Below are 57,148 nucleotides of genomic sequence, written 5' to 3'. Positions count from 1 at the left end.
AATTGATAAACTCGATTACTTAAAAGACTTAGGTATTGATGTTATTTGGGTCTGCCCATTTTATAAATCACCAAATGCTGATAACGGATATGATATTAGTGATTATCAAGCCGTATTAGAAGAGTTTGGTACGATGGAAGACTTTGATCGTTTATTAGAAGAAACACACAAGCGAGACATGAAACTGATTATAGACTTAGTGGTCAATCACACAAGTGATGAACACCCTTGGTTTATTGAATCGCGTTCTCAAAAGGATAACCCTAAGCGTGATTGGTACATTTGGGCTGATCAACCGAACAACTGGGAAAGTATTTTCGGTGGACCAGCTTGGAAGTATGAAGAACAGACAAAACAGTACTATTTGCATATTTTCTCAGTCAAACAGCCTGATTTAAATTGGGAAAACAAAGACATGAGACAATCTATTTACAACATGATTAATTGGTGGTTAGATAAAGGAATTGATGGATTTAGAGTTGATGCTATTAGTCACATCAAAAAGACACAGGGTCTACCAAATGGCCAAAGCTCTACTGAACCACCATGGGAACATATGATGAATGTAGATGGGATTCACAACTACTTAGGTGAATTATATGACGAAACGTTTTCAAACTATGATATTATGACCGTCGGTGAAGCCAACGGGGTTAATACAGACGATATTTACAAATGGGTTGGAAAAAACGAAGGTAAGTTTAGCATGATCTTTCAATTTGAACATTTAGATTTGTGGGATCGTGATTCGAATGCTGGTGTTGATGTACCGAAACTGAAAGAAGTGTTAACGAAGTGGCAACACGCTTTAGATAAAGACGGTTGGAATGCCTTATTTATAGAGAATCATGACATCCCTAGGGCACCTACAACATGGGGAAATGACGGGCAATACTGGTACGAGTGCGCAACAGCTTTAGGTGTTATGTATTTCTTCATGAAAGGCACACCGTTTATCTATCAAGGTCAAGAAATTGGAATGACTAATGCTGATTTTTCTTCAATTAATGACTTTAATGACATTAAAGACCATAACTTTTACAAACAACAAATCGAAAAAGGTGTCAGTTCCCAAGAGATTATTGGCACATTAAATGTGACGAGTCGTGATCACTCCAGAACACCAATGCAATGGGCTGCTGAATCGAATGCTGGCTTTACAACTGGTACACCTTGGCTAAAAACAAACCCTAACTATAAAACAGTCAATGTTGAATCACAGCTGAAAGATTCTAATTCAGTTCTTTCATTCTACAAAAACATGATTCAACTTAAAAAATCTGATGAAATCTTCACATATGGTAAATATAACCTTGTTTTTGAAACTTCACAGACTGTTTTTGCATACACAAGAACTTTAAAAAGTGACCAAGTTCTCGTATTAACCAACTTAAGTGAAGAAAGCACTACTATTGATTTATCTCAATACGAGTTAGATCATTTACTATTAAACAATTACTCAGAAGTCGATGAAACTGTATTAAAGCCATATGAAGCAAGAATTTATCAAATTAAATAACTCCACAAATGAATTATATACCCCAGCTGAGAACCTAACAAAATAGCTCTAGCTGGGGATTTTTACGTAGATGATATTTAAAAACGTGACCCCGAATCATTATCGGGTCACCTTAACACTGACCGCCCTTTGAGAACAGTTCAATGTTGCTTATTTGGGAATTCTTATCACTCTGTTTCATATCCTGGTTTTTTTAGAAGTTTAAAGATATTAGTCTTATATTCTTCTACACCTGGCTGATTGAATGGGTTAATATCTAGTAAGTATGAACTATATGCACAGGCTAACATGTAGAAGTACAATAAGTAGCCAATATGATACTCATCAACTTTTTGCAATCTGATCCCAATCTGTGGAACACCGCCTGATAAGTGAGCCTTTGATGTTCCTTCATATGCTACTAAATTAAAATCGTGTAAAGATGTACCAGCTAAATAATTGAGCTCATCGGCATTTTGCTCTGCTTCAAATAGCTCTAGATCTTCACCCGCTTCCTCAACAATTAAGAAAGACTCTAATAAGTCTCTTTTTCCATCTTGAATGTATTGGCCTAATGAGTGAAGGTCTGTCGTATAAGTGACTGATACAGGGAAGATCCCTTTTTGTTCTTTCCCTTCGCTCTCTCCATAAAGCTGCTTCCACCATTCTTGAACGTAATTTAACTTCGGTTCAAACGTTGCTAACACTTCATTAGTGTACCCTTGCTCATATAGAGCATGACGAATAGCAGCATACTTAATAGCTGGGTTGTTTTCAGCATCAAACGTGGATAATTCATCCTCAGCTTGTTTAGCACCTTTTAACAACTGATTAACATCAAAGCCTGCAGCTGCAATCGGTAATAACCCCACAGCAGTAAAGACAGAATAACGCCCTCCAACATCATCCGGTACGACAAAACGCTTAAAACCTCTGTCTTTAGCTAAGTTTAATAACGCACCTTTGTTTTCATCCGTTGTGACATAGATGCGTTCTGAGGCCTCTTGTCCATAACGGTCTTCCATATACTTGTGTAAAAATCGAAAAGCAATCGCCGGTTCTGTCGTTGTACCTGACTTCGAGATCACATTAATTGCGACTTCTTTATCCTCCACATAATTCATGAGTTGTTTTAAATAAGCACCACTAACATGTTGACCTGCAAATAACACTTCAAACTGCGGATTCTTCTCAAAATGAGGCTTTAACGCTTCAATTACCGCTTTAGCACCTAAGTAAGACCCACCAATTCCAATGACAATTAAGACATCAGCCTGCTTTTGAATTTCCTCAGCTGTATCCTTAATATTTTGTAGAAACGAATCAGAAAGGTTACTTGGCCAATCTAACCATCCTAAAAAATCATGACCGGCTCCTTTTTTGGCGTATAAATTATCATGAATTGATTGAAGGCGGGAAACTTTTTGGCTATTTAAGATTTCTTGTTCATTGCCAGAATAAGTTACATTAATCATAGTTCGTCTCCTTTATGTAGTTTTAGTTTATGGAAAATATTATATCAAAATTTATAAACTTTGAAATCATGGCTTCCTTTAATGAATATGTTCAACATCATAACCTTCATCTTCTAATATTGAAACGATATGTGGCTCAACAATTAAATGAGCCGTCCCAACAATGACAAAGTAAGTCTTCTCATCCCCTGATTGTAAAAATTCATCAATTTGACTTGCCATATCATAATTCCTATCATCATTAAGAGCTTCCATAAAGGCTTCCTCACCCTCTGATGGCTCTACTGATTCATCAAACAAATAATCCATAAGCTCTTCTTGATTGCCTTCTTTATACAACTCGAACATTCTGGTCAATTCCTCATCAAATGAATCAAGATTTACAATTGAATCTTCAAGCATCGTTATTTGGTATTCCTCTGGCGGACTCGCTAACACGTCCAATTGTGATTCGACTGTTTCTAAGGCAATCACTTCTTTATCATCTAATACAGCTTGATTCAAAAAGTAATCATCCACACCATGAAGATAACCTAATTCTTGAATTCTCAAGCTTTGGATTAATGATGACAATAACCATGGTTTGAAACTTGCAAACATCTCCATATCCATCCCTAACTCTTCAATTGTTGCTTCTAACTCTTCATAAAGCTCATCAGAAATATGTTCATCAATTGTCGTACCATCTTGATACATACCTAACTCCTGCTGTGTTTGCTGCATTTCATACATGTTAACATCATTTAAATCAATTTCAGGAACAATAACATCAGCTTCATAATAAGCTGTTTCAATCTTCTCATGCAGTGGATAGAAATCTGTTGTTCCAGCATGAATAGTCCCTTGTAAATATACCGTTGTGCCTTCATGCTCCACTTGCCATAAAAACCCACCTGGACCATTAGGATCACCAATCTGTTGCTCATCAATCACCGTTACACCTTGTTCGGACAATTCGTCCAACATACTTCTTTGTTGATTATCTTCTAATAGTGGATTATCAATGACAGTAATCTCTTCTAACGCTTGTAAATCCATAACCAGTGATAAGTCACTGATCTCATTTTCTGTTAATATTAAGACCTCTAAACCATCAAAAGCTTCTATTCCTTGTAGGTCTTCAACCCCTTCATTCGAAAGGTTAAGTTCAGTAACTTCCTCTACATCACTATACTCGATTTCTTCATCAAGTCTTAACTCTTCTAAAACCGCATTCTCTAAATTCTCATCACTAAATGTAATAGTAGGATCACTTGAACAAGCGCTTAGTAATACGCTGAAAATTAAAATTGTGAAGTACCATTTAAAATGTTTCAAAATCTCATCCCTCCCTAATTGTGTATTATACATCATTTACCAAAAACTTTCGTAAATAATCAACTCGGGCAAGGGTAAAAATTGACATTATTATATTAACGGGTTATAATAAATCGTCTATATAATTAATTTAAAGTAAACTCGCCAATCAACAGTTCATATGAGCGTCCCGTATGAAACAATAAATAAAGGCGTAGTTGCACTTATGCAGTAAAGAGATCGTTTCTTATGTCTTAACTGCCCATAAGAAGAAAAGTCACGTAGCTACCTTAAATGTAGGAGTCCACTTTTTTTCCCACATTAAGCATGGCTACTTTTTTTATGTAAATAATATAGGTAAAGCAAAATTTAGGAGGAACAAGTTTGAAAACATTTTACGAACTAAACATTGAAGCAGATGTGTTAAACGCATTAGCTAAAATGGGGTTTGAAACAACAACCCCAATTCAAGCACAAGCGATCCCAACAGCAATTGAAGGGAAAGACTTAATTGGGCAAGCACAAACAGGTACAGGAAAGACGACAGCTTTTGGTGTACCAATGATTCAAAAGATAGATCCAAAAAACCCAAATATACAAGGAATTGTCATTGCACCAACACGCGAATTAGCCATCCAAGTAGCTGAAGAACTTAACCGTATTGGACAAATTAAAGGTGTTCAGACAGTGCCTATTTACGGTGGTCAAGATATTAACAGACAAATTCGTGCACTAAAGCGTAAACCACAATTAATCGCAGCAACACCAGGCCGTTTACTAGATCACATTCGCCGCAGAACTATTAAACTCCAAAACATTAACACGGTCGTATTAGATGAAGCTGATGAAATGTTAAATATGGGCTTTATTGAAGACATTGAAGCGATATTAGCTGAAATGCCTCAAGAGCACCAAACGTTATTGTTCTCTGCAACAATGCCAAAGCGTATTCAATTATTAGCTGAGAAGTTTATGAATCAACCAGAAATCGTTCGAGTTAAAGCTAAACAGTTAACCGTCGATCATATTGATCAATATTACTATGATGTTAAGGAAAATCAAAAGTTCGATGTTCTTTGTCGTTCATTAGATATTGAATCACCTGACCTTGCCATTATTTTCGGAAGAACGAAGAAACGTGTTGATGAACTAGTTGAAGGGTTAATGAAACGTGGTTATTCTGCTGAAGGAATTCATGGTGATATCCCACAAGTAAAGCGTGAAAAGGTTATTCGTCGCTTTAAAGAACAAGCAACAGAGATCTTAGTGGCAACAGATGTTGCTGCACGTGGTCTAGATATCTCTGGTGTCACACACGTTTACAACTTTGATTTACCACAAGACCCTGAAAGTTATGTCCATAGAATCGGACGTACTGGTCGTGCAGGTGAAAAAGGAAGTGCTTATACTTTTGTCACACCACGTGAAATGGATCATTTAAAAACGATTGAGAAATTGACGAAGCGCAAGATTGAAAAACAATTATTCCCAACGTATCGCGATGTCATGGAAGGCCTTCAAGAAGGGGCAATCGAACAATTAAGACAAACGGTTTGGAATAACGAGGGTGAAAACTACCGTGAAGCTGCTAAGCGCTTATTATCAGAAGAAGATGCTGTTGATGTCGTTGCATCTGCAATCAAACTTCTAACAAAAGAACCAAGCCAAACCCCTGTTCACTTATCATCTGTTGAGCCACTTCGTGTAAGAAAAGTTAAAGGTGGACATCAAAAGCGTGGCGGTGGTGGCGGTGGTGGCAATGGTCGTCGTCAACGTAACAATGACCGCAGTGGTGACGGGCGTAGACGCCGAAACTACTCAAAATCCAATAATAACAAGCAACAATCAGGTGGCGGTAATAAACGTAACCGTAGACGAAACCAAAACCACTCATAACAACACTAATCAAAAAAGCTCAAAAAAGGCTTACAACCTTATTTGAGCTTTTTATTATGGCTAACGCTTTAATACTGAAGTCACCTCATATTGATCTGTTCTTAAAACGATTCTCGAACACTCTAAAGGTACATCATTTGGACCAAATGTTTGTTGATCAAAATATAACACAGGTTCTCCGATACTTAAGCCTAGTAACCTCGCTTCCTCTTCATTTAATCCTTTGGCTGCAAAGCTTCGCACACCATATGTAATTTCAACATCTGCACATTCTTCTATTGACTTAAAAATCCCCATATTATTCAATTCAGCTCGATCTATTCCAGGACAGCGGTCCATTGATACCCAATTTTCTATAATAATAGCGGGTTCGCCATCAATTTCTCTAACCCTTTTCACATAATAAACAAGGTCGTACAAGCCAATTTCTAAATTATTCTGAACCCACTCACTAGGTTGCATCACTTTTTTTGAAATGATATTTGTATTAAAATAATACCCTTTCACTTCCATCGCTTCTGCAAAAGATACTAATTCTTGTGCAAAAGGGTATGAGATCTTTTGCTTTCTTACAAACGTAGGGTAGATGTTTGTGAATTCAGAGCACTTAGTAACTAAATCGAATAATTTAATAGAAGCGCGCCATCGCCATTCTTTAACCACACGGGAGCAAAAAATTATTTTAACCTTTAACAGCAGTGAGTATGATTCAACCTGATGATGATGATTTCAAAACCTATGAAATAGAAATTCGTGAATTTCATAATTTGTTAGGGTTAGAAGGTCGTGAATATTATACACAAACTAAAGAAGTTATAAGAGGATTGATGTCTAAAGTAATAGAAATACCACGTAAGGATGGCGGTTGGTTAATTTGTAATTGGGCATCTCATGTTGAATACATAGAAGGTCAAGGAAGGATTGAGTTTGGCTTTGACCCAAAGTTAAAACCTTATTTGCTACAATTAAAGCAAGCTTTTACGTCTTATCGTTTAAGTAACATCTTATCTTTAAAAAGTGCTTATGCAATCCGATTATATGAATTAATGAAAAAATGGCAATACATTGGGAAGTGGAAAGTATCAGTTGATCAACTAAAAGAAATGTTAGGTATTCCTAAGGAGAAATACAAACAATACGGTCATTTAAAAAGTCGGGTAATTAATTATGCAATTCAAGAATTAAATACTAAGACAGATGTAAAAGTTTCATTTGAAGAAGTCAGAAAAAGTCGAAGAGTGGACAAACTTATATTCACAATTAGTCACTTTCAATCTAAAGAATTACAGGTTGCACAACAAAGTGGGAGTGATATAAGTCAAGATTTATTACAAGAATTGAATCAGTTGTCAAAAGGGTATGAAATTAACTTAGATGCTTTTAATAGGTTATCAAGGATGGCGGCTAGTGTGTTTGGTGATAAAAAAGATGAAGAGTTGAAACATTTAACTCGAATGATCAATAACAGAGTCGAACTTCACCAAGACATAAAGAATCCAATTGGTTTGATGATTCACTTATTGGATGAAAAAGAAAAGTTAAAAAGAGAAGGTGTATATGTTCAAGGCTTCGAACACGGAGACTTAAATAACTCAAAAGAAGTCCTTCCTAAGTGGTTTAAAAAAACTCAAGAATCGAAAGAACTTGAATCAACTACATTAACTAGTCAAGAACTAAAAGAATTAGAGGAATTTTTTCACAAAAATAAATACTAATCTATCCAAATAACAATATCACAAATTTTGAAGGTGCTTTAATAAACTAAAACAAGGCTACTTTTCTCTAAAGTTATTGAGAAAAGTAGCCTAAGTAAATCATTTATGTTCTATTTCATATCAATATCGATTTTCGCAACTCTATTAATGGTGCCCACGTGAGAGGGAGTGACTAGTAGTTCTAGTTTCTCCAGTAGTAGTATTTCTGACAGTTACAGTATAGAACCCTACATTATCACCAGACGCTTCGTGATACAAATAAGTACGTTGAGTAACAGTAAAATCATGTCCTTGACTAGCCTCGTTAGAATACGCATCATAAGCAAATCCTAATGCAATTAATCTTAGGGCCCGGTCTAATGCCGTAATTTGAGAGACGCCAGGTACAACTGCAGCTATTGCTAATGCCAAAGCTGTTTCATTAGTATTATCATAATAATCAGTAGTCGATTCAATATCTATGCTGTGCAAATAATAATCATCACTACTTCCACCTCCAGGATCAAGCGATTGTGTTCCTACCTCATCAATTTTTTCGAAATCGTCTCCAGAAGATGCACTTACAGAATTACTAATTTGAGGTAATCCTACACTTAGTAAAAGTGTTCCAATTAAAATTAGAATAGCTCCTTTTTTGAAAAAGATAGTAACCTCTCCTTTTTGTATTTAATTATATTTTTTTGTTTTGCTATACTGAACGCAATAGAAATTGAATTTTCTTAACAGAATAACAAATCAGAATTCGGCCGAATCCGACAATTACATTCTACCATTTAAGGTAATAATTTCAAGTGTAATTTTCAAAAAATTTGGTAATAAAATATATTTAAAAAATAGGTGAAAACTAGTAAACTATTATTAGTAAGCAATGTTTCAATGACTTTGTGATAAACTATTTAGACCAAGGTGTAATTACAAATATTTAATCTTATGGTCTATTAGATTCACCATTTAAACAATATTTCTTGTTCAACTCACTAACTAGGAATTTTAGTTTAATCGAGATAATTAATTAAGGGAGGTTATTATGAGTAAAGAAAAAAATAAAAATAATCAAACGATTAAAGTTGTTTATGGAAGCGTAGTTACTATTTTGTTGTTGTTTGCGGGAGGAATGATCTTGGGTAATGAAGGAACCAATGATAGTGTTGGTCTTTTATTAGTAATAGTTGCTCTCTTCATAAGTTGTGTGTATCAATTTTATAAGTCTTTAATAGAAAAAAATAAGAAGTGGGCAATTATAGATTTTTTAATTGTGTTACTTGGTTCTGTAATCTTAATTAATATAATCTTCTAATCAAAATTGAGGCCTTTATAAAACTCATCCGATTATGAAAGAAAAAAGCTAGGATCTACCCTAGCTTTTTTCTACGCTAACAGTCCATCTAGATTTAAATGGAATCTGGTGATACCTTCTTCATATTCTTCTGCAGAAAATATATATAATCCAATGGCCAAAAAAGACAAATACCTAAAAAATGTACACTATTAGATACATTTACATTTTTTCGAATCAAGAGGAACCCTCAATCCTTGTTTATATCTTTTAGTCCTTGCGAAATAGCATAATTAATAAACTCTGTTTTAAAACCACGAGCGTTTTCTTTTGTTATTTCATCCAACTCTTTTGCTAATTCTTTTTCGATTAAAAAGGTTTGTCTCACATGCGTGTCTTCCATCTTTTTCTTTTGTGCGGATTGTTTCAACCGTTTAATTTGCTCTTCTTTATTTATATCCCCTGAGGAAAATTCATGGTTTTCAGCTTCTTGTTCCTCGTGATTTTCAAAAGCTTCTAGGTATTGTTTAGTAGCATTCGAGTTTTTATTTAGTTTATTCTTTATTTCATCTGCTTTGGACATTATTTAACAACTCCTCTACAAATTTTTCATGCTCATTTATTGCAACTTTTAACTCACTGTTATCATATAGACCGAAAATAGGCAGTCTCCCTGTTGCGGCTTTACGATGGATCACTGTATTAAACATTAAATGACTATACGATTCTTCCATCATCTCAGAGAATATTTTATTATCTGTACGACGTTTATCATGTAACGAACGTAAAATACCAGCCACTTTAATATCTTTACCAATAAGATCCTTTTTTTGTTGACTAACTTCTTCAACCGTACCAAGGAATCGTTCAATAGCATTATATGAAAATTTTTCAGTATTTGTGGGAATAACCACATAGTCAGATGCGAACATAGCGTTAAGAGTTAATATAACTGCGGAATGTGATGTATAACATGTAACAATACGAAAGAAAGGTCACCCTTTAAAGGATGACCTTTTAGTTAATTAACATCTTAGAGAATTTACTGTGAAGGCAGCTCTAGCGGCAATTGCAGTGGCCGTGTAAATGCCAGACAGACAATCTAAAAAGCTTTTATCGCAACAAGGGTCCCATGAACCATGTGCTGCCCAGCATTGGTCATGGCCCACACAACATAGGTCAGTTGAGTTTATTGGAGGGCCTCCCCCATCTTCTAAATTGTAACCGCACCCTGCGCCGCAATGTTGATAACCACCTGGCGCACAAAATTCATACCAAGAATTTGCTTCAACATCATCGGATGAATAGTCACCGAGTTTGAAATTTGGATTATCCGGAAGGTCTTCGTGATAAGCATCCTTCAGTTCAAATTCTGGATTTCTTTCTTTTTCTACGACTTCAATACCGCCATCAACTGTATTAAATATTCTTTGAATCTTCTTTCCGTCAACTTCAGCAAGCATGCTACCAGATAAGAATACAACATCGTCTGACTCGTTGTTTTCATATTGGACATCACTATAGTCGATCAAAACCTTTTCATCTTCATCAGTAACGGTCAATGTCTTCCCGTAAAAGTTTCCGACTGCTTTTTCGTTACTAACGCCATTGAATTGATACGTTTTTTGAAGCTTCATATTTTCCATAGAAGCTCCTGACGCTTCTGCGAGAGTGTCAACTAACTCTTGATACGCCTCCAAACTTTTAAGTTCATCTAGCATGTTTGTGACATCTTCACCTTTAAGATGCGCACCGTCAATAATTTGAAACATACAATCATCTCCTTATATTTCTGGGTTAAGGTTACTATTAGCAACCGCAGTGTAAAAATGATTCACTGCCATCCGAGTAGACAGCCATGGTGGCTTCACATTTTAAACATAAAATACAGAGATCAAAACCATCCTCAGGATCACCCACTTTGCAGTACGTCATGTACTGAGCTTTAATGTTCTCAGTGGTTTTTAACTTCTGTTTCTTGATCATAAACGCTCACCTCCTTTGTGTATTACTAACTACATTTAATAAAAAGGAAAAACGAGAAAAATTAACAACCTTCTATTGTTAAGTACATTGTATTACTATGTAATATGTGTTACGATTTTTATTAAGAGAAAAAGGAGGTGGCTTGATTTGGATAGAGAACAATGGAAAGGTAATATGGATTTAATGATTCTATCTATACTTCGACACAGTGATACTTACGGCTTCCGAATTATTTCTAAAGTCAATAAATTATGTGATGGGGATTATCAACTTAGTGACGGTACGCTTTATTCGGTATTGAAACGTCTCGAAAGAAAAAAATACATTGATTCTTATTGGGGAAATGAGTCTCACGGTGGCAGAAGGAAATATTATACAATTACTAACCTTGGATTGGATGTCCATCAGGAAAAACTAAGGAGTTGGAAACTTGTCAACAAAGTAATCAGTGAAGTAAACAAGGAGGGGAAATCTAATGAGTAAATCAAAACAATATGTTGAGAGTATTTTGCATCACGTAGAGCTCAATGACGAAAACAAACGCGATATGAAAGAAGAATTCACACTTCATATAAATCAAAAAACAAAGGCGTATGAAAAAGAAGGTTTCAGCAAAAAGCAAGCAGAAGAGGAAGCAATATCTGAATTTGGGGAGAGTAGGGAAATAGGCAAAGAATTAAACAGAGAAATCTTTCCGTTTAGAACATCTTTTCTTATTCTAGCAGGGCTATCTGGGCTTTTATTTTCACTATTAGTTTCTATTTTGACTTTTGTATTCCATGAGTCATTGCCGTATGTCTGGTTTTTTATTGTTTTAATTGCCAACACTTCAATCTTCTATTTTGTGAGAAAACCTTCCAAGGCTGCATCCCAAAGATTAATACTAATAATCCTACTACTCGTAATCTTTTTACTAAACTTTTATGGCTTCCTGTTAATGGACGGCCTAATGCAAAGCCATTTGCTATATTACGGTTTACTTGGACTATACCTTTCACATGCATTAATATTATTCAGCCAAATATACATGGGGGCAATGTTTCAACCTGTTAATGTAGACCTTAAAATGCTTTCAGATCAGAAACGAAAAACTAAACTATCAATCAATATTTTCACTGGAATAATTGTGCTGGGGGTTGCATTATTTGGTCTTGTTGGCTGGTTAATTTTTTCCCCAACATCACTTCCAGTTATACCTTTATTTTTAATCTTCTCTTGGTCATGTTTGTTCGTGTGTCATCTAAAAATTAAAAAATTAGAAAATGTAGCTCGCTTTTTAATGATTATATTTGCATTGTTCATCCTTGTTGCGTTCATTTATGTTCAATTCGCATCATTTACTTGATGAAAAAGACTGATTAAACCCTGTGATTATTAAAGACAAATATAATAAAAACAAAACCTCTTTCACAAAAGGAGGTTTTGTTTTTAAATTAAAATGGAGGTGACACCCGGATTCGAACCGAGGATGAAGGTTTTGCAGACCTTTGCCTTACCGCTTGGCTATGTCACCAATCTACTTGGAAGATTCGAGTAAAAGCTATTTACTGCAGTAATCCCTTAGTTTCTTTGATGTTTTGGCTGCATCTGCTATTAATTCGTAAATAATCTCTTTTTCCTCCGGGCTAGAGTCATGCTGATCTAAACATTTTGAATAAAAGGCCTGAGCTTTTCTAGCCTGACAGTAACATTTGAATATGTTTTCGCTTGTCACACGATCACACCCCTCTTATTTTAAAAACTTGTTTGTTAATGTTTCCTTATTAAATCCAGTTATGACCTCGGAAGCATTATTATTTTTTATAACCGTAAGCGGTGTTCCTTCTCCATTCATATTTAGAAATTCAGTTCTAAATATTTCATTTGATATTTCACGTTGTTCAAATGGTATTTGGTTTTCAACCATCCAATCTATTTGTCTTTGACAATGTCCACAAGCAGATTGAGTATAGACAATGATTGATCTAGCCATTATAACACCTCCTTATTAATTTTATATTTTTATATAAATTAATAAGGTAACAGATTAAAAAGTCACAACCCTTTATTCAAATAAATTAAACCGTTCCCTTCAACATTGAACGGGTAGCCTAATTTTTTTGTGTTCTTAATTAGTTGTCCGTATATTTCAGTTTCTGAGATTGTCCTATTTAATTTCATCTCTATATCTTGAATTATCAAACTGAGCGCTCCAACCACAAAAGGTGCCGCCATTGACGTTCCAGACATTCGCTTATAGCTATTAGTGAGGTGTGTTGAATTTATGTTTTCACCAGGAGCTAATATATCCATTTGGTTATTCAAGTTTGAAAAATCAGTTATTTTAAGGTTTTCATCAATAGCCCCAACTTGTATAACTTCATTGTAGGCGCCAGGATACCCCAAGTTGACATCTTTTATATTTCCCGTTCCTTGGTTACCAGATGCTGCTACCACTACAACCCCTTGACTGTTAGCAAATTTAATAGCCTCATATAGTTGCTCATTATCTTCATCAGTACCTAAAGACAAACAAATAACTCTAACGCGTTCGTTACCGCTACCTCGCCAATTGATTGTAAAATAAATACCATTTATTAGATTCTCAATACTACCTGTCCCATTTTTGTCTAAGACCTTTACAATCATAAGTTTTGCTTCAGGTGCAACACCAGTAATTTGACCATTAGAATTATTTGAACTGACCACCCCAGCTACATGTGTACCATGACCGTTATAGTCATCAATTTTTTTAAAATGGCCTCCGTCTTCTTCTGTAAAGTTAGCACCATCTACTATCCTAGAAGAGAGGTTACTATGTTGTGTATCACAACCGCTGTCTAAAATGGCAACTGTAATTCCCTTTCCTTTAACCCCCGAACGCCAATAGAAGTTAACATTTATTGTGTTTAAAGGATTATTATCATTTAACGTGTTTAGTGAAGAAGCCCCTTCAAATACAGGGATAGCTTTAACTATTTGTTTATTCACACGAATCGCCCTCTTTCTCTTTGTGTTGTTTATTTTTCATGTATTCTGTTAAGTTAGGTGCTCTTTCTAAGTCAAACCTTTTTAGAGCTTTAGTAATTTCAATGGTTAGTTCTTGCTTTAAATCTTCACCGGTATGAACATCCAAGGTTTTGGTTTTTGTTTTGATTTTAGGTTCAAATAATGAAATAATTTCCATGATAGCATCGTCTTTCTCTTTGTCCTTTTTTATTTTATATGTGAGTTCATATAACCCTAGATTAGTCATAATAATCAATTACCCCCAGTTTCCATAGAGTCTCTTAATTTATTCAATATTTTTTTGATTGTTTTAGAGATAGATTGTTGACTCACCTTTAATTTTTCGGCTATCTCTGTATGACTTAACTGGTGAACAAAATGAAGGTTAATAATTAATAATTGTCTATCCGTTAGACGTATAAGCGTTTCGTAAATTGTCTGATCCTGTATGGCTTCAAGCAAAGAAGATATTTCAATTAATGACTCCACCTCTTGTGTGTTGTTTTCCAGTTGTTGATTGAAGTTCTTGTTATCGAGAATGTATTCATTTTCAAAAGCATACACATAAAAGTACTTTTCTCTACTTTTCTTTCTGTAAAAATCCCTGGAGTAATGGTTTATAAGTTGTGAAATATAACTAATTAATTGAATTTCTGTATAGTGCTTTTTAAAAGCTCTATTTAGCTTAGAGATATTTTCTCCACACGGATGCTTTTTGGCCCTTATGAACAATTCGTAGTTACTTTTTGTATTTAGAAAGCTCCTTAATATTGGGTCTGTAATATTATCAAAATCGGAATCAAGAATATAAGTCATTTGGGACTGCATAAAACAACTCCCCTTCTCCTCTTTTGTTATTAATAAGGATATGAATAATAGATTAACAACCTATTCTTTTAAAATAAGAGATTTTTTTACATTTACCCCCCCCTTCTTCAACACAAGAAATTACACACTTTTATTAGAAAAAAATTATATATTAAACAACCTTAAAACTAATAATATAAATCTTATACATACAATCATTTGTGACGTATAACCTGACTTTCGCAGTTCATTAGAAAAACAAACGTAAACGTCAAATATCCCTCACCTATGATTTGGGTGAGGGTTCGTGTATGCTTAATAATGATTTACTTGGAATTTGACATTCCTCTGGGGTTGTTGGTGACCATGGTAAGAGTTGATCTAATTCCGTTTTTTATAAACTAGAAAATACAAAGAGCTAAAGGGGATTATTTCTGATATTGTCCTAATCGTGCTATCATGGAAAGTCTAAAATGATTGATTAAAATCTCAGCGTGAAGGCATTAAGATAGAGAAACGTAAGAGTAGATATAAAGGGGGTCTTTCCGAATGGAAAAAAGGGAAAGTGTGAAGATTGATGCAAGTTTGTAAGCGTCAAGTAAAAATGAACACTTTTTGCTAATTAATTCTGAACACTTTCTTCCTTAAATATGGAAGTTCGATTCTTCATTCGATGACTGTCTTCACCGTGAAATTGAATGACTTCTACACGATGTAGAACCCTATCCAAAATGGCTGTAGTGATCCCTTGATCACCTAATAACTCGCCCCACTCACTTGGACCCTTATTAGAAGTTAATATAATTGAGGTTTTGTCATGTAAGTCATTGATGAGATGGAAAAAGAGGTTAGCTTCTCTCTGATCTATCGCCATAAACATTAGATCATCAATAATGACCAGATTAGCGTTTCTTATTCGTTTCATCCTAATTTGGGCTTTTCGTGTGAATTCTTCAGCTTTTAAATTCCTTATTAATTCTTCCATCGTTATAAACATGACCTGATATCCTTGATTAATTGCCTCAATCCCAAGTGCAGTGGCTAAGTGTGTTTTCCCAACACCCGCTGGTCCTAACAGGACCAAGTTATATAATTGATCTACCCAGGTTAATTCACTTAACTGTTTTATTTGCTTTTGACTTAAGGTTTGTTGCTCATTAAGGTTGAACATCTCAAGTGTTGTGTGGGCAGGAAATGCTGCCCACTTCAATTGTCGTTCAATTTGCTTTTCTTCACGTCTTTTTAATTCATATGAAGCCATTTCTGTTAATAACTCACGATAAGTCCAATCTTTGGATTCAGCATATCGAATGAGATCAGGTAGATATTCTGCTGTTTCTGCTAAACGCAGTGTCTTAAACTGTTTTTGTAATGGCTCTAAAGTCATTGTTATTTCACCGCCCCTTCAAGAACCTCAAGGTACGGATCTAAATCTCTTACTTCTGGTTTCATGTTGTCATAATCAGATTGTTCAGCTGACATCTGTTGTATGTCCATTTCTGTACTCTTAGTGGATTGTTGTTGCCTTATCAAATGGGTTAAGACATCTTTAAATTCCGAAGCACTATAAAAACGGCTCTTTACACATTCATTCAGTGCTTCAGTTCTTATGTTGGATGGAACATCCTTAACCGAATCTGAAATGATTTTTAACTGATCCCTCATGTATCGGGGATACAGTGTTTGAATTTCCATTAAATATCTCATAGCCTTGTCTTGATTTTGGAACGCTTCAGAAACAGTTTTCATATAGGCAGGTATACCTTTGGTTCGGTCTCGTTTGTGTTGTCTATCTTCGATAATAGGCCCATCCATAGATTCATGTATGCGAAGCTTCTGGTCATCTGTTGCGATCACATACACGTTATTGTGTTTATCATAAGTGCCTAATGGCACGGAGTAGCGATTGGACTCGTATAAAATAGTGTTGTCCTTACGTACGACTCTTGCTATACTTGAATTAATAGGTGAATGAATTATATTCTTAGTAATCGGCTTAAGATGTTTTTTTTCGACGGAGAACACTTCTGCCGGTTTCTTTTTTATCGTATTATTCACTTTGCCGTTGCCTGTCCTCTCAAGCCACTCCCAAGATTGTTCATTCCATTGTTCTATGTTTCTGAATACACGGTTCTTGGCAAAGTTTTGCTTAATAAACTTAACACTATTCTCCACTTTTCCTTTACTCTCTGGGTCAGCTTTACGACAAACATAGAGTTGGAACTTTCGTTCTCTATAATAGGTTTGAAATTCCTCGGTCAAAATAATATCGCCACCGTTTTCACTAACAACGATCAATGCATCTTGATCATAAACCATTTCTTCTGGTATCCCTCCAAAGTACTCAAAAGCATGTTCATGAGCTCGAATAACATCCTTTGTGGTGAAAGGTCGATCTAACCACTCTGCATACTTGTAACGAGAATGCGATAAAACAAAACAAATCACATATACTTTTTGAGTACGACCTTGAGTTGATTTTTGTTTCGATTGTCCAAAATCCACTTGTATCTGTTTACCCATTGGTAACTCTGGAATCGCCTCGTAGGAACGAGGTGTCATCACTTTTGGAATGTTATATTTTTCTCTCAGTTCTTTAACATAACTTCGAACTGTACTTTCTCCGACCGACAGGTCTGCGAAGCGTTCCTTCAACCAATCATGAACTTGAGCTCCAGAGAAGATCAGGGTTTTCGCTTAACCAAGTATGAATTAATAACTCGTACTGATCCAATTTGCGTTTCCTTTTACGTGTAGAGGCCATCCACTCAGCCATTTCTTCTGGCGACTTTTCGAGATACTTATAAACTGTTGTTCGTGAAACACCTAATTTTCTTGCAATCCTCCTAATTTTGAATCCTTGTTTCTTCATTTGATAGATTTCCATAAACATTATCCACTTTTCCACCTTTTTCCCCTCCTGCTGATAGATGATAAATCTATCATACTACGGAGAGTTATTTTTGATTGAAAAGTGTTCATTTTTATTGAGCAAAAACTGTCTACTTTAGTTTAGCGTTTACAAAGTTTCATAACTGATATCTTTTAACGACTAAATTAAGTTTGTTTAAAAGTTTACTATTTAGTTTTGTAGCGAAGTGGTTTTTTACTTAATGAATGAAAATCGTAAAATATCTTTTAACCATACCTCAATTATTGAGGTATGAAAGTAGTCTGTACCGAAAATTAAAAGAAAGTCCTGAATAATACAATTCAGAACTTTCTTTCTATAAATCTATCATTCTGTTATACTAAAAAAGAAAAAAGCCTTCCCGTCACCGATCAAAGTTCGTGGAATGGCTCACTTCAACTCTTATAGTCATCGTATAATATTTTATATGACGGATTGTAACATTAAGTGCAACACCTAAAAATAAAAACAGCCCATAACAGTTTCGTGTAGATAACCACATCAAATATATACACGGAGGTACTGATTGAACTATCAACATCTTACTATATTTGAACGAGCACGCATAGAAACGATGATGGAACAAGGAATGTCTTTGTGATATTAGAAAGAGGATGAATCGTTCACTGTCCTCCATTTCTCGTGAGTTAAATCATAACTCCAAGAACAATGAGAATAAGCTAGAGATTACACAAGAACAATATGATCAGTGTCGATTGAACTGCGGTTGTATCTTGAAATGGTCTCATGACCTTGCAGACAGTATTAATGAAAAAATAGAATTAACTTGGTCTCCTGAACAAATTACGTATGTAGAATTACAAGAGTCTGTTGGTTTTAAAACCATTTATCGTTGGACCTATAACGGTTGGTTGATAAGTAACAACTTGCAGGTGCTACGCCAAAAAGGTAAGAGGAAGAAGCCTCGTGAAACTAGAGGTCGATTTAATATATGGTGTCGGTAAAAAATTTAGCAACTGCATTTGGGATTGAGGCGATTATTCAAGGGTATCAGGTCATGTTTATGGCTATGGATCAAAGAGAAGCTAACCTCCTTTTCCATCTCATCAATGACTTACATGACAAAGCCTCGATAATATTGACTTCAAATAAGGGTCCAAGTGAGTGGGGTGAGTTATTAGGTGATCAAGGGATAACCATAGCTATTTTGGATAGGGTTCTACATCGAGTAGAAGTCAATCAATTTCGCGATGGATAGTCATCGAATGAAGAATCGAACTTCCACATTTAAGGAAGAAAGCGTTCATTTTAGTTGACGATTACAATTGTTCGCAAAAGAATTCTATACGTACTAGTAATTAGGAGGTTTTAAATGTGAATGGTACCATTCAATTTTTAATTATAACGTTAGTTGCATATTTGTTAATATTATTTATATCAAAGCTTTTGAAAGAAAAAGCTATATTAGTTCCAATCTCCTCAACTATAATTAGTATAATAATGTTTGCTATTAGCTTCACGGTCGAGGGGTTCGAAGGATTAGGCTATGGCTTTTTAAGCCTAGCAGTTTTTTTGGGGTCTTTATTAGCTTTAATAACATTAACAATAGTTATTTCTATGAAAAAAAGGAAATTAAAAGAGACTTGAGCTATATCATGTTAGATATAAAAAAGCCATTTCTTTTTATAATTTTTCATCGGTACTTTAGATTACTATTTTCCCATAGATAGTGTGAAGAATTATCAAATTCGAATAATCGATATCTGATAATTCTTCACTAAATTCAATCACCTTCTTCTCTCCACACATCAACTTCTTGAAAGAGGATGTAATTATATAGATAGAGTTAGGTAAATTATTTTAATTTTCAGAATATATTAAAAATTAGTTTCCACTTGGTTAGCACCCACTAAAATAAGTTTTAATACCAATCGCAGCCCACGTAGAGTGAATTTCTACACACGATAATAACATGTTATCACAACTACATTGTCTAATACCCTGTTCATAACAACTATCGTGTAACACGCAACAACGATCTGTAGGATTAATTGGAGATCCACCTCCATGTGTACGTGGAGAATATCCACAATTGGCTCCACAGTGTTGATATCCACCTGGTAAGCACCCGTTTCCTAGCCACCATGCTTGAGTACTAATTTCATCTGCAGTTGATTGGGGTTCTGTTTTGGGTTCGTAATTAGTGTCGTCAACTAATTCCTCTTCAATAATTGTAAGAGAATTTTCAGCATAATCATCTTCCAATACTTCGGAGTATTTCTTTCCGTTTCTATCTAATCGAACTGCGATTAGTTGATGTTTATTTTCTTTTTGATCTACTAAATGAGCAAAACTAATTGCTTCAATTGGTAGAGCAACACCATTAATTGTTGTAAAATTAATTAAAACTGTTTTTGATGAATTCACAAAATTTATTTGTCGCGCAGTAACAGTTTCCCTATCTTCATTTATCACATCTCCCATGTAGGCAAACTGAACCTGCAAATCATCAGTTGTCAAAGGTACACCATACTCTGTTACAGCTTCTAAAACACTATTAAAAGCCATGTGGTTAAAAACCTCTTGTTTAAATACATCTAGTTCTTCGTCACGAATATACTTTCCGTTTAATTCATTCAAAATTAAAACCTCCCACTTTTCTCAACTTCTTTGGGGCCCAAAAATAAGTTGTATAATATAAATTAGAAAAATTTTAAAAAATAACAACCTAATACAACGAAAAATTATTAAAGACATATTTTTCATTTATTCTGATAATTCCAGCATAAAACGAGGACATATGTTTGTATATTTTTATAATGAAAGCTCAACAAAAGACTATTATTTTGAATGTTTTGATTTTTTAAACTAGAAAATACCAAGAGCCAAAGGGAATTATTTCTGATATTGTCCTAATCGTGTTATTATAGAAAGTCTAAAAGGATCGATTAAAAGCTCAGCGTGAGGCATTAAGATGACTATATTATGTTGCTAAAATCGGTTCTCTGTCAAATGTGGTGGTGGAATAACCAACTCTACCACCTCTTTTTAAAAGAGAGCTAAAACGCTCTCTTCACCTCTTGTTGCCACAAAATTTTACTTCTTAATCGATCAAAGCGTTTGATCCAAATGAATTACGTTTTAAGACCTTGATCGTGTTGTTTATGCCTTCGATATAGCCATTATTGGATGGATGCATGAAAGGATTGGAAAATCTCTGTCTTCCATCATTGGAACGTCTTGGTTACGCGATGAAAGGCGTCAAGGTTTGATTTATTCATGGCCTGCATACAGACCTATAATCCTTGTTTAGCTATTGATTCGTCACTTTCTTTGAACCACTGGTCTAACTGATTCTTTAGCTCATACGCTTCTTGTAATCGTGGGTGTATTTTTTAGAATATCGGCTACCTTTTCGCGTTGTTCATCATCCAATTTGTATGGGGATTTCCACAGTAACTTCTTACTCCGTTTCATGCGAATCCTTCACCTTTATCCAATTCATGTTGTACTTCCTGCCTGACTTCATCTAACGCCCAATATACCTGTCGCATGAAATGAAAACGGTCGACAATAATTAACGGATCCCCCCAATGCTTTCCAGACTGCTCTCTTAAAGGATTTCGATAGTTCCATGACGACGATTTCTACCTTGCACGTATCACACGAATTCAGATAATCGTTGATGGTCTCGACTTTTCTATCGGACAAGATGTCGATCACTTCCTTGTTCTCCACATCGGCAATGATGGTCTGAAATTTCTCTCCCCCAGCATCACCCTTGAATTCATCAATCGCTCGTGGCAGCACTTTCTTCGTTTCTAGCTTGCGTTTATCAAACAGACGCAATAATCGATTCGCTGTCATTCCCGTCAATCGATCCGCTGTAGTAAAGAAACAATGGCTGAATAGGTCAGCGCGGTCGTTTGTAACGCACTGGTACATCGCTGATAATGATCCACCATCTGAAGCCGCTCATAAAACGTACAGTGACATTCGATGCATAAATAACGCCTTTTCCTCAACGAGATCTGAACCCGCCTGTTCGAAACTATGGGCCCTTGAATGGCTTGATTGCGGTAGCTGTGAACCCGTTTGGTCCCCTTTTTACAAGAAGGGCACTTTTGCTTTCTCACATTGGTAAATAGTTCGATGACGAAGCTTCCTGATTCCTCTCGAATTTCCCATACATCCACATTCGTACCTTTAATCCCCAGCATTTCTATGATAAAATGATTTTGCACTTATTTCCCCTCCTTTTGCCTTTTGTCTCGCAACTTTAGGTTATCAAAAAGAGAGGAAAATAGGTGCATTTTTTTATCATTTTTGGAGGGTTTTCTCATTCCATGGTGTATCTAGGGACACCACCACATTTAGTATAGAGCCTTTTTATTTCAAACTATCACATTTAATTGTGGTTGTGATAAAATGATTTAAAATGAAAATCACCTTTCCTTTGAACTTGTTCAAGTAAGCCCTGCTTTAATAATCTAACCATTGCCTTTCGTAGAGTTCCACGACTTACTTCTAATTGCTCAGCTAACTCTTCTTCAGCAGGCAATTTATAGCCTTCTTTCCAATTACCTGAATGGATGTGGTCAATCATCCACTTGGCGATTTGTTGATAAAGCGGGTTGCCACCTTTGAGTCGATCAAAATCCATACATATCCCCCTCTCCACAACTTTCCATTAAAGTAAACGACAGAAAAAGACAGGTTATTAACCTGCCTTCTAAGATTTGATAAAACCTTGTACAATTCTAAGTAACATTTCAGCATTCATATGCAAATCTTTTGTATTGGTTTCTTTTAGTAAGGTTTCTGTATTCTTTCGATCAAATGTTATAGAACGGTTCAGGTATTGTTTAAACACTTCTAATGGCTGGTTTAACTTTTTCTCTTCTTCTGACAATTGATCTTCATCTTGATAAGAAACAATTTCTACTTGAGAGAAATCTAACCCTTCTTGGATCGCTTCAAAAATTTGGCCATTTGTTGGCGGGTTTGGATTTGTAGCATGATAAATGGTTCCTGCTTCCCCATTGTATAAACTTAAGGCTAATAGATCGATGACAAAGTTAACAGGAACAAGGTTTGAAACCGTATCACGTTCGATTAATAAACGATAAACTTGACCATCTTGTTTACGATCAGATCGTTTCTTTAACAGTTGTACTGTTCTTAAAATCCCATACAAACCAAACGTTGTGTCAGCTTCACCAGTAAGTGAATCTCCTATAATAATAGCAGGTCGTACGATTAACACTTCAAGCTCATTTTGATAAGACATCACAAGGTGTTCGGCATAACACTTACTCTCTTCATATGCATTAACAAAATCATGATCAGTTGAATGAAGTGTCTCATGTCCAACCGTTGACTCTCCTAACGTATAGGCTGTACTAACATGAATTAACTTCCTTGCCTCAATTTCTTTAGCCAATTCAAGAACACGTTCTGTTCCTCTTAAATTAATATCAAATACCAGCTCACGTTCAGCCTCATCAAATGATAAATAAGCTGCTGTGTGATAAATGGCATCAATTTCACCTTTTAGTTGTTCTACTTTGTCCGCTTCAATTCCTAATCGTTTTTCTAATAAATCGCCTTCTACAACATGAATTTGTCCATGTCTTTCTTGAGGTAAATTTTCATATAACGCTTCTAGCTTCTTTTTACTTCTAACTAGCAAATAGACGTTGTGCTCTTCATTTACTAAACGTTTAACTAAATTCGTCCCTAGAAAACCTGTTGCACCTGTAATTAAGATATTCATAAAAGCCCATACCTTTCTAAGTTTAAAAAAGCTTTAGTTCCGATCGTTTCCTTTTTAATAGCGCTGACTAAGTCCGTTATTGTTATGATGAATAACATTCTTTAAACAATGTTATTCAAACAAAAGTCCCATCTTCACTCATTACTCCACAATAACTCAAGTATATACTTTAAAAGTACAACACTCTAATTGATCAGAGTCTAAATTAAAAAGGTCTAACACTAGTTTATAATGCAATACTACAAAAATCTACAAATTTAAACAATCATTTTTAACTATAGTGTGTCTATATTAACGTGAACTTAATACAGACTCTGTAATCGCATACAAGTCAGATTTATTAAAATTTTGTAAATTTTTTATTTATTTGTTCATTCATTTATATTACAATAATAATTATCCTAAAAATTGACTTATGGAGGTATCAGAATGGCTAATAAAAATCGTTGGTTAATCGCACTATCTGCTATTGCTATTCATTTATCTATTGGTGCATCTTATGCTTACAGTGTTTATACGAATCCGATCCATAATACAATTGGATGGTCGACTGGACAAATTACTTTAGCCTTCACCATTATGATGGGACTAGCTGGGTTCGCTGCGGCATTTTTTGGTCCTTTCGTCGAAAAGCAAGGTCCTAGACGCTCAGCAATTTTTGCCGCTGTGTTATTTGGTATTGGTCAGGCCGGTTCTGGTTTAGCTGTCGTAATTGATTCTCACGTATTATTTCTATTAATGTATGGTGTTGCAAGTGGTTTGGGGTTAGGAATAGGGTATATTTCCCCTGTATCTACATTAATCAAATGGTTCCCTGACCGGCGTGGGTTGGCAACAGGAATGGCTGTTTTAGGCTTCGGTGCTGGTGCTTTAATTACCGCTCCTTTAGCTGATGTACTCATGAATAGTGTAGGTGTCTCAACAACATTTTATATTTTAGGCATCTCATACTTTATTGTTATTGTTTTAGGTGCATCTTATATTGCACCACCCCCTGAAGGTTGGATGCCAGCTAAAATGAAACGTGATATCGCTTCTGGTGAGAAAATCATTAAAAGAGACTTAGGACAATTATCAGCGAAACAAGCTGTTAAATCGAGCCGCTTTTGGATGCTATGGTTTATGATGTTAATTAACACAACAGCAGGTATTATGATCATCTCAGTGGCTTCGCCAATGGCTCAAGAAGTAGTTGGTTTATCAGCTGCAGCAGCAGCTACAATGGGTAGGTATTATGGGTGTCTTTAATGGTGGTGGACGCCTTGGTTGGGCAGCATTATCTGATTATGTTGGTCGACCTACGATTTTTATCACATTCTTTGTGCTACAATTAATTGCTTTTATATCATTTCCAAATATCGCGAACATTCTTTTATTCCAGTCCTTAATCTTCATTGTTGTTAGCTGTTATGGTGGTGGATTCTCGAATTTACCAGCTTTTATCGGAGATCTATTCGGGACGAAAAATTTAGGGGCTATTCACGGTTACTTATTAACTACATGGTCATTAGGTGGCATTTTGGGTCCTATGATCGTGACTCAAATTAGAGAGTCAGCTGGAAGTTATGTCCCTGTCTTTTATGTGTTTATGGCATTAATGACAGCTGCTCTATTTATAGCTGTGTTATTACAGCTAGATATTAAGCGCCAAGAAAAAAGTGATGCATCAGTTGATGAAATGATTGCGTAAATGCACATTATTCCTAGATGGTATAGCTACTTTCAATGAAAAGTACTATTGCATCATCAATTTAAAACTTTTGTTCTAGAAATAGGGCTTGTTCAAATTCTATTTATGTCAAATTCACCATATCTATAAATAAGGTGATTAATTTCACCTATTACGACAAATTATAGAGAGGTGTTTTGACAGTATGTCGATATTAGAGCTCATTAAGCGTACAATCCCGTTCTTCATCTCCCGATTCGTTGTATACTTAATTTTCGGTTTAATTTCAATTGTATTCTTAGGTCTCATGTTAGGATTAGGGATCTTGTTATTTAGGTGGTTTGATTTTGCATCTGGTTTCTTTATCATTCTAATGATTATTACTTTCTTTTCAGTATTAGCTATTCTTCGATTTATTGAAAGGTACTTCCTTTATATGGTTAAAGTGGGTCATATATCAGTTGTTACTGAACTTTTGAGAAACGGAAAAGTACCTGAAGGGAAAAGTCAAATTAGTTATGGTAAAGACCAAGTCGTTAATCACTTTGGCTCAGCGAACGTTGCATTCGTTGTCGACAAAATCATTTTTGCCGCAGTTAAACAAATTCAGCGGTGGCTAATGCGAATTGGGAATTTCTTTAGTTTTGTTCCTGGGGCAAAAAATATAATGGCAATCCTTAGTAAAGTCATGGGTGTTAGTTTACGTTATATTGATGAAGCCATATTAAGTTACATCATGTTAAGAAAAAGTAATGCCAAAGAATCTGGGGCTGATGAAGAGGAAAGTGTATGGAAAAATGCTTGTGATGGTGTCGTGTTGTATGCACAGAGTTGGAAGAAAATTGTGATGACCGCAGCTGGTATCGTCGTATTTGTTTATATTTTAAATATTACAGTCTTTTTAGTGACCGTATTTCCATTAATGGCTTTATCATCTATGATTACAGATAACGCAGGTGCCGCTGGTATTTTAGGGTACTTTGCCATTATCGGGGCTTTCATCTTTGCTTCAATGGTTAAACGTGCACTTGTCGATCCAATCGCTATGATTGCAATGGTGAGAACCTTTCAATTAAATACTCAAGACATGGAGCCTAGTATTGATCTACAACAAAAAATACTTAAAGTTTCATCTAAATTTAAAGAGCTATTTAAGAAAAAAGATGACGACCTTCAAAAAGTATCTGAACCAAATAATTAAAACAAAGCCCAGTTAGCTATAGTAGCTTAACTGGGCTTTAATTACCTTTTATTTATCATTATTTCCTTGTTGCTGCGCTTCATCAGTAATGACATCATCCGCTACTTTATTTTCTTCGCGAAGGTCCTCAAGTGCGTGGTAAATTCGCTCTCTTTCTCGCGGTAATGACCCGTCACTTAATTCTTTAAATAATGCCCAAATCAAGCAGTACATCATTAAGAACATAATGATCATGAACGGGAAGCCACCAACAAGTGAAGCTGTCTGTAATGCACTTAAACCACCAGCCATTAATAGAACAGCTGCGAACGCACCTTCAATAATACCCCAAGTAATACGTAATCCAACCGGCGGGTTCATATTACCTTTAGACGTTAACATACCGATTACATAAGTACCAGAGTCAGATGAGGTAATGAAGAACACTGTTAAGGAAATCATCGCAACAGCAATAAGCACACCTGATAGTGGGAAGCCTTCTAACAATGCGAAGAACCCTTGTGCTTCATCTTCAAAAACGGCATCCATTATACTATTATCAGTAAAGTGCTCTTCGAATAATGCTGCTCCACCAAAGACACTAAACCAAAAGATACTTACAGCGGTCGGTACTAACAACACACCTACTGCAAAACTACGAATCGTACGACCTCTAGAGACACGTGCAATGAATGAACCTACAAATGGTGCCCAAGCAATCCACCATGCCCAATAGAAAATCGTCCATGCATCATACCAACCATCTGCACCTTCACCTGCTGCATCAATACCAAACGACATCGAGAACAGGTTTTGTAAATAAGCTCCTGTTGAGTGTGTCATGGCTTGTAATATAAATAAAGTTGGTCCTAAAATAAATACAAACAATAACAGTAAACCAGCTACACCTAAGTTAGCCTGACTTAAAAACTTAATCCCTTTATCAATTCCAGTTGTTGTGGAAATAATGGCTAACAGAGTGACAACTACTATAATTATTAACCATAATCCTTCATTGTTTGGAATCCCAAATAACACTTCAAATCCACCACCGATTTGCATGACACCTAAACCGAGTGATGTAGAAATACCAAATAATGTCGCGATAACACCAATAATATTTACCGTACTACCCCAACCACCGTTTAAACGGTCGCGTCCTATTAACGGCTCTAACGTTGAGCTTAATAGCATCGGCAAATTTTTCCTATATGAGAAATAAGCTAAGGACAATGCAACAACTGCATAAATTGCCCATGGATGAAGTCCCCAATGGAAAAATGAATACTGCAATGCCGCATGTAAGGCTTCGGCTGTCCCACCTTCACCATATGCAGGCCAATCATAGTGGTTAATTGGTTCTGAGACGCCCCAGAATAATAAGCCAATCCCCATACCTGCACTAAATAACATCGCGAACCAGGCAGGCGTTGAATACGCAGGTTTTTCATCGTCTTCTCCTAGTCTAATTTCACCTAGTGGGCTTAAAATTAAGAAAACCGTTACTAATATGAAGGCACTTCCACCTAGGATAAATGACCACCCAAGATTAGTTACCGTCCAATTAAATGTTACTTCAATGTAGTGATCAAAATTAGGTAGTACAGAGCCAGAAATAACGAATACAAGTGCAATAATTAACGAAATAATAAACGTTGGGGTTTTCAAAGCTGCCGTAAAAGAGGTCAACCCCTTTGGTTTTGCTGACATATATTTTCTCCTCCTTAAATATTGAGCCAACTTACTAACTTTCGATTAAGCCATTAGTACTATGTGTTCAGTCAATAAAATACCCTAATTAATAATTATCAAACATTATTATAGGAAACTTACCAAGTGGCAATTCCGTAAAAGTGAAGTCAGGGGCGTAGTGACACTTATGAAATTTAAAATGTAGATTCTAATCTAAAGGTGGTTTTTTGACTACTTGGACCGCTATGTAACTAACAGCGCGCGTTTATTACCCTAACATAATGGAACTTGAGTTACAAGTTAATCCTTTTTGGACATCTGATTAATAGCCCTTAATAGCTCTTAAGTGCAAAAGAATTAAACTTTGATATAATTAATATTTACTAAGTTTTTTGAGGTGAAGATATGGATCAAAAAAAATTAATCAAAATGATCCAAGACCATCAACCCACTCCATTGGGTATCTCCAACAACAGAAAATATGCTGTCATACTTCCAATCATTGAAAAAGATGATGAATTACATATAGTGTTTGAAATTCGTTCTAAACATATGCGGCGCCAACCAGGAGAAGTATGTTTTCCAGGAGGGAAAGTCGATCAAAATGACTTAAATACTGCAGAAACAGCTACACGAGAATTATGTGAGGAATTAGGAGTTAATGAAGACCAACTCTATAACCTTGAATACTTAGGGTTACTCGTAACACCGTTTGGTTTAAGTGTGAGTGCCTACACTGGCTTTATTAATCTTGATGTTGATCAATCATTTGACCCTAACCCATTTGAAGTGGAGTCCATATTTACAGTTCCTTTATCTTTCTTCCTTGAGCATGACCCGGAAGTTCATTATATTAATATCGATATTAAACCTGATGATAACTTTCCTTATGAGGATATTCCCAATGGTGAATCATATGAGTGGCAAAAGCTTCAGTATGAAGAACACTTTTACTATTATGACAATCAAGTGATTTGGGGGTTGACAGCTCGAATATTGAAAGACTTTGTTTCCATTATAAAAGGTGATCAGTAAATATATGACTGATCACCTTATTGTCACTATATGATATAAAGCTTTATCCAAATCACTTTAAAATTCATCTAAAAAACCGATCCCTTTTTCTTCTTTTTCTAACCGTAAAAGTTGTGAATAACGCTAATATAGTCAAAATAATCAAAGAGATCAACAGGAAAGTGTAACTATCATCCTCATTAGGTAGTTCACTTGCCCCCATAGCAATCTGGGACTCTTTAGGATCTCCTTCGCCTTCAATCTCCGCTACAGTTCTTAATGGTTTTTCTAATATCACAAGGTCATCTTCGTTCTTAATTTTCAGCTCACCATTTTCATCAACTTGAGTTGTCCAATCTTCGTCAACTTCAGTTGTAAAATAAAGGTTCTCTTCTACTTTATACTCTTGTCCATCATGATCTTCTATAAGTTCACCGCGTTGTATTTCATTTGTTTCGTAATTTTCAAAGCCATAATTAATTAACGCTTCAGTATCACTATAAGCATGATTAGCAGATGGTGAATCCAATGTGACAGCGACTAAGTCTATTTGCTCATCTTCATGAGATGCAGTTGTGACTAATGTATAGCCCGATTTTTGAACATAACCATTCTTCACGCCTGTTATTTCATCATGTTGCCTGACTAATTGGTGATGATTGTGGATCGTTGTTTCCCAACCTTCACTTTCCCATTCATACTCATTCATGCCGACAATGTCTTTGAACGTTTCATTTTCCATAGCATATTGTGTGATTCTCGCCATGTCTTCAGCTGTTGTGTATTGCTCTTCATCAAAAAGCCCGTGTGGATTTACGAAATTCGTATTGTCTACACCTATATCCTCCTGTACCAATTCATTCATCTTCTCTGCAAAAGCTTCCTCACCACCAGCCAAATGCTCTGCTATTGCATAGGAAGCATCATTACCTGAATTAATCAGCATTCCTTTTACTAAGTCTCTTAATGGAACTTCCTCTTCTTCTAACAAATACACACTAGTACCTATGACTTCCGTAGCCTCTTGACTAATCGTTACATCTTCATTCAAATCACCATCTTCAATCGCAAGGATTCCAGAAATAATCTTAGTAATACTAGCTGGATACATTTGTTTACTACTATTTTTTTGATATAAAATATCTCCACTAGTTTGATCTATTAAGATAACCGATTCACTGTTTAATAATAGATCCTGTTCATGTGCATTAATTTTCGTTAAAAATCCAAAAACCGCAATAAAAAGGGCTAAAACTATAATTATGGGTATTTTCTTCTTTAAACTTCTATTTATATTCATGGCAGATCACCTTTAGGACTATAATTGAGTAGCATAACCATTATACCAAATCTCAATCAACAGAATATTAAAGTGAGGTTAAAATTTATTTTCATTTTGACGAAATAATTGAAGCATAAGCTAATTTAAACACAAAAAGGAACTGCCCCCATACATAATGTTCAGGGGCGGTTCCTTTTAAATTATTTGTCCTAATTAGTTTAAAACAGGCTCTTTAACTACACTTTTAACACTTTCTTCAATAATTTCTAACCCTTTTTTCAAATCCGCTTCTTCAATGGTAAGAGCAGGGAATAATTTGAACACTTCATCATCTGGACCAGCTGTTTCCATGATCAATCCAAGGTCAAATGCTTTCTCTGCTACTTTTTCTGCTAACTCTTTCTCACCACAAGCAATACCAACCATTAATCCACGACCGCGTACTTCACCTTTTAATTCAGGATAGTTCTCCACAATCTTATGAAGGTATTCATGTGTGATCGTAGCCTTATGCTTAACACTCTTCTCTAGATGATCGTCCTTCCAGTAATCTAGAGAAGTTGTTGCCGTAATAAACGCATGGTTATTTCCTCGGAAAGTACCATTATGCTCACCAGGTGCCCAAATATCTAATTCTGATCTAAATAATGTAATCGCAAATGGTACACCATATCCGCTTAATGATTTAGACATACATACGATATCTGGCTTAATACCCGCCTCTTCAAAGCTAAAGAACTTACCAGTACGGCCAACACCTGCTTGAACATCATCAATGATTAATAAGATGTCCCAGCGCTTACATATAGCCTCTAATTTCTTTAACCATTCAGAACTAGCAACATTTATGCCACCTTCACCTTGAACAGTTTCAACAATCATTGCAGCTGGAAGATCAACACCACTTCCACCATTCTCTAAAAATCGCTCCAAATAATCTAATGTATCATTTGAATTTAAGAAACTATCATAAGGCATTGTAACCGAATGGTTTAATGGGACACCTGCACCTTTTCGTTTAGCTGCATTACCAGTAACAGATAATGAACCAATCGTCATGCCATGAAAGCCATTTGTAAAGCTAATAACTTCAGTACGTCCTGTTACTTTACGTGCAAGCTTTAAAGCACTTTCTACTGTATTAGTTCCAGTTGGTCCCGGAAACATAATTTTATAGTCTAGGTCTTTTGGTTTTAAAATAACCTCATTAAATTTCTCAATAAACTGACCTTTAGCTGTTGTCGCTTTATCTAAAGAGTGTGTAATACCATCACTAGTAATGTAATCGATTAAAGCTTCTTTCATTTTCGGATCATTATGTCCATAATTTAATGCACCAGCGCCTGAGAAAAAGTCAATATATTCATTACCTTCTTCATCCCACATTTTAGAACCTTTAGCTTCATTGAATACAGTTGGAAAATTGCGGCAATAACTACGAACCTCTGACTCATGTTTTTCAAATACTTTCAAATCTGTTTTACTCAAGTTTTTTCCTCCTTATAATTACCCACTGGGGTATTAGGGTGAATACAATATTAGACTTATATTTACAAGGACCTTTAAAATCGACAAGTTTTCTTTAAAACGGCCCTATTAAATAGCTTAATTCTTCTTCATGCTCATCACTTGGGAATAACTCCTCTTTGAAGCATTCAGAAACTTCACATTTAGTTTGCTTTTCGCGCGCAAACCTTTTAAATAATGATTGGGATGCTTTATTAGATGGAGTTACAGTCGCTTGTAAAAAGCGAATATCTCGGCAAGCCTCTCGACTAATGAGTTCGTTTAATATTTTTGATGCTAGTCCTTTTCCTCTCTGTGATGCATCAACTCCAATTTGCCAAACGAACACAACATCTTGCCTTTCCGGGGGTATAAATGCAGTTACAAAACCGACTACCTTGTCATCCTCTTTGGCGACAACACAAGTTTCCGCAAAATGCTCACACATCATGATATATTTGTAAGCTGAGTTTTGATCAAGAGTTGAATTATTAACCAACTCCCACATTGCTGCGCCATCTTCTAATGTTGGTTTTTCAAACGTAACCGTACTAGACGGCTTTAAAGTAGCTGTTTGACTATTAATGTTAACTTCTCCCTTCATCATTTATTAAAACGACTCTTTCCATTTATTATGTTAACGAGCGTGGGAATTTTTATCAAACCACTTAGAGTCTGATTAACAAGCATTCATCTAACTTATTCGCCATATGATTAACTAAGAGAGACGAACTTAATAAATGCTACGATATCGTATGTATTTCTTAGAATTATTAAAAATTTAGTATTTATTCCTAAAATTAAGTTTTATTTTTTAGTTAAAGTAAATTATTGTAAAATTATTAGCACTACACTTTAACATAGCCCAAGAACCTGATTAGTGAGCCTTTCAGAAGAAGTAAGACATAATTGCACTTAAGTAGGTCATACAAATTATATACTTTCTATAAGGGGTGAATGTTGTTAAAATATGAACATTTGATTGCCTTGTAAGATAAGCAGTTACCCGAGCGGATCATTTTATCAGCGCTCAGGCAAATTTATCAGCGTTCATACTTTTTGATGTAGCGGTGATCGAAGCACAAAAATCCGAACGAATTCATTTACGATGAATTGTTCGGACTATTAGGACAACTATATTTGCCACAACCCTTTTATTGCCCTATATGATGGGTTTGTGGTGATTCCTCCATCCAACCATATTTAATCATAAGTTTAGCCACATCATGACCATAACTGTATATATCCTTCATTAATAATGAAAGTGTTGCTGGTATATCTGTTCTTAAACTAAAAGAAGTCCCTAATGAACTACCCCCGATCGAAAAGCCAGAAAATAAACTAATACAATATAGCATAATTTTATCCGAAAATGGGGCTAGCTTAGAATCTGTGACATTGCCACCTGGTGTTGCAGGCACTTGCAAGCCATTTTCCTCAAAAAATGGGTTGATTTTTCAATAACTTTAGCCGCTAATTGACAGCCTTTTTTGAAGTGTTGTTTTACATCCTCTTTTTCAGCACATTGGGCAAAACCATTGATCAGATTGCGTCCAATTGAATTCGATTCAATGGCAAGGTAAAGATGAGCTATTTCTACTGTACTCAATGGACGCTTTTCTTTAAATGGATTTAAACCACCTAAATAATTGGTATCGCGAACAAATTCTACTGTTTGCTCAATAGAAGCATAAGATGGCTTAACTAGTAGCCCCTTATTTAGTAGGTATTGCGTACAATCTTCATAACATTTTTGAGTGATTTGAGTTAATTCTCTATAAAGTGTTGTAACATCGTGACGATATGACATAGATAAGTTTAATGTATGCATTCCCGTGCTAATCTTTTCCATCAACCTTAAGAACATAATATCAAACCCATTATCATAAAGCTTGGGAACTTCTTTGTTCACATCCTCAGAAGTAAAACCGACTGGTATTGGCAGGTTTTCTTCTTGATACATAACAACAATTTGCTCGACATATGGCTTAACCTTTTCTGAAATATTCACCATAATGTCCTTTGCCTCTTCGTCATCGGCTTTCTCTATAAAATACTCTAACATTCGTAAAACCATCGTCTTCTGTTGATAGGTTATCCATAATGTACCAATCTCTGATGAAGTTAAACCAGGTGATTGTGGCATAAAATGCTCCCTCCAATTTCCCATTTCTAACAGTCCTTATTATGAACTAAGCAACATAAACCATACGTCTCATGTATGAAAACAATTATAAGATAAATCAACTACTTTTAAGCCGTACTATGCTTTTTATGTTTAACACGCTGTTAGTTTCGGTTATACATTCAGTACAAGATGCTTTAAATTATAAATTTGGAGGGATAATCATGAATTTAATGCGTGCTAAGGAAATTAAAGATGATCCCAACACGAAAGACGTCGTTTATAATGGAAAGTACATTTATATTAATGACGTTGATGACGAGCGGCAAAAGGCTGTCATCCATTATTTAAAAGAAAGTGGAAGAGAATTTGAAGTTGATGTTACAAATCTAAAAGAAGAATAAGTTTATCTCATTTCCCCTTTTATCATAATAAACCCAGCCGTCTAAACACTCGGCTGGGTTTATTATATATCTGAACCAAAAATTGCAACAGACTGTTGATTTAAGCCAAAGTGTTGAGAGTCCCATTGTAAAGTATTTAAGACATACCCAAGGCCATCAGCTCTATAACGACCCGAGATTTGTTGATAAGCTAAAAGGTCATAAACTCCATCTAAATTGAAATCAACTGGATACAAGCCACTCAATGGATTAACCCAACCTTCAATTGGTTCAAGTAACTGTCCTTCATCATTATAAATCTCACTCAAATATTCTAAGTCTCGATTAGAAAGGTCAATCATATATTGTTGCTGATTCACTTCACTAATGACTTTAACTTTATAACCATCCAAATAGCTAACTTGGTATTGATAGTAATCATTATACGCATTACTATCAAACACAAGATTAAAACGGTTATGGCTAAATGAGTAAATATACTCATTCATTATCCCACCACTTCCACCTGTTGGAATAGTAACCATAATCTCATCAACACCATCACCTGTGAAATCGCCTAAAAATAACGTAGGATCATAACCAACATCATCAATTGGTGTACTATACACTTGGCCGGTAACTCCACCTTGAACAACTAGTATGATATTTTGCGTAAGTGGGCTATCAGGTGGCTGATCGCCAGTTAAAACTACACGGTCAACCACGCCATCACCAGTTACATCCCCCTGTGCTGAATCGACTACTAAAGACCCTTTTCTATATCCATAAATAAACATTAAGCAAATTCTCCTCTCACCCTTTTAGTATATTTTATGGGCTTAAGTTGAATTTGCTAATGCTTTTTAGATAAAAAACATCATAACTAAACCAATAACAGGAAGCGAGAACAAATGATAACCAACACCAATCAAGTACACTTTAAAGGCATTTTCTGTATGAATACCTAATCCAAATATAAAATCCTTTGCGTAAGCGAGACTAACAACTACACCCAATCCCAAACCAACAATCAATCCGTCTATTAGCGTTGATGCATTCGTCAAGTGTAGCAAGAAATAGGTTAACAACACCGTCATGATAGTGACGAATGTTAATAAACCATACCTCGGGTGTTCAGGTTGATCTATTTTCAATAATCTTACCCATATTTCTCCAAATAATAATGGTGAGTAATAAAGCATACCGATCGCCATATATAGAATAATTCCAGAAATAATAGCTAATAGCATAAAATCCCCCTAGTTTCTTAATTTTTTGAAAAGATATCACTCACTATTATACATTTTTCCTTCCACCATTTGTACAGGAAATTGAACCATCAAAAGTACCCCACCCCTTCCAACTTGAATATGACAAATTACAACAAAATAAGTTGATTATAATCACAACTTTTGACAAGAAACTTATGCGAAATCTTATATAATATTGAAAAGTATTTGTAAGGAGCGGAGATTATGGAGACACCTGTAAAAATACATCGCCTTGAACAAGATGACTTAGAATTAGACAAGCCCTCTTCACAAGGGTCATTGCAAGATGACTTATACTTTTATAAATTGATCGGTGGAAACGCAAGTGAAACAGATGAATTAGTTGAAAACTTGCGGGCATTAAAAGAGGAAAAAAACTTATTGATTGGTATATTCCGCTTTCCATTTCGTTTTGAAGGAAAGAAAAGATTTCAAATCGCTACTACACAGTACTTAAGGATGAAGGAATTTTGTGATGCGGTCATTTACTTTCAAAGTGATGACTTCATGGAGCTAATTGACAGTCAAACGACTATTCGAGAGGCCCATTCTACTTTTGAAGCAATTGAAGAACATGCTATCCAATCTTTAACCGAAATCATTACAAACACAGGTGAGATCAACATTGATTTTCACGACCTTCATACTTTTATCAATAAAAATAAAGGCGCTCTCTTTGTCTATACAGTTGAAGAGGAATCATTTGATATTCCATTAAAATATATGATTTCCACACCATACTTACCAGATGATTTTACCGATGGAAAACAACTGATTATTAATATCGGTTATACAAGAGAGATCAATATGGAAATGTTCCGGCAACTTAACTTACGCCTTCATGATTTATTCTCTAAGGCTGAGCTGTTTAAAATCGGCTCCTACTTAATCGATGAGCCTGGTGAACGATTTAAAATCACACTAATTGTTAATGGGATAAAAGACCCAATTGAACCACCAGACCATTATAAAAAGTTCCCTAAATATAAGGAGCTCTATCGAAAATGGCAACGTATCGCTGAGAAAAGTAAAAGACGAATTCAACTAATTAGAAAAAAGAGCTAAGGAGGATCAAGCTAAAAAAGCTACTTATACTGATAGATCAGTATAAGTAGCTTTCATGATTTCACTATTAAAATGCTGGGATTGATGTTTCTTCGTAATTTTCTTCTAAAAATTCAAGTACTTCATCACTTGACATGGCTTCTGCTAATCTTTGGATTACTTCTGAATCAGCGTTATCTTCACGCGCAATTAATGTAATGGCAAAGTCATTTTCTTCACCTTCAGTCAGAAGTGCGTCACTCTTAGGTGTTAGGTCAAGAGGTTCAGCATAAGCAGGTGTCATTAAAACAGCATCAACATCATCATACGATCTTGCTAACATTAAAAGATCCACTTCTTGAAAGTTGTAATCATGTGGATTCTCTTCTATGTCAGACAATGTATAATGCGGATTGTCTGTTTCAGCTAAAGTAATAATACCATGATCATCTAATAGTCTTAATGAACGATCTAAGTTAGAGATATCATTAGCAATAGCAATATCTGCACCGTCTGGAATTTCGTCCATTGTGTCATAATCTTGAGCGTAAACACCATAGTTAGCATAGTAAATTGGCTGAATTGCCGTTAAGTCAGAATCATTATTACGATTATACTCTTCCATATAAGGAACGTGCTGGAAGAAGTTCGCATCGACCTCTTCTGTAGCTAGGGCATCATTTGGCTGTATGTTGTCACTTAATTCAACAATCTCCAACTCAATACCATCTTCTTCAGCTAGAATATCTTGAGCAATTTCAAGAATATCTAGCATCGGTGGAATTAAAGAGGCAACCTCTAACGTTTGGCCTTCTAAGTTTTGTGGTTCTTCAGTATCCCCTGCATCTTGGTCATCACCACCACAAGCTGCTAAAATCAACAACATTAATGTCATTGGGATCAGTAATTTTTTCATGTGTCCTTCTCTCCTATCTTTTATCAATCTTTCTTGCTATTGTAATTCCGCTAAACTGAATGAACTGTACCAGTATGACCATGATGATAATCATGTAAAACATCAAATCAGTTCTGAACTGCTGGTAACCATAACGAATGGCGAAGTCTCCAATACCGCCTCCACCAACAACTCCCATAATCGTCGAATAAGATATAAAACTAATGATTGATGTCGTTAAGCTAAGTACAAGGGCAGATCGCGCTTCAACGTATAAGAATTTAAAAATAATCTCTTTAATTGAAGCACCCATTGAGACTGCAGCTTCCATAACCCCTTTAGGAATATCAAGTAATGATTGTTCTACTAAACGAGAATAATGAGCAATCGCAATAACGGTTAACGGAACTGTCGCAGCAGCTGTTCCAATTGCTGTACCAATAATCAACCTTGTAAAAGGAATCATAGCCACGACTAAGAGTAAAAATGGAAACGATCTGATAACATTGACGATTAAATTTAAAGATGAAAATACTAATTGATTTTCTAAGATTTGATCTTTACGACACAAGAACAAAAACGTTCCAAGTGGTAAACCAACTAAAATTGCCGCTAAGATTGAAAACCCTACCATAATAAACGTTTCACCAATTGATTGCCAAATCTCTGATTGGTATTCGACTAACACTTCAGGCATGGTTACGATCACCACCCTGTCTCAGCCTCTCAACAAATCCTTTCGGGCTATGGTCAATCTTTTGGATTCCTGATGGTTCAATTTCAACGGTTTCATAGACTTCACCATCAGCCATAACTGTCACACGTTGGCAAATACTTTTAATCACTTCCATCTCATGACTAACGATCACAATCGTCACACCGAAGCTTTGATTAATATTTTTCAACACACCTAAAATCTCCGATGTCGTATTCGGGTCGAGTGATGAAGTTGGTTCATCACATAGCAACACTTGAGGTTGGTTTACTAGTGCTCTTGCAATGGCAACTCTCTGCTTTTGACCACCACTTAGTTGTGATGGATATTGATCTTTTAAATGATCTAAACCAACAAATCGAAGGCTTTCCATTACACGTGCTTCACGTTCTTGCCTCACTACCTTAGATAACTCCAAAGGAACAACAACATTATCATATACCGTCTTGTTTCCTAACAAGTTATAGTGTTGGAAGATCATTGCAATCGACTGCCTAGCTTGCCTAAGGCTTTTACTTTTTAAGTGAGTTAATGATTGTTCATTAACAATCACTTCACCTTCATCAGGGGACTCTAGTAAATTAATCAACCGAAGTAACGTTGACTTACCTGCCCCACTAGCACCAATTATGCCGTATATTTCGCCATGATTAACCGATACAGAGACCGATTTAATCGCTTCATACTCACCAAAACGTTTACTTACATTTTGTAAATTAATCATAAAAAAACCCCTTTCCATGGCATGAAAGGTGATTAAGAACTTTTATATTATAACTTATGATGACTTTTTTGTCATTTAATAGAGTTTAGACCATTCCACTACTAGATTAAAATAGGGAAAATTAGCTTACTTAATTTCCCTAATGCTATTAGAAATAAGGTCCTTTTTCATAGCACCTTAACTTTACCAATCTGTCGGGTCACTATACTGATTCCGATAAACGACAACAGTTTGACACAACAAATCGTGTAAGCCTTTCTTTCGTTTATTTAAGCCTACCATGACAACACCAATAATCGTAAAGATAGAAACAATGTGTGCAAAGTATCGACCTATTGATTTTAATAGACTAATCGTTGAATGATCTTGATTAACTACTTGTATTCTACAAATCAATTTCCCTAATGAACCTTTAAGTGTTGCCGTAAAGATGATAATAAATAAAATGATATAAATGTTATCGGCAATCATACCAGCAGTTGTGTAATACCGTTCAGACCCGATTATCTTAAATGATTCAAGGTGTTTATGATCTCTAATTACCACTGCAACTAAGTAAGCAAAGGCACTCATTAAAATACCGTCAATAAAAAAAGCTAAAAACCTAATCCAAAATCCTGCTGGTCGATTTTCAACGTAAGGCAAATCGACACCTCCCAAAAGAAACATTTGGCATCATTCTAATAGTAAATTTTAGTAACTTTAGAAGAATATTCACCTAAGCTATCTTAAAATCAGCGGTTGGGTTATTTTATCAGCGTTCAGCCTCTTTTGGTGTAGCGGTATCAATGTAGAAAATCCGAATGATTCATTTATGGCGATTCATTCGGATCCTCTATTATTACAACTAATTTTATACCTCTTCTGATCTTATTAAATCAAGTCGTTGCCGCTACTTCTTCTAAAACTTGTCCACCTAACCCAAGTGCTTCGTCTGTTGAAGCATGAACTTCACGAATGAGCTCTGGATTTTCTTCTAGTCGCTGACCATATGAAGGGATCATTTCTTTTATTTTCGGCTCCCATTGTTTAATTTGTTCTTTGAAGCATCTCTCCATTATTTCTAGCATAACTGAAACAGCTGTTGATGCACCTGGAGAGGCACCTAATAATGCCGCAATGGAACCATCTGATGCTGTGACGACTTCTGTACCAAATTGAAGTGTCCCTTTGCCACCTTCTTCAGTGTCTTTAATCACTTGTACACGTTGTCCAGCTACGACTAAGTCCCAATCTTCGCTTTTCGCATTCGGGATAAATTCGCGTAATGTTTCCATCCGTTTTTCTTTTGATGATAATACTTGTTGTATCAAATACTTCGTTAAAGGCATCTCCTTAGCCCCTGCTGACAACATTGTAAACAAATTGTTCGGCCTAACAGATGTCACTAAGTCGAAGAGCGAACCGGTTTTTAAGAACTTGGGTGAGAAACCAGCAAATGGTCCGAATAATAAGGACTTTTCGTTATTAATATAGCGTGTGTCAAGGTGTGGTACAGACATTGGTGGAGCGCCTACAGGGGCCTTACCATACACCTTTGCATGATGTTGTTCAATGACTTCAGGGTTGTTACATTCCATAAATAAGCCACTCACCGGGAAGCCTCCGATCTTCTTACCTTCTGGAATACCTGACTTTTGGAGTAAATGTAAGCTTCCACCACCTGCACCAATAAAAACGAACTTGGCGGTGTGACGCTCTACACTATTAGTCTCTAAGTTTTTAACTTTTAACTCCCATGAACCATCACTATTTTGTTTTAATTGATCAACACTATGCTTATAATGGATGTCTACATTTTGTCCTTTTAAATAGTCGAACGTTTTGCGTGTTAAGGCACCAAAATTAACGTCTGTTCCTCCATCGATTTTAGTAGCTGCAATAGGCGCTTCAACTTGACGATCATTCATAATTAAAGGCGTCCATTCCTTTAACTGCTCAGGGTCATCTGAAAATTCCATGCCACTAAATAATGGATTACTAGCCATTGCTTCATAACGCTTTTTCAAAAATTCTACATTCTCTTTACCATGAACTAAACTCATATGTGGTAAGGCCATAATAAACTCTTCAGGGCGATTCAGTTTGTTCTGATTAACTTGGTAAGCCCAATATTGTTTTGAAACTTGGAATTGCTCATTAATTTTCGTCGCTTTACTAATATCAATTGAGCCGTCCGATTTTTCACTCGTATAGTTTAACTCACAAAGTGCAGCATGCCCTGTGCCTGCATTATTCCATTCATTAGAGCTTTCTTCACCTGCACGATCGAGCTTTTCGAATACTTTAATATTCCAATCTGGCTCTAATTCTTTTATAAGTGATCCTAATGTTGCACTCATGATGCCGGCACCGATTAAGATAACATCTGTATTATTGCTCATGCTCTTTCATACTCCTTAACGTTTTGTCCAAAAGATGTATTTACCTTGCTAAGGCGTTACAGCAAGATAGTTATAGGTTTTCACACCACTCTAACTTTAGATTTCTACCATAAGTTTATCACTATTATTAGTAGATTAAAATATTAATCACTGATATAGTACTTGACATTGTAATAGGCGGAATTTTTATAACTATTACTATCTAGATCTTATTTTATCTTAATTTTTTGAAGAGGTGAACAGCATTTAACATAAGGCTTAGAAAATCGTGTTATTTTGACGTATAATTAATGTTATGAAAATGCGAGAAACCATGTGGAGGCTACTTTATGAATGGATGGATTATATATAACGGCAGCTTAAGAACTCCGAAGTTTAAAGAATTGGTACAAAAACTAGTACTAGAAGCCGAGAAAATGGGGGTTAAACTAGAAGCGATCACAAACCGAGAATTATTCCCTATTATCAATTCTCGAGGTAAAGTTGATTTAAAGTCTCTTAAAAATATAAGTAATCCTGATTTTATTGTTTTCTGGGATAAAGATATTAAACTAGCCAAACATTTAGAATTAATGGGCTATAGACTGTTTAATTCAAGTGAAGCGATCATGAATTGTGATCATAAAGCTTTAATGCACCTTAAAATGGCTAATAAACACATTAGAGTACCTAAAACGATCATTGGTCCATATACCTTTTACGATCACGAATTACCTGATCAATATATTGATTATATTATTGATGAATTAGGCCCAGAGGTAATTATTAAAGAAGCGTATGGATCTTTTGGTATGCAAGTTTATAAAGTTAACGAGAAAGAAGAACTAACTCATCAGCTTAAAGAGATTGAAGGTCGGGACTTCATTTTCCAAGAGCCGATTAGAAGCTCATTTGGAAAAGATATTAGGGTGAACATTGTTGGTAATCAAATTGTTGGTGGTATGAAAAGAGAATTCGCTTCTGATTTTAGAGCCAATATTACATTAGGCGGGAAAGGCGAAGTCGTCGCTTTAACAAAAGAACAAAAAGATCTAGCCCTTAGAGCGCACCAAGCTTTAAATTTAGACTTTAGTGGGGTTGATTTGCTATTTGGTGCTGATGGTGAGTCGATTGTTTGTGAAGTGAATTCGAATGTTAATTTCTTAAGCTATGAAAAGATCTCAGGTATTAATGTCGGTGGGATTATTTTAGATTATATTATAGGAGAACTATCATGAAGGGTATTTTAATTTATAATAAAAAAGACTATAACCGCAATAAACATTATGCCAAATGGTTACAAGATGTCGCGTTTCAACATGACATGGAGTTAGAGATGGTCTATAGAGAAGATTATTATAAGCAAGGATTAAATGATTCTGAAACGATTACATTCGCGATTAATCGCAGTCGAGACCATCACCTCTCATTACTACTAGAATTAAACGATATTAAAGTATTTAATAATTCTAAAGTGACATTTTTAGGCAATGACAAATTAGCTGCTTACCACCATGCGAAAAACCAAGGTGTTCCATTCCCCTCTGTACTGTTAAACTGGACGAATCAAGACAATATCATTTCAAAACCGATTCATGGCCATGGTGGGGATGGTGTTATAAAACTAGGAGAAACTGTGGAGATCCCAAGCTTCTATAATCGAATCCAACAAGAACAAGTCTACTCATTAATAGGTGACATTCGCTTTTATATCATTAATAATCAAATTGTTCATGCCGTTATTCGAAAAAATAATGGTGAGCTATTATTGAATTATAGTCACCACAAACAATGTGAACTCTTCCATTACACAGCTGAACACCGCCAATTAATTACACAATTACTTAGTGGACTTCATATTGACTATGCCGGTGTCGACTTTTTCTTAACAGATAACGAGCAACTAATATTTAATGAAATTGAAGATGTTGTTGGGAGTCGTATGCTTAGTGATCTTGGAATTAATAACACGGCTGAGCTTTACATTAAACATATATTCAACAGTTTGACAGGTTAATGATGCCTGTCATTGTTTTAGTCCAATTTGATAAACTTCTTTCTAAGGCGTCTAAATAAGCGATACTTTCCTACTTTTAATTCTTTTAAGAAATCAGCGTCTGGGTGGTTGAACTGATCAACGATTGATATAAACTGCCAATTTTCCTCTGGCCATATTTTAGACCGGTGTAAATTCTTTAAAGCATCCATGCCACTGAATTCAGCAAGAGCAAACCGGTACCCAAGTAGCATGAGCGATTTCGACTCTATTTCAGAGAATGAATTTAGGTCTGTTCTCATGTTTGATAAATAATGTTGAATCGAGACATTCACTCCGTGGTTCAATTTATTTTTATTTTGGTCAGTTATGATCATATGTCTAGGTAGACCATATCTCATATCAATATGTTCTAGGTCAATATCGACATTATTCAAATTGCTTCTTACAATCGCATTAATGAATATATTTTGAGTCCTAATTACAACACTAAACAAATAATTAGATGGTCTAAGCTTCGTTTCTAAATACTTTGATCCATCACTAATTATTAAATGGTTACAATCTTCTAATAAACTATTCGTCCCTAAATTATCCACCATGCCACCATCAACTAATTGTATATTCATTTTACTCTTTTTAATGGATACAGGTTTAATAAATGCGGGGACTGCTGCAGAAGCCGCTACTGCTTTACCAATTGTAAAACCATTTAAATAATCTGAGTCCTTATAATAGCCCTTCCACTTACCTCCTTTCATATCCTCTAAATGCTCTTTAATGTGGCTGTTTCCTTCACTAGAAAATACCCACAACTCACCATTATTAAGTGATGTCGCATTAACAATCATTTTAGGTGGTTGGTTACCTTCATACAGTGGGTTAATAGTTAGATCATTTACTGATAAAGGACGATCACGAGAAAGAATCCTTCTAAACCTTTCATCTAAATCTTGACTTAGTTGATCACCTGTCATCGTATAAAACTTGTGAAGACCTGAGAGGCTAATCGTTCTAAAGCCATTATTTACGATTTCTAAAATTTCACTCTCGACGCTCTTCATAATACTTAAATAATCTTCATCATGGATCGTTCTATTTTCTGATTCAAGGAATTTCTTCAAGTGAAGGTAATAGATCATACCGACAATTGAACCGCCAGACACGGTCGATATAGTGTCGATCTCCTTTAATTTTTTAAACTCTGCTAATTGGGCCAATACACCAACATGAAATAAAGACGCTCTAAATCCACCACCTGATAACGCCAACCCTACTCGTTTCGTTTCATGCTTCTCACTTGATATCCTCATCAATAAACACCCACTTTCGCAGTTGTATTTTTGACTAATGAGTTTAAAGAAGTTACATTGGCGCATTGAAATGTCATTTGCTAAGTAAAATGGGTCATTCTCATAATATTACATTTCGACTCGTTTATTCCTGCTCCTTTTAAATTTTATTAATCTGATTTCATTTAGATGAAAATAAGGCGAATGGATTAGTTCTGAGTCGAACCATCTTATTAGGTTTGTTCCTTAATCCACTAAACATTAAAATTTGACACTTTTCGAATAGACCTGATGTAGTAGATAATGATATGATTGTAAATAGGAACTATTTAGTATGACGATAAGGAAGTGATCAGATGAACCAAACACATTTTGACAAAATGAAAAACGGTAACGGGTTTATTGCTGCACTTGACCAAAGTGGTGGCAGTACGCCAAAAGCGTTAGCTGGATACGGTGTTACAGAGGATCAATACTCTAACGAAGAGGAAATGTTTGACCTTGTACATGAGATGCGTACACGGATCATTACTTCTCCTGCTTTTGATGCGGAGAAAATCCTTGGTGCGATTTTATTCGAGCAAACAATGGATCGTGAAATTGAAGGTAAGTATACGGGGGATTACTTAGCAGAGAAAGGCATCGTGCCATTCTTAAAGATCGACAAAGGCTTAGCCGACAAAGAAAACGGCGTTCAACTTATGAAGCCAATTCACGACCTTGATGAAACATTACGCCGTGCGAATGAGCGTAGAATGTTCGGTACCAAGATGCGTTCTGTTGTTCATGAACCAAATGAAGCAAGCATTAAGGCCGTTGTTGACCAACAATTTGAAATCGGTAAGAAGATTATCGAAGCTGGTTTAGTGCCAATTATTGAGCCAGAAGTTGACATTAACAGCTCTGATAAAGAACAGTGTGAAGACATTCTAAAAGCTGAAATCAAAAAGCATTTGGATCAATTAGGTTCTGATGAATTTGTAATGCTTAAGCTAACGATTCCATCAAAAGCTAACCTTTACAAAGATTTAGCAGAACATCCAAACGTGGTTCGTGTTGTTGCACTATCTGGTGGCTATTCTCGTGATGAAGCAAACGAAATGCTAAAAGACCATGAAGAACTGATTGCTAGTTTCTCTCGCGCACTAGCAAGTGACTTAAGCGTGAAGCAATCAGATGACGAGTTTAACAAAACACTTAAAGAAGCTGTTGATTCCATTAATGATGCGTCAGTGAATAAGAACTAAGTAGGATGAAAGAAGCCTGTTTCACTCAGAAAAGTGAAGCAGGCTTTTTGATTAACAAATGATCAAACTCAAATGGCACCTTTTGAACTAAATTAATCCCAAGCTTTCAATTAGTAAGTATATTCCTGTAAACATTAATAGGATATATGTAAATATACGAAAGACTTTTTGATTAATTCTTTTAAACAATAACTGCCCCACATACAACCCTACAACAACTAAAGGTAAAGCCCATAAGCTTGATACCCAGATGGTTTTATTAGTTCCTGCAAAAATCACTTGGATGATTAAACTTGCAAAGTATATAAATAAATAAAAAGCTAGTGTAGTACCCCTTAATTTCTCTTTTTGAGTATTAGTTCCTGAAAAGTATAATAATAATGGCGGTCCTGGCATACCTATACTTGTTGTCAGTGAACCAGAGAGTCCACCAACAACTAAGTCTCTGTTCTTATTCTGGTTAATTCGAAACTTGAGAATAAGCATGATCGTTAATCCTAGAATTATAAGGCTTACTCCAAGCTTTAATCGATTTATATCAATTAATAAGAAGATCATAATTCCAATAGGAAGACCCGTCATACTTCCTACTACAAACCTTCTTAGTATGCCAAAATCAACATCCTTCTTAATTTTCGTTATTAACGCAATAGAAATAATTAAAGACAATATTAAGTTTATTTGAATAGCTTCGAATGCATCAAATAATAAAAGAAGGAAAGGAGTAGCTAAAATAGAAAAGCCAAACCCTGTACTCGTTTGAAGAATGGAAGCGATCAAAATGATTAATATAAATATTATAGTCTCCATAAATTACCTACTTCCTTTACCACACTTCAAACATTATAAGAGACATTGATTAAATTACACAATTTATTTACTTTCTTTTTCAATCTTAAGGTAAGTTTAGTTTCAAATATTACTTTTACCCATAAATTAATAAACAGGTGCTACTCACTCTTTTTGGTTTATAATTTGATCAATCTTTTCTCTTATTTAGTGTGATTGTAACAGCATTTTGGTTTATCACCCAAGGTAAGATGATAAGATACATAATAAATGAATTAGGCAAGTGCCGTGAGAATTTAGCTTTCCAAAGTATAGATTTCTTTCCCTGTCAAAAGCTATCCGTAAATCAGCAAGGAGGAGATAGAAAATGAGTGGAAATCCTAAAGGACCAAAACAGCAGGCAGAACCAAATTTACCAAAGAGCCCGAAACAACCATATGGCAAACCGCTGCAAGGCTCGCACAAAGTAAAACAGCGAAATCATTCACGGCAAAAACAAAAAACGGATCATGATATGTAGAGTTTGGAGAAAAAGAGACTGATTCCAAATAAAAAGGCTTACACTGCACTAAACAAATCCCCGTACCACTTTGTATGGTAATACGGGGTTTATTTTTGGGATTCGATCATGTCTAGTTTAACTACTTGAATGGATCATTTGTTATTCTAGCTACCTAATCGATTTCAGTTAACTCTTGGGTAACTTTACAGACAATCTGTTTTTTCATATTTCAACTACCTCCACTAATTACTTATTCATAGCAAAACAAAAATCACCCCAACAAACGTTAGCAGTGATTTTTGATCATACAAGCTTTTAGTTATTTTGCTCCCAAACTAATGACTTCAGCTGATAAACCGCACCCTGCAAATTCGCGTCGTTGCCGTTTTGGGCGAATTTCACTTCCAAGTTACGCTTAAATGAGGTCATGATTCGAGCATCAACACTTCCTTTCAACTTATCGAGTAGATCATCACCTTGTTCAGAGATACCACCACCAATTACGATCAAAGGCGGATTAAAGATGTGGACAAGCGACTTAATTCCTAAGGCTACATCCAGAACCCACCTTTCAATGACGGCTTCCGGTGCCGCTTCTTTATTGTGGGCTTTGATAAAAAGTTCTGGTAGTGAGATGTCTTGTTTTAACTCTTTAACTGCCCGTTGTTCCAAAGCTCTACTAGAAGCATATTGTTCATAGCAACCTTCATCACCACAAAGACAAGGCTCCCCACCTGGGTAAAGTGTCATATGACCGAATTCTCCGGCTGAATAGGCATGACCATGATAAACTTGTCCATTCATAATGATCGCACCACCTATTCCAGTCCCAAGTGTCATACAAAGAAAATGATCGACATTCTTTGCTGCCCCCCTCCAATATTCTCCGACTGCCGCACAATTAACATCATTATCCACCAAAACAGGTAAATAAAACGCTATTTCAAGTTCTTCTTTTATATTTAGTCCAGTATAACCAGGGAGGGAATCTGTCGCATGAATGACACTCCCCTCCTCTTTATTAATTTGCCCGGCTGTACTAATTGCAATTCCGTCAAGCTCATATTCCTTCTGCAAAGCCTTCACAAGTTCTATGACTTGCTCGATCACGACTTGGCCACCTTGGTCAGCTTTTGTAGAGATCTTGGATTGATATAAAATATCCCCTTGTTCATTTAACACACCATATTTAATGCTCGTTCCGCCGATATCAAAAGCACCTGCTATCACTTGGGTCCCTCCATTCACCTGTTATTTGTTAATTCAATATATCAACAAGGAAAGTTGATATTTCTGGGAAGAATATGAGTAAAAGCATAACAACTACAATTGGAATTAGAAATGGAACAACACCTCGATACATAGTGCCCACTGGAATGTTACCAACCCGTGATACGACAAACAAGGCCATTCCCATCGGTGGTGTTAAAATACCGATCATTAAGTTTAAGATCACAAATGCACCGAAAAAGACTGGGTCAATCCCTACACTTGTTACCATTGGAATTAGTACCGGAACGACAAGTACAAGTAAGGCGAGTGCCTCAATAAATGTCCCTAGAGCGATCAATAGTATGCTAATTAACATAAGTAGAAGAATTGGGTTCTCTGTGATTCCTAGAAACCCATCAGCTACTTTGATGGCCACTTGCTCTCGAGCCACGAATTGACCAAAAAACTCAATCGCTGCTAGCATAAGAACAACAACACCAGTCATTTTCATAGATTCCACGAAATTGTGATATACTTTTTTCCACGTCAGTTCTTTATAGACAAAGAACCCGAGAATTAAAGCATAAACCGTACTCACAACAGCCGCTTCAGTTGGGGTAAAATATCCTGAGAAGATTCCGGCAATAATAATAATTGGTGTCAATAATGCCCAAAAAGCTTTCAAGAAATTCTCCCAAATAACTTTTAGATTGGCACGGTCAAGGACTTGATAACCCCGTTTTTTCGCCATCAAATATGTTGTCACAAATAATGAAATGGCAATCATAACGCCAGGAACTAATCCTGCAATAAACATCGAAGCAACTGACACATTGGCAATAGCGGCATAGATAATCATATTCAAGCTCGGTGGAATAATCCCACTTAAAATCGCTGTTGCAGCCGTTAAACCACCATTAAAGTCATCATGATAGCCTGCTTTTCGCATCGTTCTAATTTCTAGTTGGCCAAGTCCACCAGCATCTGCTAGTGATGAACCGGACATGCCAGAGAACATTAAACTGGCTGTGATGTTCACATGACCTACCCCACCAGGCACGTGCCCCACTAAAGACATAGCAAAATTGAAAATATGATCTGTAATCCCAGAAGCGTTCATTAATGTCCCCGTTAAAATAAAGAATGGAATTGCTAATAATGTAAAGTTATTGATTCCATCAATTAACTGCGCCCCTGAAGAGTAAACAAGGTTCCAATCGCCGATTATAAAATAGGCAAGAGCAGCAATAATTAACGTGAATCCGACTGGAATACCGATAAAGAGTAATATGATCCATATAATGAATATAAGTGCTATCTCCATTTACTCCACCTCCGCCGCTTTACTTTTGCGCCATTCTTTAATCAAACGTTCAACTTGGCGATAAATCATAAGCAACGTGAGGATTGGTAGAGCTGCATACATATAAACATACGATATTTGTAACGTGACAATTGTTAAATGCTCTTGTCTTTCTACAATGGTTAGACTGATATAAAACACCACAATTAATGCTGATAGGATTAATAATTGATTAAATGCATAGACCCATTTTTGAGCTTTTTCTGGGAGTTTGTTAATAAAAACATCAATTGAAACGTGACTGTTATCTTTAATACAAGCTACGATTCCCAAATAACCCGCGTAAATGAATAGTATTTTACTTAACTCCTCTGTCCACACCAAGGGTACACCGATCCCTTGGCGTGTCAGAGTTTGGACAACTAAAACAACTAGCATGACTACAAACAAAGCGGTGCCTATAATTTCTTCAAAGTTGTCATAAATTTTCTTTAACATGAATAATCACCTTCACGGTTGTTTTATTCTCTTGCGTCTTGAATAAGTTCCATATATTCCTCTGCACCTTCACCGATTTTTTCATAATAATCAGGGTAAGCTTCTGATAATGCTTCTCTGAATTCATCTAGGTCAGGCTCAGTAATAGTTACACCTTCACCCTCAAAGAACTCAATTAGCTCTTCTTCCTCTTGTTCGAACAATCCTGTGTGATGATCTGTAGCTGCATCAATACCTTCTTCTAAAATTTGTTGTAAATCTTCCGGTAGATCTTGCCATGTTTGTTCACTGACCACATAGGTATTATCATTCACAACATGATTAGTTAAAGCGATGTAATCTTGTACTTCGTAGAAACTTTGTGCCTGAACTGCAGATAGCGGATTCTCTTGACCATCTACTTGACCAGTTTGTAGAGCAAGGTATACCTCACCAAAGTCCATAGGTGTTGCATTTGCTCCTACATACTCAGCATAGTCAAGCAATGTTTGTGCTTCTGGTACACGAAGGCTCATACCTTCCATATCTGCTAGTTCGTTTATTTCATGACTTGAAGATGTAACACGTGTCCCGTTATAGGCGCTGTCTACAACACGCAGGCCTTGCTCTTCAAGCAATTCATTTCGCAATTCCTCACCAAATTCTGTTTCATATACAACACGCTGGATATGATCGAAATCTTCAATCACATATGGAACCGCTAACAATTCTGCACGTGGAAGCCATTCACCAAAACGACCCATTTCTGATAAAGTAATGTCGAGTGAACCATCTTCCAACTGTCCAAGCATAGAAAGGTCGTTTCCTAGTTGAGCATCCGGATAAATAGTGATTGTCAGTTGCCCGTCACTCTCTTCTTCTACATACTCAGCAAGGTATTCAGCTGCTGCATATTCATTGGACTGTGTATTTGGCTGCATACCAAATTGTAATTCTACCGGTTCGCCTAAATCTTCATCCTCACTTGATTCCTCACCTGTTTCTTCAACATCCTCACCATTGTCACTACCTGATGCACTATCTTCTTCACTGTCCCCACATGCTGCAATAATTAATAGTAACCCTAAAATCAACACAAAAAACAGCTTTTTCCTCATTTTTAATTCTCCTCCTTATTTAGATCCACTTCACTCATTGTCACAGAAAACTTCTTAGTTATATTCTGTGGTCTTGTAATAGCACCTCCTACCACAACAGCGGTGGCACCAAGTTCAAGGGCACGCTTTGCCTTTTCAGGTGTATCCATATTCCCCTCAGCAATCACTGGTAGATTGGTAGTTTGGAGAACCCCTTGTAAAGTCTTAAGAGGCTCCTCACCTTCTGTATCAGCTGTATAGCCCACAAGCGTGGTGGCAACTATATCCACACCGCATTTCTCTGCGTGGACCGCTTCTTCTACAGTTGACACATCAGCCATGAACTTTTGCTCCGGAAACCGTGTTTTCACCTCATTAAAAAAAGATTCAAACGTTACATTGTTCGGCCGAGCTCTTGCTGTTGCATCAAAAGCGATTATATCGACACCCTCTTCAAACAAATCCTGTACTTCCTTGACTGTTGGAGTGATTCGAACCTCACTATCGTTATAATCTTGTTTAATGATCCCAATGATAGGCAAGTTGACTTCTTTTTTTATGGCTTGGATATCAGCGACAGTATTGGCGCGTATACCACTTGCCCCACCTTGATATGCAGCTAGTGCCATTTTGGACATAATGAATGAACTGTGAAGCGGTTCATCTTCTAAAGCTTGACAAGATACAATTAATTTTTTACTCATCTACTAAACTCCCAATATAAGATGTTTATTTATTTAATGTTAGAATACCGACAATTTTATCTACTTGTTTCTTCTCGTCTTCTGTAATTTCTCTGAAAGGGAATTTCATATAGCCGGCATCAACTCCTAATTGCTTTAATACATGTTTGGTAGATTGATAAACACCGACTTCTTCCAAAATTGAAATGACTTTATTCATCTGTTTCTGTAAGTTGCGTGCATTTTCCAGGTCAGATTTTTGTAAAGATTCAAATAATTCATTCGCTTCTTTACCGATGATGCTGTAAGTACTGCCAATTGCTCCATCCGCTCCAGACACGATCAATTGCAGTAACATATCATCTGCCCCACCGAAAAACACTTTATCTGGATACAATTCCTTTAACTTAGCCAACTTGGAGAGATTGGTATCCGAATACTTTACACCGATGACATTGGGAAGCGATAATAACTCGCCGTAGTCTTTAATTGTGATTTGAGTTCCAGTAAGAGCTGGAATCGAATAAACGATCATCGGATGTTCAGTTTCTTCTGTAATTCGCTGATAGTAAGCTTTAATCTCTTGGAAACTAAACTTATAATAATACGGAGTGATCGCTGATAGCGCATCATAACCAAGTTCTTTGGCCTTATTCCCTAACCTAACTGCTTCTTCTATATTTAATGAACCAATCTGAGCAATTAAGGTTACATCATTCCCTGCTTCATCTTTAACAATCTCTAGTAAGTCTTTTCGATTACCCTCATCCATTAGGAAGCTTTCTCCTGTAGAACCACCTACATATAACCCATTCACTTGCATTTCATCAATATTGTGGCGAACCACCTCCCGTAACCCTTTTTCATTAAGGGTTCCATCATCGTGAAATGGCGTCAATAAGGCTGTCATGATACCATTCATTATATAACCTCCATCTAATGGCATTTAAGAATGCGCTTTCATTATTGATATATTAGGTGTATGATATCAATATGATAATATTATGTCAATAATATTATCAAAAATGGAGTTTATCTCCAATGATAGCTAATAGACTACTTTTATCGACAAGATGAATTAGGAAAGAAAAGAATCGATGTAAAGGAGAATCAATATGACAAACCAATTTGACAACAAAACTGTAAATGTAACAATCTTAATGGAACAACATAAAAATAATTTCACTAAATCTGAACAAAAGCTGTACCAATACATTACTGATAACTTCGAGCAAATCGTCTATCAGTCACTAACTGAAATAGCGATAGCCTGCCAAGTCGGGGAAGCTACTGTGCTACGCTTTTGCCGAAAGCTAGGCTATAAAGGCTATCAAGAGTTCAAGCTGGCCTTAGCTAGAGAACTTTCAATTCGTGAGAAAAACGGTCATGATGGCACTTATATTGATAAAGTGAGAAGCAGTATGATCAGTGCAGTTGATGACACGTCTAAATTGGTAGACGATCATCAATTACAAAGAGCAATCGAAAAAATCATAGAGTCAAATACGGTCGTCGTTTACGGCGTTTCCTCATCAGGAATTGCCGGGCTAGACATGCAGAACAGATTAATGCGGATCGGAATGAACATTGAAGCCATCACAGATTCCCACAACCAAGTGATCCGTTCAAATTCTGTAGACAGTGAAACCGTCATCATCGCAATTAGTCTGACAGGCAGCACGAAAGATGTCGTTGATGCTGTTAAAACCGGAAAGAACAACGGGGCTTCAGTAATCGCCATCACAAACTATATGGAGTCTCCTTTAACGAAATATGCCGATATTGCCTTATTGACATCAGCAAAGGAAAATCCACTAGACAGCGGCTCACTCGTATCGAAAATTTCACAGCTCTTTGTAATTGACCTTTTATGTACAGGGATCACGATGACACATTATGAAAAAGCCAAACAAACGAAAGAACAAATTGCACAAACAATATCTAATAAGCTATATTAAGGCTTAATTCTTTGGAGATCTGTTTTTGGTGTGCTGTCACTTTACAGTGAACGCTTGTAGCTGTTTTTGGGCCCGAGTTGTTCGGTTGCCGTGACAAATTAGGTAGTCTAGGGGTAGCGTTGATAGCAAAAAGTATACTGCTAAACTAAAATGGACAGTTTTTGCTCAATAGAAATGAACACTTTTAACTCTGGTAAAGAACACCTATTTATATTTCTATAAGAATGTAATGATCATTTTAAACTGACACACTATGATTAATCTCCATAAAAAATACCACCTATCAAATTAAGATAGGTGGTATTTTTTATCAATCTAATCGAAAAGTTTAGGAAATTCCTTGTTAATCATTGTATAGTTATTGGGATTGTCAAAAAAGAGAGGGAATAACATTATATGAACAGCAGGGTTAGGTTGATTTGAATTATACTAGAGCACATTGACTACTCAATAAGACAGAAAAAGCTCCTCTTCAAGATGAGTGTGTCCTGGAGAGGAGAATAAAATTGATTGAGTAATTATAAATAGAACAAAAGTTGTTAATTTAGAAGTTCTTGAGCATTACTTTAAAGCCCACTCCATTCGACTAGTAAGTAAACTTCTATTAAACCCTCCTGTTAAGTTCAGTACTTGATGGCTAAATTCTGGTTCCTTTTTACCCGAATACTCTTCCCACACTTCACTTACATATTTTAAGTTTTCGGCTGTGATTATAGCAACATCCGTATCATCTTCTGAGAATGCTTTAAGTTTTTGCGCTTGATAAACTGCTTCTTGAGTAAAGTCACTGGTAACTATCAAGAATATCGAAACTCGTGTAGGTTCTGATCTAATATACCCTAAAAACTGGTCAAGGTGTTCTTCTGGGAAGGTGTAAGGCTTTTCTACACTTTTGTTGTCCCATAATAAACTAACCTTAGAACTAAGCTTAATTTTACCGTCAGGGTTCTTACTCCCTTTCATGTTCTCCAATTGCAGCTTAAGTTTCTTCTCAAAAAGGTATCGCGTAGCTTCCTCAAAGTATTTCTCAACCTGGTTATCCTTCTCGATTACTTTATTAGCCCGTAAAGCTTTATAGTTACGCGAAGCTAGCTCTTCAAAATAATCATAATAAATAGAACGTTCATCTGTAGGGTCTGAGTCTACAGTTGTCGTCACGTTTTCATAATAATCTATAATATTCTGTATCTTAGTTTCCTTTGTTCCGCTCACATTAGATCCATCTAGGGAACGTAGCAACTGCGTTAAATCTGAAGTATTTAAATGAGAGAGTGCTTTTGAAGGTAATATATTATATTTCACGATCTTATCTACTAACTCATCTTTGTTACCACTCATATTTATATTGATTGTAGATAATATAGTCTTTATCTGCTTTAGGTTTAATGAGTTCAATAACTCAATATAAGTTGCCGTACGAAGCTCTTCTCCCATCTCATACCTTACTTCTCTAACAATATCATGAGGTATGACGTAATAAACATCATCCGTTTTGAACCGCAATAATATCCCTCTAAGTTGAAGATCCTTAAGAGATTGATCCACATGTTTTGAGTTATGTAGTTTATTACCCTTCTGAGGAAATCTACCGATTCTACTTTCCATAATGTAATGCTCTCTTATTGTCAGCCCAAGGACCTCACGAAGCGCATATAAAATATTTATTTCATCGGATGTTAAGGCTTCCCCTTTACTCCAAGCCGTATCTAAGACTGCACTATATACTCGGAAAGCCGTCTCATCAATCTTATTTTCAACAAAATAATCATCCTGACTATCCTCTAGAATCTGCCTTTCAATTTCCAAGACATTCTCATGCATCTCTTTTTCTGAAAGAATGTAACCTTCGCTTCCAAGTAAACTTTTCAAAATAAATCGATTCATTAATGTAATATCACGATTCGCTTCCCTAAAGTCCAAGTTTAGTTTGACTCTTTCAGCATTCTTAAACTCATCAATATTTTTAATTATAATCTCCCGCATTTCCTCTTCATTGTTCAACTTCACATCTTTTAAGAAGCTATCCACTGTCCTTGACAAATACATCTTCGACATTAACGGTAATACATCTTGTAAATGCATGAGTATACTCTCTCCTTATCATAGAATCTTATCAAAACGGGGCTTTTCTTTCATATCTTTTCCATAATAATAACATATTCAGGGTATTTTTTAGTCATTATCGTTTAAAAATTATGAAGAATTAGAATTATCGCTAATCAGTATAATTGAAATAATTATTAACCAATCCAATATCTTAATCTCCAAATAAGTTTTAACTCAAATTCTTTTCACATTAGATGATTAAAGTTCTAACTATGCAGTAATTGCAGATAATTCAAGAACCTAAGTTTTGATACTTTCTAGGGTCTTGAATCACGCAAATTTAACTATTGTATTATGGTAAAATTGGCTTGGGAGGGGATAGTGCATGCGAAAATTTTTCAATGATCTAACACTAAAGTACTTGAAAATGACTACTAATCAGTTGCTGAAAAAAATTAACAAAGATAAAAACCGAATAGAAATCGAATCAACAATGAGAGATTTTGAAAAACAATTACAGGAGCATGGGATATTAGATGAATCTGGTTTATTAGCTGGCTCTCTTCCAAAACGAAAAGAGCAGCTACGCTTAGTTAATGCATTTATTTTTGCTCAGGAATGAAGAAAATTATTATATTCAAACTGCTAAAGTGTGGACTCATCAAAAGGATCGAAAAGTCCCAATTATTATTGCTCAGTCTATATTAGCAACTTTTGGAGTTGCATTAGGCGTTCTTCTCGCTATGGAACACTTTGGATTCGAAGTTAGCACATGGATTGGTTTAATAGGATTTATGCCCATTTTAGGAATAATAGCCGCAGCATTCGGTTCGGGGAGGAAACGCTGGGTATGGGTCATTATAAACTTTGTAACCTCTCAATTGTACAGTTTTTTTATCATCACTTAATGAGGTCCAATAATTCAGGAGGGTTTTATATGAAAAGAAAAAACCATAAATATCCAATTACATTTGGATTAATTGCTTTCTTTATTACATTATTTTTGACTTTTCTTATCGAATCTCCCTATTGTTTATAGTAATCTAAAACTGACCCAGAATCGCAATTGAAAACTGACCCAAAGTAATAGAAAATTAC

At 35.8% G+C, this 57,148-nt stretch carries 61 protein-coding genes, 1 tRNA gene and 3 pseudogenes (1 of these 65 cut by a window edge); 21 read left to right on the top strand and 44 right to left on the bottom strand.

Translation table 11 applies throughout. The features are described 5' to 3' along the window. Positions 1–1,519: the 3' portion of a glycoside hydrolase family 13 protein gene (locus ABDZ63_RS10225; RefSeq protein ID WP_343783419.1), read on the top strand. It extends 98 nt beyond the left edge of the window; only the last 1,519 of its 1,617 coding nucleotides appear in the window; its start codon lies off the left edge, out of view; the stop codon is at positions 1,517–1,519. A gap of 167 nt (positions 1,520–1,686) precedes the next feature. Here the strand turns inward: ABDZ63_RS10225 and ABDZ63_RS10220 are convergent, their stop codons facing one another. Then, on the bottom strand, positions 1,687–2,973 hold the full coding sequence (locus ABDZ63_RS10220) for a glucose-6-phosphate isomerase (protein WP_343783418.1): 1,287 nt from the start codon (positions 2,971–2,973) through the stop codon (positions 1,687–1,689). 78 nt (positions 2,974–3,051) lie between these two features. Next, positions 3,052–4,290, bottom strand: a complete 1,239-nt coding sequence (locus tag ABDZ63_RS10215; protein WP_343783416.1) for a TraB/GumN family protein — start codon at positions 4,288–4,290, stop codon at positions 3,052–3,054. Between the two features lie 363 nt (positions 4,291–4,653). Here ABDZ63_RS10215 and cshA point away from each other — a divergent pair, with 363 nt between their 5' ends. Continuing rightward, complete coding sequence (cshA, locus tag ABDZ63_RS10210) at positions 4,654–6,165, top strand: degradosome RNA helicase CshA (protein ID WP_343783415.1); 1,512 nt, start codon at positions 4,654–4,656, stop codon at positions 6,163–6,165. A 60-nt stretch (positions 6,166–6,225) separates the two neighbouring features. Here the strand turns inward: cshA and ABDZ63_RS10205 are convergent, their stop codons facing one another. Beyond that, entirely contained in the window at positions 6,226–6,828 is a 603-nt protein-coding gene (locus ABDZ63_RS10205; protein WP_343783414.1) for a GntR family transcriptional regulator, read from the bottom strand. 41 nt (positions 6,829–6,869) lie between these two features. Here ABDZ63_RS10205 and ABDZ63_RS10200 point away from each other — a divergent pair, with 41 nt between their 5' ends. Then, entirely contained in the window at positions 6,870–7,880 is a 1,011-nt protein-coding gene (locus ABDZ63_RS10200; RefSeq protein ID WP_343783432.1) for a replication initiation protein, read from the top strand. 144 nt (positions 7,881–8,024) lie between these two features. Here the strand turns inward: ABDZ63_RS10200 and ABDZ63_RS10195 are convergent, their stop codons facing one another. After that, entirely contained in the window at positions 8,025–8,351 is a 327-nt protein-coding gene (locus ABDZ63_RS10195) for a hypothetical protein (protein WP_343783413.1), read from the bottom strand. A 556-nt stretch (positions 8,352–8,907) separates the two neighbouring features. On the opposite strand from ABDZ63_RS10195, the gene ABDZ63_RS10190 reads away from it, so the two are divergent. Next, complete coding sequence (locus ABDZ63_RS10190; RefSeq protein ID WP_343783412.1) at positions 8,908–9,177, top strand: hypothetical protein; 270 nt, start codon at positions 8,908–8,910, stop codon at positions 9,175–9,177. Between the two features lie 229 nt (positions 9,178–9,406). Here ABDZ63_RS10190 and ABDZ63_RS10185 read toward each other — a convergent pair whose 3' ends face one another. From ABDZ63_RS10185 to ABDZ63_RS10170, 4 genes are all read right to left on the bottom strand, one after another. Further along, positions 9,407–9,739 carry a hypothetical protein gene (locus tag ABDZ63_RS10185; protein ID WP_343783411.1) on the bottom strand — a complete coding sequence of 111 codons (333 nt, stop codon included), beginning with the start codon at positions 9,737–9,739 and terminating at the stop codon, positions 9,407–9,409. Beyond that, positions 9,723–10,106, bottom strand: a complete 384-nt coding sequence (locus ABDZ63_RS10180; protein WP_343783431.1) for a ParA family protein — start codon at positions 10,104–10,106, stop codon at positions 9,723–9,725. The genes ABDZ63_RS10185 and ABDZ63_RS10180 overlap by 17 nt, the downstream gene beginning before the upstream one ends. A 75-nt stretch (positions 10,107–10,181) precedes the next feature. After that, the gene (locus ABDZ63_RS10175; protein ID WP_343783410.1) at positions 10,182–10,928 is read right to left on the bottom strand and encodes a hypothetical protein; all 747 of its coding nucleotides are present in this window, start codon (positions 10,926–10,928) and stop codon (positions 10,182–10,184) included. A 37-nt stretch (positions 10,929–10,965) separates the two neighbouring features. Next, positions 10,966–11,142: a hypothetical protein gene (locus ABDZ63_RS10170; protein WP_343783409.1), complete on the bottom strand. Its 177-nt coding sequence runs from the start codon at positions 11,140–11,142 to the stop codon at positions 10,966–10,968. Between the two features lie 147 nt (positions 11,143–11,289). On the opposite strand from ABDZ63_RS10170, the gene ABDZ63_RS10165 reads away from it, so the two are divergent. After that, on the top strand, positions 11,290–11,625 hold the full coding sequence (locus tag ABDZ63_RS10165; protein WP_343783408.1) for a PadR family transcriptional regulator: 336 nt from the start codon (positions 11,290–11,292) through the stop codon (positions 11,623–11,625). Next, on the top strand, positions 11,618–12,487 hold the full coding sequence (locus ABDZ63_RS10160; protein ID WP_343783407.1) for a permease prefix domain 1-containing protein: 870 nt from the start codon (positions 11,618–11,620) through the stop codon (positions 12,485–12,487). Before ABDZ63_RS10165 ends, ABDZ63_RS10160 begins: the two co-directional genes overlap by 8 nt. 94 nt (positions 12,488–12,581) lie before the next feature. Here ABDZ63_RS10160 and ABDZ63_RS10155 read toward each other — a convergent pair. The 8 genes from ABDZ63_RS10155 to ABDZ63_RS10120 all read right to left on the bottom strand — a co-directional run bounded on the left by ABDZ63_RS10155 (position 12,582) and on the right by ABDZ63_RS10120 (position 17,845). Further along, positions 12,582–12,655, bottom strand: a tRNA-Cys gene (locus ABDZ63_RS10155). A 216-nt stretch (positions 12,656–12,871) separates the two neighbouring features. Continuing rightward, positions 12,872–13,114, bottom strand: coding sequence for a glutaredoxin family protein (locus ABDZ63_RS10150; RefSeq protein ID WP_343783406.1), 243 nt, complete (start codon positions 13,112–13,114; stop codon positions 12,872–12,874). A 62-nt stretch (positions 13,115–13,176) separates the two neighbouring features. Further along, on the bottom strand, positions 13,177–14,112 hold the full coding sequence (locus tag ABDZ63_RS10145; RefSeq protein WP_343783405.1) for a S8 family peptidase: 936 nt from the start codon (positions 14,110–14,112) through the stop codon (positions 13,177–13,179). Then, on the bottom strand, positions 14,105–14,377 hold the full coding sequence (locus tag ABDZ63_RS10140; RefSeq protein ID WP_343783404.1) for a helix-turn-helix domain-containing protein: 273 nt from the start codon (positions 14,375–14,377) through the stop codon (positions 14,105–14,107). The genes ABDZ63_RS10145 and ABDZ63_RS10140 overlap by 8 nt, the downstream gene beginning before the upstream one ends. 5 nt (positions 14,378–14,382) lie before the next feature. Further along, complete coding sequence (locus tag ABDZ63_RS10135; RefSeq protein WP_343783403.1) at positions 14,383–14,958, bottom strand: sigma-70 family RNA polymerase sigma factor; 576 nt, start codon at positions 14,956–14,958, stop codon at positions 14,383–14,385. A gap of 601 nt (positions 14,959–15,559) precedes the next feature. Beyond that, a complete protein-coding gene (gene istB, locus ABDZ63_RS10130; RefSeq protein WP_343783430.1) occupies positions 15,560–16,330 on the bottom strand; it encodes an IS21-like element helper ATPase IstB in 771 nt (256 codons plus the stop codon). Beyond that, the gene (locus ABDZ63_RS10125) at positions 16,327–17,592 is read right to left on the bottom strand and encodes a DDE-type integrase/transposase/recombinase (RefSeq protein ID WP_343783402.1); all 1,266 of its coding nucleotides are present in this window, start codon (positions 17,590–17,592) and stop codon (positions 16,327–16,329) included. The genes istB and ABDZ63_RS10125 overlap by 4 nt, the downstream gene beginning before the upstream one ends. Positions 17,593–17,596: 4 nt before the next feature. After that, positions 17,597–17,845 carry a helix-turn-helix domain-containing protein gene (locus ABDZ63_RS10120; protein WP_343783401.1) on the bottom strand — a complete coding sequence of 83 codons (249 nt, stop codon included), beginning with the start codon at positions 17,843–17,845 and terminating at the stop codon, positions 17,597–17,599. A gap of 617 nt (positions 17,846–18,462) precedes the next feature. On the opposite strand from ABDZ63_RS10120, the gene ABDZ63_RS10115 reads away from it, so the two are divergent. The 3 genes and pseudogenes from ABDZ63_RS10115 (at position 18,463) to ABDZ63_RS10105 (ending at position 19,456) form a co-directional block, all read left to right on the top strand. Continuing rightward, positions 18,463–18,813: a hypothetical protein gene (locus ABDZ63_RS10115; RefSeq protein WP_343783400.1), complete on the top strand. Its 351-nt coding sequence runs from the start codon at positions 18,463–18,465 to the stop codon at positions 18,811–18,813. A gap of 50 nt (positions 18,814–18,863) precedes the next feature. Continuing rightward, positions 18,864–19,125 (top strand): annotated as a pseudogene (locus ABDZ63_RS10110) (ATP-binding protein); the annotation flags it as partial. Positions 19,126–19,183: 58 nt separating this feature from the next. Then, positions 19,184–19,456, top strand: a complete 273-nt coding sequence (locus tag ABDZ63_RS10105) for a YesK family protein (RefSeq protein ID WP_343783399.1) — start codon at positions 19,184–19,186, stop codon at positions 19,454–19,456. A 252-nt stretch (positions 19,457–19,708) separates the two neighbouring features. Here ABDZ63_RS10105 and ABDZ63_RS10100 read toward each other — a convergent pair whose 3' ends face one another. From ABDZ63_RS10100 to ABDZ63_RS10070, 7 genes are all read right to left on the bottom strand, one after another. After that, entirely contained in the window at positions 19,709–20,449 is a 741-nt protein-coding gene (locus ABDZ63_RS10100; protein WP_343783398.1) for a hypothetical protein, read from the bottom strand. Between the two features lie 463 nt (positions 20,450–20,912). Continuing rightward, complete coding sequence (locus ABDZ63_RS10095; RefSeq protein WP_343783397.1) at positions 20,913–21,008, bottom strand: transposase; 96 nt, start codon at positions 21,006–21,008, stop codon at positions 20,913–20,915. Positions 21,009–21,282: 274 nt separating this feature from the next. Beyond that, a complete protein-coding gene (locus ABDZ63_RS10090) occupies positions 21,283–21,363 on the bottom strand; it encodes a hypothetical protein (RefSeq protein WP_343783429.1) in 81 nt (26 codons plus the stop codon). Further along, a complete protein-coding gene (locus ABDZ63_RS10085) occupies positions 21,335–21,676 on the bottom strand; it encodes a transposase (protein WP_343783395.1) in 342 nt (113 codons plus the stop codon). The genes ABDZ63_RS10090 and ABDZ63_RS10085 overlap by 29 nt, the downstream gene beginning before the upstream one ends. A 5-nt stretch (positions 21,677–21,681) precedes the next feature. Further along, positions 21,682–22,053 (bottom strand): transposase family protein, encoded by a 372-nt coding sequence (locus ABDZ63_RS10080; protein ID WP_343783394.1) that lies wholly within the window; start codon positions 22,051–22,053, stop codon positions 21,682–21,684. A gap of 164 nt (positions 22,054–22,217) precedes the next feature. Further along, positions 22,218–22,472 (bottom strand): winged helix-turn-helix domain-containing protein, encoded by a 255-nt coding sequence (locus ABDZ63_RS10075; protein WP_343783393.1) that lies wholly within the window; start codon positions 22,470–22,472, stop codon positions 22,218–22,220. A gap of 69 nt (positions 22,473–22,541) precedes the next feature. After that, the gene (locus ABDZ63_RS10070; RefSeq protein ID WP_343783392.1) at positions 22,542–23,585 is read right to left on the bottom strand and encodes an SDR family oxidoreductase; all 1,044 of its coding nucleotides are present in this window, start codon (positions 23,583–23,585) and stop codon (positions 22,542–22,544) included. Between the two features lie 429 nt (positions 23,586–24,014). On the opposite strand from ABDZ63_RS10070, the pseudogene ABDZ63_RS10065 reads away from it, so the two are divergent. Both ABDZ63_RS10065 and ABDZ63_RS10060 read left to right on the top strand, forming a co-directional pair. Continuing rightward, positions 24,015–25,275: pseudogene (locus ABDZ63_RS10065) on the top strand (L-lactate MFS transporter). 184 nt (positions 25,276–25,459) lie between these two features. Continuing rightward, complete coding sequence (locus ABDZ63_RS10060; protein ID WP_343783391.1) at positions 25,460–26,455, top strand: hypothetical protein; 996 nt, start codon at positions 25,460–25,462, stop codon at positions 26,453–26,455. A 48-nt stretch (positions 26,456–26,503) separates the two neighbouring features. Here ABDZ63_RS10060 and ABDZ63_RS10055 read toward each other — a convergent pair whose 3' ends face one another. Continuing rightward, complete coding sequence (locus tag ABDZ63_RS10055) at positions 26,504–28,144, bottom strand: BCCT family transporter (protein ID WP_343783390.1); 1,641 nt, start codon at positions 28,142–28,144, stop codon at positions 26,504–26,506. Positions 28,145–28,531: 387 nt separating this feature from the next. Between ABDZ63_RS10055 and ABDZ63_RS10050 the strand changes: the two genes are divergently transcribed. Continuing rightward, positions 28,532–29,161 carry an NUDIX hydrolase gene (locus tag ABDZ63_RS10050; protein ID WP_343783389.1) on the top strand — a complete coding sequence of 210 codons (630 nt, stop codon included), beginning with the start codon at positions 28,532–28,534 and terminating at the stop codon, positions 29,159–29,161. Between the two features lie 64 nt (positions 29,162–29,225). Here ABDZ63_RS10050 and ABDZ63_RS10045 read toward each other — a convergent pair whose 3' ends face one another. The 4 genes and pseudogenes from ABDZ63_RS10045 to ABDZ63_RS10030 form a co-directional block, all read right to left on the bottom strand. After that, positions 29,226–30,440: a D-alanyl-D-alanine carboxypeptidase family protein gene (locus ABDZ63_RS10045; protein ID WP_343783388.1), complete on the bottom strand. Its 1,215-nt coding sequence runs from the start codon at positions 30,438–30,440 to the stop codon at positions 29,226–29,228. Positions 30,441–30,635: 195 nt separating this feature from the next. After that, positions 30,636–31,910 (bottom strand): diaminobutyrate--2-oxoglutarate transaminase, encoded by a 1,275-nt coding sequence (gene ectB, locus ABDZ63_RS10040; protein ID WP_343783387.1) that lies wholly within the window; start codon positions 31,908–31,910, stop codon positions 30,636–30,638. Positions 31,911–32,004: 94 nt separating this feature from the next. Then, positions 32,005–32,532 (bottom strand): diaminobutyrate acetyltransferase, encoded by a 528-nt coding sequence (gene ectA / locus ABDZ63_RS10035; protein WP_343783428.1) that lies wholly within the window; start codon positions 32,530–32,532, stop codon positions 32,005–32,007. A 550-nt stretch (positions 32,533–33,082) separates the two neighbouring features. Beyond that, a pseudogene (locus ABDZ63_RS10030) lies at positions 33,083–34,074 on the bottom strand (DUF3231 family protein). A gap of 203 nt (positions 34,075–34,277) precedes the next feature. Between ABDZ63_RS10030 and ABDZ63_RS10025 the strand changes: the two are divergent. Beyond that, complete coding sequence (locus ABDZ63_RS10025) at positions 34,278–34,457, top strand: H-type small acid-soluble spore protein (protein ID WP_343783386.1); 180 nt, start codon at positions 34,278–34,280, stop codon at positions 34,455–34,457. A gap of 62 nt (positions 34,458–34,519) precedes the next feature. Here the strand turns inward: ABDZ63_RS10025 and ABDZ63_RS10020 are convergent, their stop codons facing one another. Both ABDZ63_RS10020 and ABDZ63_RS10015 read right to left on the bottom strand, forming a co-directional pair. Continuing rightward, on the bottom strand, positions 34,520–35,233 hold the full coding sequence (locus ABDZ63_RS10020) for a VCBS repeat-containing protein (protein WP_343783385.1): 714 nt from the start codon (positions 35,231–35,233) through the stop codon (positions 34,520–34,522). A 66-nt stretch (positions 35,234–35,299) separates the two neighbouring features. Further along, the gene (locus ABDZ63_RS10015) at positions 35,300–35,686 is read right to left on the bottom strand and encodes a DUF1761 domain-containing protein (RefSeq protein ID WP_343783384.1); all 387 of its coding nucleotides are present in this window, start codon (positions 35,684–35,686) and stop codon (positions 35,300–35,302) included. Positions 35,687–35,911: 225 nt separating this feature from the next. Here ABDZ63_RS10015 and ABDZ63_RS10010 point away from each other — a divergent pair, with 225 nt between their 5' ends. Next, a complete protein-coding gene (locus ABDZ63_RS10010) occupies positions 35,912–36,772 on the top strand; it encodes an FtsZ/tubulin family protein (protein ID WP_343783383.1) in 861 nt (286 codons plus the stop codon). Between the two features lie 67 nt (positions 36,773–36,839). On the opposite strand, the gene ABDZ63_RS10005 is transcribed toward ABDZ63_RS10010, so the two are convergent. From ABDZ63_RS10005 to ABDZ63_RS09985, 5 genes are all read right to left on the bottom strand, one after another. Further along, positions 36,840–37,667, bottom strand: a complete 828-nt coding sequence (locus tag ABDZ63_RS10005) for a MetQ/NlpA family ABC transporter substrate-binding protein (RefSeq protein WP_343783382.1) — start codon at positions 37,665–37,667, stop codon at positions 36,840–36,842. Positions 37,668–37,680: 13 nt separating this feature from the next. Next, positions 37,681–38,343, bottom strand: a complete 663-nt coding sequence (locus ABDZ63_RS10000) for a methionine ABC transporter permease (RefSeq protein WP_343783427.1) — start codon at positions 38,341–38,343, stop codon at positions 37,681–37,683. Next, positions 38,336–39,085, bottom strand: coding sequence for a methionine ABC transporter ATP-binding protein (locus ABDZ63_RS09995; protein WP_343783381.1), 750 nt, complete (start codon positions 39,083–39,085; stop codon positions 38,336–38,338). The genes ABDZ63_RS10000 and ABDZ63_RS09995 overlap by 8 nt, the downstream gene beginning before the upstream one ends. Positions 39,086–39,268: 183 nt before the next feature. After that, positions 39,269–39,730 (bottom strand): RDD family protein, encoded by a 462-nt coding sequence (locus ABDZ63_RS09990; protein WP_343783380.1) that lies wholly within the window; start codon positions 39,728–39,730, stop codon positions 39,269–39,271. A gap of 233 nt (positions 39,731–39,963) precedes the next feature. Beyond that, the gene (locus ABDZ63_RS09985) at positions 39,964–41,469 is read right to left on the bottom strand and encodes a malate:quinone oxidoreductase (protein ID WP_343783379.1); all 1,506 of its coding nucleotides are present in this window, start codon (positions 41,467–41,469) and stop codon (positions 39,964–39,966) included. A 329-nt stretch (positions 41,470–41,798) separates the two neighbouring features. Here ABDZ63_RS09985 and ABDZ63_RS09980 point away from each other — a divergent pair, with 329 nt between their 5' ends. Both ABDZ63_RS09980 and ABDZ63_RS09975 read left to right on the top strand, forming a co-directional pair. Next, positions 41,799–42,686: a RimK family alpha-L-glutamate ligase gene (locus tag ABDZ63_RS09980; protein ID WP_343783378.1), complete on the top strand. Its 888-nt coding sequence runs from the start codon at positions 41,799–41,801 to the stop codon at positions 42,684–42,686. Continuing rightward, positions 42,683–43,465, top strand: coding sequence for an ATP-grasp domain-containing protein (locus ABDZ63_RS09975; RefSeq protein ID WP_343783377.1), 783 nt, complete (start codon positions 42,683–42,685; stop codon positions 43,463–43,465). The genes ABDZ63_RS09980 and ABDZ63_RS09975 overlap by 4 nt, the downstream gene beginning before the upstream one ends. 17 nt (positions 43,466–43,482) lie before the next feature. Here ABDZ63_RS09975 and ABDZ63_RS09970 read toward each other — a convergent pair whose 3' ends face one another. Next, positions 43,483–44,757, bottom strand: coding sequence for a patatin-like phospholipase family protein (locus ABDZ63_RS09970; RefSeq protein ID WP_343783376.1), 1,275 nt, complete (start codon positions 44,755–44,757; stop codon positions 43,483–43,485). Between the two features lie 335 nt (positions 44,758–45,092). Here ABDZ63_RS09970 and ABDZ63_RS09965 point away from each other — a divergent pair, with 335 nt between their 5' ends. Continuing rightward, entirely contained in the window at positions 45,093–45,983 is an 891-nt protein-coding gene (locus tag ABDZ63_RS09965) for a fructose bisphosphate aldolase (protein ID WP_343783375.1), read from the top strand. An 87-nt stretch (positions 45,984–46,070) separates the two neighbouring features. Here ABDZ63_RS09965 and ABDZ63_RS09960 read toward each other — a convergent pair whose 3' ends face one another. Next, positions 46,071–46,793, bottom strand: coding sequence for a sulfite exporter TauE/SafE family protein (locus tag ABDZ63_RS09960; protein WP_343783374.1), 723 nt, complete (start codon positions 46,791–46,793; stop codon positions 46,071–46,073). 346 nt (positions 46,794–47,139) lie between these two features. Here ABDZ63_RS09960 and ABDZ63_RS09955 point away from each other — a divergent pair, with 346 nt between their 5' ends. Next, positions 47,140–47,292 carry a small acid-soluble spore protein P gene (locus tag ABDZ63_RS09955; RefSeq protein WP_343783373.1) on the top strand — a complete coding sequence of 51 codons (153 nt, stop codon included), beginning with the start codon at positions 47,140–47,142 and terminating at the stop codon, positions 47,290–47,292. 297 nt (positions 47,293–47,589) lie between these two features. Here the strand turns inward: ABDZ63_RS09955 and ABDZ63_RS09950 are convergent, their stop codons facing one another. Genes ABDZ63_RS09950 through ABDZ63_RS09925 form a run of 6 tightly spaced genes read right to left on the bottom strand, consistent with a single transcriptional unit; the run spans position 47,590 to position 52,968 of the window. After that, positions 47,590–48,504, bottom strand: coding sequence for an ROK family protein (locus ABDZ63_RS09950; protein WP_343783372.1), 915 nt, complete (start codon positions 48,502–48,504; stop codon positions 47,590–47,592). A 28-nt stretch (positions 48,505–48,532) separates the two neighbouring features. Beyond that, positions 48,533–49,810, bottom strand: coding sequence for a TRAP transporter large permease (locus ABDZ63_RS09945; RefSeq protein WP_343783371.1), 1,278 nt, complete (start codon positions 49,808–49,810; stop codon positions 48,533–48,535). Continuing rightward, the gene (locus ABDZ63_RS09940) at positions 49,811–50,287 is read right to left on the bottom strand and encodes a TRAP transporter small permease (RefSeq protein WP_343783370.1); all 477 of its coding nucleotides are present in this window, start codon (positions 50,285–50,287) and stop codon (positions 49,811–49,813) included. 23 nt (positions 50,288–50,310) lie between these two features. Further along, positions 50,311–51,384, bottom strand: coding sequence for a DctP family TRAP transporter solute-binding subunit (locus ABDZ63_RS09935; RefSeq protein WP_343783369.1), 1,074 nt, complete (start codon positions 51,382–51,384; stop codon positions 50,311–50,313). Positions 51,385–51,386: 2 nt separating this feature from the next. After that, positions 51,387–52,067: an N-acetylmannosamine-6-phosphate 2-epimerase gene (locus ABDZ63_RS09930; RefSeq protein WP_343783368.1), complete on the bottom strand. Its 681-nt coding sequence runs from the start codon at positions 52,065–52,067 to the stop codon at positions 51,387–51,389. A gap of 25 nt (positions 52,068–52,092) precedes the next feature. Further along, entirely contained in the window at positions 52,093–52,968 is an 876-nt protein-coding gene (locus ABDZ63_RS09925; protein ID WP_343783367.1) for an N-acetylneuraminate lyase, read from the bottom strand. 193 nt (positions 52,969–53,161) lie between these two features. Between ABDZ63_RS09925 and ABDZ63_RS09920 the strand changes: the two genes are divergently transcribed. Beyond that, positions 53,162–54,004, top strand: a complete 843-nt coding sequence (locus ABDZ63_RS09920; RefSeq protein ID WP_343783366.1) for a MurR/RpiR family transcriptional regulator — start codon at positions 53,162–53,164, stop codon at positions 54,002–54,004. A 561-nt stretch (positions 54,005–54,565) separates the two neighbouring features. On the opposite strand, the gene ABDZ63_RS09915 is transcribed toward ABDZ63_RS09920, so the two are convergent. Further along, complete coding sequence (locus tag ABDZ63_RS09915) at positions 54,566–56,086, bottom strand: hypothetical protein (RefSeq protein ID WP_343783365.1); 1,521 nt, start codon at positions 56,084–56,086, stop codon at positions 54,566–54,568. Positions 56,087–56,435: 349 nt separating this feature from the next. Between ABDZ63_RS09915 and ABDZ63_RS09910 the strand changes: the two genes are divergently transcribed. Beyond that, on the top strand, positions 56,436–56,672 hold the full coding sequence (locus ABDZ63_RS09910) for a hypothetical protein (protein ID WP_343783364.1): 237 nt from the start codon (positions 56,436–56,438) through the stop codon (positions 56,670–56,672). Then, entirely contained in the window at positions 56,647–56,958 is a 312-nt protein-coding gene (locus ABDZ63_RS09905; protein ID WP_343783363.1) for a hypothetical protein, read from the top strand. Before ABDZ63_RS09910 ends, ABDZ63_RS09905 begins: the two co-directional genes overlap by 26 nt. The last annotated feature ends 190 nt before the right edge of the window (positions 56,959–57,148 follow it).

The sequence above is a fragment of the Alkalibacillus silvisoli genome, from assembly GCF_039521975.1.
GTDB classification, from domain to species: Bacteria; Bacillota; Bacilli; order Bacillales; family Alkalibacillaceae; genus Alkalibacillus; species Alkalibacillus silvisoli.
This window is presented reverse-complemented; position numbering and strand designations above follow the sequence as displayed.

What these genes read in the sequence shown, in the direction of transcription:
- ABDZ63_RS10020 (WP_343783385.1), bottom strand. Translation starts at nt 35,233, where the DNA reads ATGTTTATTTATGGATATAGAAAAGGGTCTTTAGTAGTCGATTCAGCA.
- ABDZ63_RS09930 (WP_343783368.1), bottom strand. Translation starts at nt 52,067, where the DNA reads ATGAGTAAAAAATTAATTGTATCTTGTCAAGCTTTAGAAGATGAACCG.
- ABDZ63_RS09910 (WP_343783364.1), top strand. Translation starts at nt 56,436, where the DNA reads ATGCGAAAATTTTTCAATGATCTAACACTAAAGTACTTGAAAATGACT.
- ABDZ63_RS10150 (WP_343783406.1), bottom strand. Translation starts at nt 13,114, where the DNA reads ATGGCTAGATCAATCATTGTCTATACTCAATCTGCTTGTGGACATTGT.
- ABDZ63_RS09905 (WP_343783363.1), top strand. Translation starts at nt 56,647, where the DNA reads ATGCATTTATTTTTGCTCAGGAATGAAGAAAATTATTATATTCAAACT.
- ABDZ63_RS09955 (WP_343783373.1), top strand. Translation starts at nt 47,140, where the DNA reads ATGAGTGGAAATCCTAAAGGACCAAAACAGCAGGCAGAACCAAATTTA.
- ABDZ63_RS10185 (WP_343783411.1), bottom strand. Translation starts at nt 9,739, where the DNA reads ATGTCCAAAGCAGATGAAATAAAGAATAAACTAAATAAAAACTCGAAT.
- ABDZ63_RS09960 (WP_343783374.1), bottom strand. Translation starts at nt 46,793, where the DNA reads ATGGAGACTATAATATTTATATTAATCATTTTGATCGCTTCCATTCTT.
- ABDZ63_RS10160 (WP_343783407.1), top strand. Translation starts at nt 11,618, where the DNA reads ATGAGTAAATCAAAACAATATGTTGAGAGTATTTTGCATCACGTAGAG.
- ABDZ63_RS09945 (WP_343783371.1), bottom strand. Translation starts at nt 49,810, where the DNA reads ATGGAGATAGCACTTATATTCATTATATGGATCATATTACTCTTTATC.
- ABDZ63_RS09975 (WP_343783377.1), top strand. Translation starts at nt 42,683, where the DNA reads ATGAAGGGTATTTTAATTTATAATAAAAAAGACTATAACCGCAATAAA.
- ABDZ63_RS09985 (WP_343783379.1), bottom strand. Translation starts at nt 41,469, where the DNA reads ATGAGCAATAATACAGATGTTATCTTAATCGGTGCCGGCATCATGAGT.
- ABDZ63_RS10175 (WP_343783410.1), bottom strand. Translation starts at nt 10,928, where the DNA reads ATGTTTCAAATTATTGACGGTGCGCATCTTAAAGGTGAAGATGTCACA.
- ABDZ63_RS10220 (WP_343783418.1), bottom strand. Translation starts at nt 2,973, where the DNA reads ATGATTAATGTAACTTATTCTGGCAATGAACAAGAAATCTTAAATAGC.
- ABDZ63_RS10140 (WP_343783404.1), bottom strand. Translation starts at nt 14,377, where the DNA reads ATGACTAATCTAGGGTTATATGAACTCACATATAAAATAAAAAAGGAC.
- ABDZ63_RS10050 (WP_343783389.1), top strand. Translation starts at nt 28,532, where the DNA reads ATGGATCAAAAAAAATTAATCAAAATGATCCAAGACCATCAACCCACT.
- ABDZ63_RS10085 (WP_343783395.1), bottom strand. Translation starts at nt 21,676, where the DNA reads ATGACAGCGAATCGATTATTGCGTCTGTTTGATAAACGCAAGCTAGAA.
- ABDZ63_RS09920 (WP_343783366.1), top strand. Translation starts at nt 53,162, where the DNA reads ATGACAAACCAATTTGACAACAAAACTGTAAATGTAACAATCTTAATG.
- ABDZ63_RS10075 (WP_343783393.1), bottom strand. Translation starts at nt 22,472, where the DNA reads ATGGATTTTGATCGACTCAAAGGTGGCAACCCGCTTTATCAACAAATC.
- ABDZ63_RS09915 (WP_343783365.1), bottom strand. Translation starts at nt 56,086, where the DNA reads ATGCATTTACAAGATGTATTACCGTTAATGTCGAAGATGTATTTGTCA.
- ABDZ63_RS10200 (WP_343783432.1), top strand. Translation starts at nt 6,870, where the DNA reads ATGATTCAACCTGATGATGATGATTTCAAAACCTATGAAATAGAAATT.
- ABDZ63_RS10170 (WP_343783409.1), bottom strand. Translation starts at nt 11,142, where the DNA reads ATGATCAAGAAACAGAAGTTAAAAACCACTGAGAACATTAAAGCTCAG.
- ABDZ63_RS09940 (WP_343783370.1), bottom strand. Translation starts at nt 50,287, where the DNA reads ATGTTAAAGAAAATTTATGACAACTTTGAAGAAATTATAGGCACCGCT.
- ABDZ63_RS10015 (WP_343783384.1), bottom strand. Translation starts at nt 35,686, where the DNA reads ATGCTATTAGCTATTATTTCTGGAATTATTCTATATATGGCGATCGGT.
- ABDZ63_RS09965 (WP_343783375.1), top strand. Translation starts at nt 45,093, where the DNA reads ATGAACCAAACACATTTTGACAAAATGAAAAACGGTAACGGGTTTATT.
- ABDZ63_RS09980 (WP_343783378.1), top strand. Translation starts at nt 41,799, where the DNA reads ATGAATGGATGGATTATATATAACGGCAGCTTAAGAACTCCGAAGTTT.
- ABDZ63_RS09995 (WP_343783381.1), bottom strand. Translation starts at nt 39,085, where the DNA reads ATGATTAATTTACAAAATGTAAGTAAACGTTTTGGTGAGTATGAAGCG.
- ABDZ63_RS10060 (WP_343783391.1), top strand. Translation starts at nt 25,460, where the DNA reads ATGTCGATATTAGAGCTCATTAAGCGTACAATCCCGTTCTTCATCTCC.
- ABDZ63_RS10135 (WP_343783403.1), bottom strand. Translation starts at nt 14,958, where the DNA reads ATGCAGTCCCAAATGACTTATATTCTTGATTCCGATTTTGATAATATT.
- ABDZ63_RS09925 (WP_343783367.1), bottom strand. Translation starts at nt 52,968, where the DNA reads ATGAATGGTATCATGACAGCCTTATTGACGCCATTTCACGATGATGGA.
- ABDZ63_RS10090 (WP_343783429.1), bottom strand. Translation starts at nt 21,363, where the DNA reads ATGCGACAGGTATATTGGGCGTTAGATGAAGTCAGGCAGGAAGTACAA.
- ABDZ63_RS09935 (WP_343783369.1), bottom strand. Translation starts at nt 51,384, where the DNA reads ATGAGGAAAAAGCTGTTTTTTGTGTTGATTTTAGGGTTACTATTAATT.
- ABDZ63_RS10000 (WP_343783427.1), bottom strand. Translation starts at nt 38,343, where the DNA reads ATGCCTGAAGTGTTAGTCGAATACCAATCAGAGATTTGGCAATCAATT.
- ectA (WP_343783428.1), bottom strand. Translation starts at nt 32,532, where the DNA reads ATGAAGGGAGAAGTTAACATTAATAGTCAAACAGCTACTTTAAAGCCG.
- ABDZ63_RS10070 (WP_343783392.1), bottom strand. Translation starts at nt 23,585, where the DNA reads ATGAATATCTTAATTACAGGTGCAACAGGTTTTCTAGGGACGAATTTA.
- ABDZ63_RS10055 (WP_343783390.1), bottom strand. Translation starts at nt 28,144, where the DNA reads ATGTCAGCAAAACCAAAGGGGTTGACCTCTTTTACGGCAGCTTTGAAA.
- ABDZ63_RS10115 (WP_343783400.1), top strand. Translation starts at nt 18,463, where the DNA reads ATGAATCGTTCACTGTCCTCCATTTCTCGTGAGTTAAATCATAACTCC.
- ABDZ63_RS10095 (WP_343783397.1), bottom strand. Translation starts at nt 21,008, where the DNA reads ATGCATCCATCCAATAATGGCTATATCGAAGGCATAAACAACACGATC.
- ABDZ63_RS10025 (WP_343783386.1), top strand. Translation starts at nt 34,278, where the DNA reads ATGAATTTAATGCGTGCTAAGGAAATTAAAGATGATCCCAACACGAAA.
- ABDZ63_RS10005 (WP_343783382.1), bottom strand. Translation starts at nt 37,667, where the DNA reads ATGAAAAAATTACTGATCCCAATGACATTAATGTTGTTGATTTTAGCA.
- ABDZ63_RS09970 (WP_343783376.1), bottom strand. Translation starts at nt 44,757, where the DNA reads ATGAGGATATCAAGTGAGAAGCATGAAACGAAACGAGTAGGGTTGGCG.
- ABDZ63_RS10045 (WP_343783388.1), bottom strand. Translation starts at nt 30,440, where the DNA reads ATGAATATAAATAGAAGTTTAAAGAAGAAAATACCCATAATTATAGTT.
- ABDZ63_RS10190 (WP_343783412.1), top strand. Translation starts at nt 8,908, where the DNA reads ATGAGTAAAGAAAAAAATAAAAATAATCAAACGATTAAAGTTGTTTAT.
- ABDZ63_RS10010 (WP_343783383.1), top strand. Translation starts at nt 35,912, where the DNA reads ATGGAGACACCTGTAAAAATACATCGCCTTGAACAAGATGACTTAGAA.